Source organism: Streptomyces sp. NPDC001222 (assembly GCF_042896945.1).
Classification (GTDB): domain Bacteria; phylum Actinomycetota; class Actinomycetes; order Streptomycetales; family Streptomycetaceae; genus Streptomyces; species Streptomyces gibsoniae.
In genome coordinates this window covers 1-56,528 of sequence record NZ_JBIAXT010000024.1, presented here as the reverse complement: position 1 = coordinate 56,528, position 56,528 = coordinate 1, and the positions used below count along the sequence as shown (strand labels likewise).

The window sequence follows — 56,528 nt, the reverse complement described above, 5'->3', positions numbered from 1 at the left end:
CGAGGTCTCCAGGTCCGTGATGCGCGAGGCGGTCCGGGTCCTGGAGTCGATGCACCTGGTGGAGTCCCGCCGAAGAGTGGGCGTGACGGTGCGGCCCAAGGCCGAGTGGAACGTCTACGATCCCCAGGTCATCCGGTGGCGCCTGGCCGGCGCCGACCGCCCGCACCAGCTGCGCTCGCTGACCGTGCTGCGCTCGGCGATCGAACCGGTGGCCGCGGGCCTGGCCGCCCGCAGCGCCACGGCCGAGCAGTGCGCCGAGCTGACCGAGTGCGCCCTCGGCATGGTCGCCAACTCACGCGGCCATCAGCTGGAGGGATACCTGGTCCACGACGTGGCCTTCCACCGGACGATCCTGACCGCGTCCGGCAACGAGATGTTCGCCCGCCTCGGCGATGTCGTCGCGGAGGTCCTCTCGGGCCGCACCCACCACGACGTGATGTTCGAGGACCCCGACCCGGCCGCGGTCACCCTGCACGTCCAGGTCGCGGAGGCGGTACGGGAGGGCGACGCGGCCCGCGCGGAACAGCTGACCCGCGAGATCACCGTCGGCGCCCTGCAAGAGCTGGACGTACTGGCGCCCTAGGGGGTGTCTGACGATTCCCGCCGGGCGCGCGACTCCCCCGGCCCGGCGGCTGGGAGGTGCCCCCAGGCACGGCACATCGCCGCGTTGCCGGATCACCCGAGTAGTCCGGTACGCGGATGATCCTCCGCCTTGCGATGCTCCCCCGGCTACCGCCGGGAGGTGCCCCTGCGTCGGACGCCGCGCGCTGATCCGGCGCGAACCGTCAGACACCCCCTGGGGAGGACCGGAGACCGGCCCCGGCTGCCGGCCGTACCCGCCCCCGTCGTGCCTCGGCCCGTCTCAGTCGAGGAAGTCCCCGTCGACGTACACCCAGGCCCCGTCCACACGTTCGAACCGACTGCGTTCGTGCAGGGCGCCGCCCCGATACGAGGCGCGGAAGGTCACCGTCCCCGTGGTGTGGAACGCGGACCCGCCCGTCGTCTCCAGGATCTCCAGTCCCGTCCAGCGCATCCCGGGGTCGAGATCGAGCGGCTCGGGCCGGGTGCGCGGATGCCAGGTCCGCAGCAGATACGCCGTGTCCCCCCGGACGAACCCGCTGTACCGCGACCGCATGAGCGCCTCGGGGGTCGGCGCCGCCGCGGCACCCGTGTGGAAACGGCCGCAGCACTTCTCGTACGCCTCGGGCAGCCCGCACGGGCAGGAACGCGTGGTCATGACCGCCATTGTGCCCGGTGGGGCACGGCCCCCCGCCGGACGGGCGGGCGCGCGGGGTTTCGGTTCCGGTTGTGTGCGCACCCGACCCATCGGAGTCACAGTGGAGGAGGGGCGTGCGCGCCTCTTCGGCGCCGCACGGCACCGGTGTGAGGAGGTACGGAAGATGACGTCCACCCGAGCCACCCGCAGCCTGCCACCCGCCGCCAAGGAGTGGAACCTGCGTCTCTACCTCTCCGAGCACGACCCCGCCACCACGGCCCGGGTCGTCCTGGACACCGGTGACAACCTGATGGAGAGCTGTGCCGCGGCACACCGCAACCCCTACGACATGGCGGTGCCCGAGATCGGCGACGAACTCGCCGCCGGGCGCGCGCTGATCGCGATGGGCCAGAAGCTGCTGCGGGCAGCCGCGGGAGACATCGAGGAGGCCGGAGCGCCGGAGGAGGCCCCACCCGCCCCGCTGTGGCTGCCCCGGGAGTGAGGAGGCCGAGCCGTGCTCTTCATGGATCGTCAGGAAGCGGGCCGGCAACTGGGCACACGCCTTGAGCACCTCAGGGGCCGGAACGCGGTCGTACTGGGACTGCCCAGGGGCGGGGTTCCGGTCGCCTTCGAGGTCGCGCGGGCGATCGGCGCGCCGCTCGACGTCTGCCTCGTCCGCAAGCTCGGCGTGCCGTTCCAGCCCGAGCTGGGGATGGGAGCCATCGGCGAGGACGGCGTGCGCGTCATCAACGACGCCGTGGTGCGCGAGGCACGTGTCACCCGGCAGGAACTCGCCGAGGTCGAGGAACACGAACGTGACGTCCTCGAACAGCGCGGCCGGCGCTACCGCGGCACGTACGAGCCCGTCTCCGTCGAAGGCCGGACCGTGGTCGTGGTCGACGACGGGGTGGCCACCGGGTCGACCGCCCGGGCGGCCTGCCGGATCGCCCGCGCCCGGGGTGCCGAGCGGATCGTGCTGGCGGTCCCCGTCGCCCCGAGCGACTGGATCGAACGGCTGGGCGGGGAGGCCGACGAACTGGTGTCCGTGGCGACACCGCGCGAATTCTTCGCGATCGGCCAGTTCTACGCCGACTTCGCACAGACCGACGACGAGGAGGTCGCCGACTGCCTGAGGCGGGCGGCCGGCCGCCCCTCCTCGGCCGCCGCCCCCTCCGGGTCCCCGGACACGGAGGTCGAGGTGACCGCCGGGGCCGTGCGGCTCAAGGGGCAGCTGGCCGTGCCCGAGGACGCGCCCGGGATCGTGGTGTTCGCGCACGGCAGCGGCAGCAGCCGGCACAGCCCGCGCAACCAGTTCGTGGCGAGCGGCCTGAACCGGGCCGGACTCGGCACCCTGCTGTTCGACCTGCTCACCGAGGAGGAGGAGCAGGACCGGGCCAATGTGTTCGACACCGGCCTGCTCGCCGGACGGCTGACCGACGCCACCCACTGGCTGCGCACCCGGGCCGGGTACGAGAGCCCGGCCGTCGGCTACTTCGGCGCCAGCACCGGCGCCGCCGCCGCCCTGTGGGCCGCCGCGGAGCCCGAGGCCCGTATCGCCGCGGTGGTCTCCCGAGGCGGCCGCCCCGACCTCGCCGGGCCCCGGCTGCCGGCGGTGACCGCCCCCACGCTGCTCATCGTCGGCGGCGCCGATCCGATCGTGATCGACCTCAACCGCCAGGCGCAGGCCCGGCTGCACTGCGAGAACCACCTCGCCATCGTCCCCGGCGCCACCCACCTGTTCGAGGAACCCGGCACCCTGGAGGTGGTGACCGACCTGGCGCGCGACTGGTTCACCGACCACATGGCCCCGGCCCACGTGTAGCGCCTCGTCCGCGTCCCGGGGGAGTACGCCGCCGCCTCTCGCCCTGCGTACGCGACCGCCTTAGCGTGGGAGGGTGGACGAGGGCGAGGGCGTGGTCACGCTGTTCCTCGGCGGCGATGTCATGCTCGGCCGGGGCGTCGACCAGACCCTCCCGCATCCCGGTGACCCGGCACTGCGGGAGGCGTACGTCCAGGACGCCCGGGACTACGTCACCCTGGCCGAGGCGGCGAACGGGCCGATTCCCCGGCCGTCGGACTTCGCCCGCCCCTGGGGCGAGGCCCTGCCGGTCCTCGCGGCCGCCGCGCCCGACGTCCGGGTGATCAACCTGGAGACCTCCGTGACGCGCGAGGACGACTTCGAGCCGGGCAAAGGCGTCCACTACCGCATGACTCCGGCCAATCTGCCCTGTCTGGCGGCGATCCGCCCGGACGTCTGCGTCCTGGCCAACAACCATGTGCTGGACTTCGGCCGCCGGGGCCTCGCCGAGACCCTCGACGCCCTGGCGGCCGCCGGGCTGCGCACCGCCGGGGCGGGCCATGACGCGGCCTCGGCCTGCCGTCCGGCGGTCGTGCCGCTGCGCGGCGGCGGCCGGGTGCTGGTGTTCTCCTTCGGCATGCCCTCCAGCGGGATCCCCGAGCACTGGGCCGCCACCGAGCAGCGGTCCGGCGTCGCCCTCCTGCCCGGCCCCTCGATGGCCTCCGCGGCGGCGTTCGCCGACCGGCTGCGCCGCCACAGACGCCCCGGAGACCTCGCCGTCGCCTCCGTCCACTGGGGCAGCAACTGGGGCTACGAGGTCTCACGCGCCCAGGTGCGGTTCGCGCACGCGCTCGTCGACGCGGGCGTGGACATCGTGCACGGGCACTCCTCGCACCACCCGCGCCCCCTGGAGGCGTACCGCGACCGGCTCGTCCTCTACGGCTGCGGCGACCTCGTCGACGACTACGAGGGCATCGGCGGCTACGAGCACTACCGGGACGATCTGCGGCTTGTGTACCTGGTCTCGGTCGAGGCGGACACCGGCAGGCTGGCCGGTGTGCGGATGGTGCCCCTTCAGTCGCGCAGGATGCGGCTGGAACACGCCACCACCGAGGACACCGCATGGCTGCGGGCCGCCCTCGACCGATGCAGCCGTGCCCTCGGCACCCGAGTCGACCTCGGCCCCGACGGCACACTCCGCTTGCGCTCCTCGCCCCCGGCGCCGTCAGCCGTGCGGTGAGAATTCGGTCCGCCTCACCCGGACCTGCCCTTGGCCAGGAACCGGCGCAGCCTGCGCAGTGGCCAGGTGTTGATGACGTCCTCCGGGGTGAGCCAGCCGCGCTGCGCGGTGCCGACGCCGAAGCGCAGCTGGGCGAGGTGCGGCACGGAATGGGCATCGGTGTTCACGGCGAACTTCGCCCCGTGTTCCCGGGCGCGCAGGATGTCCTCGTCGCACAGGTCGAGCCGGTCGGGCTGGGCGTTGACCTCCAGCGCGGTGCCCGTACGGGCGCAGACCGCGAACACCTCGTCCCAGTCGGCGTCGACCCCCGGCCGCCTGCCGACCAGTCGCGTGGTCGGATGGCCGATCACATTGACGTACGGGTTCTCGCACGCCCGCACGAGCCGCCTGGTCATCGCCTTGCGGTCCAGGTCGAAGTGGGAGTGCAGGGAGGCCACGCACAGGTCGAAGCCCGCGAGGAACTCGTCGGGCCAGTCCACCTCCCCCTCGGGGCCGATGTTCAGCTCGGTGCCGTGCAGCAGCCGCATCTTGTGACGGGTGCCGTCCAGCTCCCGCAGCCGCTCCCGCTGGGCGAGCATCTTCTCGTCCGTCATGCGCTGCATGTACAGACGGGGCGCGTGGTCGGTGACCGCGTAGTACGCGTAGCCGCGTTCGGCGGCCGCCTCCACCATCGTCTCCAGCGACGCGAGGCCGTCGGTGAGGTCGGTGTGGGTGTGCAGATCCCCGCGGATGCTCCGCTCGGTCACCACCTCCGGCAGCTCCCCGCGCAGCGCCGCCTCGATCTCCCCTCGGTCCTCACGCAGCGTCGGCGGGATCCACGGCAGAGCGAGCCGCGCATAGACGTCCTCCTCCGTGCGGGAGGCGAGCGACCGGCCGCTGTCCACGTCGAAGAGACCGTATTCGGACAGTTTCAGCCCCTGCCGGACGGCGAGGGTGCGGGTGCGGATGTTGTGCGCCTTCGACCCGGTGAAGTACTGCAGCCCGGCCCCCCACGAGTCCGGCGGCAGGACCCTCAGGTCGACCTGGACGCCCTTGGTGGTGCGGATCGAGGTCTTCTTCGTGCCCTGGGCGATCACCTCGGCGGTCGACGGCAGCGCGCACAGCGCCTCCATGAAGGGGGCGGACCGCTTCGCCGCGACGAGGACGTCGATGTCCCCGATGGTCTCCCGCATACGACGCAGGGACCCCGCGTAGGTGCAGCGCTTGCAGCCGGTCACGCCGGACAGCTCGGCGACGATCTGCTCGGCCGTGTCGACGGCCAGGTGCAGCGGGATACGGCCGCCCGTCTGCTGGAGCAGGGCGATGCCGTGCAGGATGTTCTCCTGCGTCTTCGCGCCGAAGCCCTTCAGATCGCGCAGGGCGTCCGCCTCGATCGCGGCGGCCAGCTCGTTCACCGACCCGATGTGCAGATCCTCGTAGAGCCGCAGCGCCTTCTTCGGCCCCAGGGTGGGGATGGTGATCAGCTCGCGCACCCCGGCGGGGATCCTCGCCCGGCGTTCCTCGACGGCGGAGACCGAGCCGGTGTGCAGATACTCGAGCACCTTCTCGGCGATCGACCGGCCCACGTTCGGGATGCCGCGCAGCCCGTCGGCGTCCAGCCGGGAGATGTCGTCGGGGTATCCGCCGATGGCACGCGCGGCCTTCTCGTAGGCGCGCGCCTTGAACGCGTCGCCTGCCGTGATCGCGATGAGGTCCGCGTACTCCTTCAGGAGCGCCTCGACCTCGTCGTTGGGCCGGGCCACACCTCAGAGTCTAGGAACGGCGACGCCACCCGGGCCAGCCGGAGGGCCCGCCCCCCGAAAGCACGAGCGGCGCCGACCTGCTTCAGGTCGACGCCGCTCACGATGTGTCCGAGGGGGGACTTGAACCCCCACGCCCGATAAAGGGCACTAGCACCTCAAGCTAGCGCGTCTGCCATTCCGCCACCCGGACAAGGTGTCTGTCGTGCGGGGTTTCCCTCGCGGCGACGAAGGAAACATTACCAGGCTTTCGGTGGCGTTCGATCACACCCCGTCCCGGCGTGAACGGTGCGTGACGGACCGGACAGTGCCTTGGGGTGCGGCGGGGGTCGGAGAGAGGATGAGGGGACCACCAGCAGTGCAGTGACAGCGGGAGGAAACAGCGTGACCGAGACGGGCACGGCCAGGAACGTCACCGGCGAGGACGAGGTAGTGGACCTCTGCCGTGAGCTGATCCGGATCGACACCAGCAACTACGGCGACCACTCCGGCCCCGGTGAGCGCAGGGCCGCCGAGTACGTCGCCGAGAAGCTGGCCGAGGTGGGGCTCGAACCGCAGATCTTCGAGTCGCACAGGGGTCGCGCCTCCACGGTGGCCCGCATCGAGGGCGAGGACCCCTCGCGGCCCGCGCTGCTGATCCACGGCCACACCGACGTCGTACCGGCCAATGCGCAGGACTGGACGCACGACCCCTTCTCCGGCGAGATCGCCGACGGGTGTGTGTGGGGGCGCGGCGCCGTCGACATGAAGGACATGGACGCCATGACCCTGGCGGTCGTCCGGGACCGGCTGCGCAGCGGGCGCAGGCCGCCGCGCGACATCGTCCTGGCCTTCCTCGCGGACGAGGAGGCCGGCGGCACGTACGGCGCCCGGTACCTCGTCGACCACCACCGGGGCCTCTTCGACGGGGTGACCGAGGCGATCAGCGAGGTGGGCGGCTTCTCGTTCACCGTGAACGAGCAGCGGCGGCTGTATCTGATCCAGACGGCCGAGAAGGGCATGCACTGGATGAAGCTGACCGTGGCCGGCACGGCCGGGCACGGGTCGATGATCCACCGGGACAACGCGATCACCGAGCTCTCCGAGGCGGTCGCGCGGCTCGGGCGGCACAAGTTCCCGGTGCGGGTCACCAAGACCACCCGGGCCTTCCTCGACGAACTCGGTGACGCGCTCGGCACCGAACTCGACCCGGAGGACATGGAGTCGACCCTCGCCAGGCTCGGCGGCATCGCCAAGCTCATCGGCGCGACCCTGAGCAACACGGCCAATCCCACGCAGCTGAACGCCGGTTACAAGGTGAACGTCATCCCGGGCGAGGCCACCGCCCATGTCGACGGGCGTTTCCTGCCCGGCTTCGAGGAGGAGTTCCTCGCCGACCTGGACCGGATCCTCGGACCCCATGTGCGCCGGGAGGACGTGCACTCGGACAAGGCCGTCGAGACGACCTTCGACGGGGCGCTCGTGGAGGCGATGCAGTCCGCGCTGCAGGCCGAGGACCCGGGGGCGAAGGCGATCCCGTACATGCTCTCCGGCGGCACGGACGCCAAGTCCTTCGACGAACTGGGCATCCGCGGCTTCGGGTTCGCGCCGCTGAAGCTGCCGCCGGAGCTGGACTTCGCGGGCATGTTCCACGGCGTGGACGAGCGGGTCCCGGTGGACGCCCTGAAGTTCGGTGTGCGGGTGCTGGACCGGTTCATCGACGCGTCCTGAACCCGGCCCAACTCGCTTGATTCCGTCCTGGTTTGCGCGCTGAAACGAGACTGCACTAATCGCCAGCGCGTACGGAGGTCGACCGGGACGGGTGAATGCGACCATAAGCTCGTAGCTCCATTACTCCCTCCTCGTTACACGGGGTGCGGTCCGAGGCTTGGATCGCTTTGCCAACGAGGAGGAAGAATGATCAAGAAGGTCGTCGCTGCTGCGGCCGCCACCGGTGGTCTGGTTCTCGCGAGCGCGGGTCTGGCTGCCGCCGACGCGGGTGCCCAGGGTGCCGCCGTGCACTCCCCGGGCGTTGTGTCCGGCAATGTCATCCAGGTTCCGGTGCACGTCCCGGTGAACGTCTGCGGCAACACGATCTCGGTGATCGGGCTGCTGAACCCCGCCTTCGGCAACACCTGCATCAACAACTGACGTTGCGCCTCACCCCGTGAGGGGCCTCACCCCACGAGGGGCTGCGCCTGTCGGCCCCGGAGCGCGTCCCATGTGCTCCGGGGCCGACCGGTCCCTCCGCGTCTCCGTCCGTCCGGGCGGACGCGCTCCAGAAGGTTCACGACAACGTCGAAGGCAGGGAATTCAGCAATGCGACAGGTCACCCGCAAGGGCCTGATGACCGTAGCGGCGGCGACCGGCGTCCTCGCCGTCACCGGCGGCTACGCGCACGCCGACTCCGGTGCGCAGGGATCGGCCGCGGGCTCGCCCGGTGTGCTGTCCGGCAACACCGTGCAGGTGCCCGTGCACGTCCCGGTGAACGTCTGCGGAAACACCGTGAACGTGATCGGACTGCTCAACCCCGCGGGGGGCAACGCGTGCGCCAACACGGGCGGCTCCCACGCCGGCGGTGCGCACACCGGCGGCTCCCACGCCGGCGGTCACACCGGTGGCTCGCCCGGTGTCGGCTCCGGCAACACCGTCCAGGTGCCGGTGGACGTGCCCGTCAACGTCTGCGGCAACAGCGTGAACGTCGTCGGAGTCGGCAACGGCGCGCTGGGCAACCACTGCGACAACGGCGGCGGTGGCCACCAGCTCCCCGGCGGCGGCACGCCCGGCCACCCGGGGCACCCCGGCCACCCGGGTCACCCTGGGCACCCCGGCCACCCTGGACACCCGGGGCACCCCGGCCACCCTGGACACCCGGGCTACCCCGGCCACCCGAGCAACCCCGGTAACCCGAGTAACCCGAGTAACCCTGGTAACCCCGCCAACCCCGGCACTCCCCAGCAGCCGGGCGGCGGTGGGTCCCAGCACGTCAACCACCCCGGTGGGTCGGCGTCCGTCATCCGGCCCGTGGGGGGCGCGCAGCTCGCCCACACCGGTAGCGACCTGCCCCTCGGCGCACTGGCACCGGCCGGCGCGGGTGCTCTGCTCGGCGGTGCGCTGCTCTACCGCAGGGCGCGCGCGAGGGCGTAAGGCATCGAACACAGAAGGGGGACGGGCCGGAGGCGGTCGAGGCACCGGCCGGTCACCTGGGGGAGAGCGCGGACTGTCGCCGCGTGTGTGCAGGGAGCGACCGGGCACGCCCACGCTCAGCGAAGCGGTACACAGTGCGCCGAACCGCCGCATTCTCCCCCGTGGCGTCCCTGAAACGGATCGGGCCCCGTAGACGCGGGGCCCGATCCGTTTCAGCCTCCTTCACCTCACCACGTGGCGCGCACCTGGCGGATGATCCGTCGGCGCAGCCGCACCTTGCGGCTGCCGTCACGCAGCAGACTCAGGCGGTCCAGCTCCCAGTGTCCGTACTCGGCGTGGTCGGTCAGCAGACGTGTGGCGTCCTTGCGGGACACCCCGCGCGGTACGTACACGTCGACAAATTCGTATTCCGGCATCGCATCTATTGTGCGGGCTGGGGCCCGGTACGGATAGCGTCTGCACTATGTCTGATGCTGCGCAGCCCACCGCTGCCGAGGTACGCGCCGCCGCCGAGGCGGTCAAGACCGCGCTCGACCGCCACCTGGCCGCGGTCGAGCGCAGGACGGGCGAGGACGACCCGGCCGTCTACGAGGCGTTCAACGAGCTGGCCGCGGCGGCCGAGGAGTACGACGAACTCCTCTACGACCGCTACGACGAGGTCACACCTTTCGAGATCCCCGGTGCGGAAGACGCACTTCCGCCGTATGCGGGCCCCGAGGAACCGAACGCGCTGAGCGTGCTGATCCGCCGGGACTACGCGGTGGTGGAGCCGCAGCGGCTGCTGACGCAGGCGCGGCGCGTGGAGGACGCGGACGAGGACGCTCCGCCGGAGTCGTCGGCCGGCACCGTCCACGGCGCGCTCGGCGTGATCTTCGGCGAGTTCGAACCGGACGAGATCGCCACCCGGCACAAGGAGTTCGGCCTCGAGGAGGGCGACTCCACCCTGTGGGTGACGGCCGCCGACGAACCGGCGGAGCCCGGGGAATGGCTGGAGGCGCCCTTCGAGCAGATCGACCCGCAGCGGGTCGTCTGCCGTTTCGACGTCAGCGCGGTCTTCGACGACGACTCGGACGAGGACGACGAGGATCTCGGACCCGACCCGGAGCTCCACGGCGAACTGGACGACGACGAGGACCTGGAGCCCCTGGACGCCGAACGCTAGACCGAGGGGCGCGCCGGACCCGGTTCGGCGCGCCCTTCGGACACGGGTGGCGGTGCCGTACGGCCCGAGGGCCCCGGCGCCGTCCCCGCCCTCACTCCTCGGTCGTCGGCACCTCAGGCCGGAGCAGTACGGGCAGGCGGGTGGTCCGCGGCTTGGCCGTGATCTCGGCCACGGCCCGCGGCAGCGCCTGCTCCACCCCATGCACCACGGACAGATGGCGCGCCGCCCGGCCGAAGGCCGTGTACACCCACGGCCGGCTCAGCGCTCCTGCGGCATCGCCGGGCAGCACCACGACCACCGCGGGCCAGCGCTGTCCCACCGCCTGGTGCGCGGTCAGCGCCCAACCGTGCCGCACGGACTGCTCCACCCGCTCCCTGGGCACGACCACGGCCGCGCCCGCGCACTCCAGATGCAGCCCCTCCGCGTCCGCCGTCACCACACGTCCCGGGACCGCCCGGCCCGGGACGGGGGAGTAGACGATCCGGTCTTCCGGGTCGAAGCCGCCGAAGCGGCCGGGGCCGGGGTTCAGCCGCTCCTTGAGCGCCGCGTTCAGCGCCCGCGTACCCGCCGCGCCGCCGTGTCCCGGCGTGATCACCTGAGTCTCGTCCGAGGGGATGCCGATCGCCCGCGGCACCGAGTCCGCGACCAGTTGCACGGTCCGGTGCACCGCCTCCCCGGCGTCACGGACCGGCACGATCACCACCTCCTTGCCCGGCGCGTCGACCTGCGGCAGCTCGCCGACGCCGATCGAGGAGACCAACTCGCCGAGCGGCCCGGGATCGGGGGTCCGCGAGGCGATCTGCGGGCACATCCGGGCGGCGAGCAGATCGGCGAACACGCGCCCGGGACCGGCCGACCACAGCACCCCCGGGTCACCGCTCAGCACCAGGCGGCCGCCGTCGGGGAGTGACTCGATGAGCAGCGCCGCCGTCTCGACGTCCAGTTGGGGCGCGTCCAGCACGACGAGCAGGTCGAGGTCCAGCGCGCCGTCCGCGTCCCGTCCGGGGCCCTCGGCGCCGGACAGCAGCCCCGCCACCGTGGCGAGCGCCGCGTCCGCCCGCTCCCCGGGAGCGTCCGCCGCGCCGAGCCCCGCGAGCAGCGCCTCCCGTCCGGCCGGGGTGTGCGTGGCGGCCCAGGCCCGCACACCCAGCCGGCGGGCCTCACGCAGCAGCGTGGCGGGCTCGGCCCGGGACGCCTCCCCGCCGGTGTGGAGCACCAGTCCATGGCCCGCGACCGCGCGGATCAACTCCGCCGCCGAGCCGCGCGCCGAGCCGGCCGCACCTTCCCAGTCCTGAGCCGAACCGGTCTCCTTGGGCACGGAGTTGACCAGCCGGGCCAGTCCGTCGGCGAGGCTCTCCTCCGCCAGCGCATACCGCTCCAGGCCGATCAGGACACGGACCGGGCGGCCCTCGCCGTCCTCGTCGCTCTCCTCGCCGCCCGGGGGCTGCGTCTCCAGGGCGTCCTGGAAGACGAGGGCCTCGCCCTCGGCGACCGTGCTCCGCACCGCCTCCTCCGGGTCCGGCACCGCGCGCTGCGCGAGCGCGGCCTGAAGGGCGGGGGCCTCCAACGCCGTGTGCCCGGCCACGGCCGCCTGCTCCAGCAGCCAGACCGTCACCGCGCGCGCCCGGCGCTCGTCGTCCGGCCGGCCCTCGGGGCCGAGCAGAGCCCGGGCGAACCCGTCCGCCTGCTCGGGCCGCACCCCGGGGATCCGCAGCAACAGCCAGGGGTCCGCCCGCAGACGAGCGTCCGCGCCGTCGCCGAGGGCCGCGGCGGCCTGCGGCGCCAGGGCGTGGGGAGCGCCGCCCTCGGTCAGCACGGCGCCCACGGCCGCGACGCTCCGTGCGGCGGGCGCCGCCGCGGCCCTCGGCGACGGCGCGGGCTCGGGGCGCCGCACCGGCTCGGGGGCGGGTCGGCGCGGGGCGGGCGCCGGCTCGCTGAAGGCGCTCGCCACCGGCTTCGCACCGCTCTCGACGGCCCGCACGGCCGCGAGCAGATCGGCGGCCTGTCCGCTCAGCTTCGCGCCGGCCTCGATCGGCCCCTTCTTCTCCGCCTTCCGCCGCTCGATGCGCTCGCGCTCCACCCGCTGAGCGGCCAGCTCGGCCTCGGCCTCCGACTTCTGAGCGGCCGCGCCCTCGCCGTCCCCCGCGTCGGCCGTACCGCCGTCGGCGGCACCCGAGCCGGACGCGGACTCCGTCTCCTCCGGGCCGCCGGTGCCCTCGGTCTCGTCCTGCCGGGACCCTCCTGCGGTCCCCGGAGCCGGCTCCTCGGCCGCCCCCGCGTCGCCCGAGGTCCGTACCGTCTCGTCCCCGCCGGTGCCGGTCCCGGTCTCGTCGGCCGGTTCCCCCGGGTGGGAGGCGGTCTCCGTGGTTTCCGGGTCCGTGCTCACAGCGTGCTCCAGTCGTGATCGGGATAGCGGTGCACCGGGGCCGACACATCGTCCAGCGCCCGGCAGATCTCGTCAGGAAGACTAAGCGTCTCCACTGACAACGCCGCCGTGAGCTGCTGTGCGTTGCGCGCGCCGACGATCGGCGCGACCACCCCCGGCCGGTCGCGGACCCAGGCCAGTGCCACCTGGAGCGGCGTCGTGGCGAGCCCGTCGGCGGCCGTCTGCACCGCGTCCACGATGCTGCTCGCCGTGTCGTCGAGGTAGGGCGCGACGAACGGGGCCAGATGCTCCGACGCCCCGCGCGAGTCGGACGGCGTCGCATTGCGGTACTTGCCGGTGAGCACCCCCCGGCCCAGCGGAGAGGACGGCAGCAGCCCGACCCCCAGGTCCAGGGCGGCGGGCAGCACCTCGCGCTCCACGCCCCGCTGGAGCAGCGAGTACTCCATCTGAGTGCTGGCGATCCGGGTCCGGACACCCGGCGCGGCGAGCTGCCAGGTCGCCGCCTTCGCGAGCTGCCAGCCACAGAAGTTGGACACGCCCGCGTACCGCGCCCGGCCGCTGCTGACCGCCAGGTCCAGCGCCTGCAGCGTCTCCTCCAGCGGGGTGTACGGGTCGAAGGCATGGAGGTGCCACAGGTCGACATGGTCCGTGCCGAGACGGGCGAGCGAGTCGTCCAGCGCGGCCAGCAGATGGCCGCGCGAGCCGTCGAAACGGCGCTCGGGGTCGGGCACGCTGCCCGCCTTCGTCGAGATGACCAGATCCCGGCGCGGCACCAGACCTTCCATCAGGCGTCCGAGCAGATACTCGGCCTCCCCGTCCCCGTACACGTCCGCCGTGTCGACGAGGGTTCCGCCGGCCTCCCAGAACACCTTCAACTGCTCCGCGGCGTCGTGCTCGTCCGTGTCACGCCCCCAGGTCAGGGTGCCGAGTCCGATGCGGGACACACGAAGGCCGGTACGGCCGAGATGCCTCTGCTCCATGAACGCCGACATTACTGTCCGGAACCGGCCGCGTGGGTTGCCTGTGGACAACCGATTTCCCCGGTGCCCACGGCGAATTCCCTCTCCTCGCCGCCCGGCGCGACCCGGCGCCGTACGGCCGCGCCGTGCGCCCGACGGCGCATCCCTGCCATAACTCCCGCGCCGACCGGGCACCCGCGCCACGTCCCGGGTGACTCTCCCTTCCCGGCCCGCCCCGCGCTAAGGTCTGCGCACAAGGGACGTTACTGATCGGTAAGGGGAATCGGCCATGCAGCTCGGGATCAACCTCGGCTACTGGGGCGCCGGAATGGACGCGGACAACCTCGCCGTGGCCCAGGAGGCCGACCGGCTCGGCTATGCGGTGTGCTGGGCCGCCGAGGCCTACGGCTCGGACGCGGCCACCGTGCTCACCTGGGTCGCCGCCCAGACCGAGCGCATCGACGTCGGCTCCGCGATCTTCCAGATCCCGGCCCGCCAGCCCGCGATGACCGCGATGACGGCCGCCACCCTCGACTCGCTCTCCGGCGGCCGCTTCCGCCTCGGTCTCGGTGTGTCCGGGCCGCAGGTCTCCGAGGGCTGGTACGGCGTCAAGTTCGACAAGCCGCTGGCCCGCACCCGGGAGTACGTGGAGATCGTACGCAAGGCGATGACGCGGGAGCGGCTGTCGTACGAGGGCGAGCACTGGACCCTCCCGCTGCCCGACGGCCCCGGCAAGCCGATCAAGCTGACCGTGCATCCGCAGCGCGAGCACATCCCGCTCTACATCGCCGCGATCGGCCCCAAGAACCTGGAGCAGACCGGTGAGATCGCCGACGGGGCCCTGCTGATCTTCCCCTCGGCCGAGCACATCGAGGAGACGGCGATCCGGTACCTGCGCACCGGGCGCGAGAAGGCCGGCAAGACCCTCGAAGGCTTCGACGTGTGCCCCACACTCCCGATCGCGGTCGGCGACGACAAGGACGTCCCCTCGCTCGCCGACACCTTCCGCCCCTACACCGCCCTTTATGTGGGCGGCATGGGCAGCCGCAAGCAGAACTTCTACAACCAGCTCGCCCGGCGCATGGGTTACGAGCAGGCGGCCGCCGAGATCCAGGACAAGTACCTGTCCGGCGACAAGCAGGGCGCCGCGGCCGCCGTACCGCACGAGCTGATCGACCGCACCACCCTGCTGGGATCCGTGGACCGCATCGCCGACCGGATGAAGGCCTACGCCGAGGCCGGTGTCACGACGCTCACACTGTCCCCCGCGGGCTTCACCCTGGACGAGCGGATCGCCTCGCTTCGGGCGGGATCCGACGCCCTGGAGCGGGCCGGGCTCGCGTAACCCGCACGAGCGGGCGACGGAGAGGGCTCCACGGCCGTGGTGGGGGCTCGGGGGCCTTCCCCGCCACGGCCGTCACGGTGAACAACGCTTGGGCGGGCCCGCGGTTACGCAGGGCCTGCACCCGTGCGTCCAGCGTTCGACGGAGTTCTCCGGCACCCGGGTCGCCGCTCGACCGGCCCCCACTTGACTCTTTCTTTGCGGACCCCTGCGGAGAGGCGTCAGTGATGCTTTCGGTCAAGAGCCTGTTTCCGGAGATCTTCGACAACGACGAGCCGTTCCGGCGCTGGCCGAAGGCCAGGTCGGCGCTGCTCACTTTGGGCATCCACGGGCTCCACTGCCATGAGCGCGCCGGCGGCTGGCGCCGCATGGCGTCCCTGAGGATGCCGGACCGCCGCGACCTCCTCGGCGGACCCGCGACCCCGGCCCCCAGTACGCCTGAGCCGCGAGCCGAGCGCTGGGAGCCGAGCGCCAAGAGCCGCGCGCGCCGGATGAGTCGCGCTGCTACAGCCAGCCCCGCCGCTTGAACAACCGGTACAGCAGCACCTCCAGAGCCGCCATCCCCAGGATCACCGCCGGGTACGACACCACCCAGTGCAGCTCCGGCATGTGCTGGAAGTTCATGCCGTAGATGCCCGCGATCATCGTCGGGACCGCGGCCATCGCCGCCCACGCGGAGATCTTCCGCATGTCGTCGTTCTGCCGGACGCTCATCTGCGCCAGATGCGCGGACAGCACATCGGACACCAGCCGGTCCAAGGCCTCCACGGACTCGTTCACCCGGGTCAGATGGTCGCTGACGTCCCGGAAGAAGGGGCGCGACTTCTCCTGCACGAACGGCACCACCGCGCCGGACACTCCCTGGCCCGCCAGCCGGGCCAGCGGCGGCGCCAGGGGGACCGTCGCCCGCCGGAACTCCAGGACCTGCCGTTTGAAGGTGTAGATCCGCGACGCCGTGTGCCGGGAGCCCCCGCTCGACGGCGAGAAGACCTCCGCCTCCAGCTCCTCCAGATCGGTCCCCAGTTCGGTCGCCACCTCCAGATAGTGGTCGACGACGGAGTCCGCGATGGAGTACAGCACACCCGTCGGCCCGTGCCGCAGCATCTCCGGCTGCTCCTCCAGGTGCCGCCGGACGGATCCGAGCGGCATGTCCTTGCCGTGGCGCACGGTGACCACGAAGGAGTCGCCGAGGAAGATCATCAGCTCGCCGGTGGTGACCGTGTCGCTGTGCGGCTCGTACGACACCGGTTTGAACACCATGAACAGCGAGTCCTCGTACACGTCCAGCTTGGGCCGCTGGTGCGCCTTCAGGGCGTCCTCGACGGCCAGCGGATGCAGCCCGAACTCCTTGGTCACCAGGTCGAACTCGCCTTCCGTCGGCTCGTAGAGGCCGATCCACAGGAAAGCGTCCGCCGAGGCGCGCGCCTCCTGAAGCGCGTCGGAGAGGTCCTCGGGTCGCTCGGTCCGGCGCCCGTCGCGGTAGATGGCGCAGTCGACGATCACGGAGCGCATTCTCCCGTCAGCCGGTCCCGCCCGCACTCCGGGGCCCATGCGCCCGGGCGCACGCGCCCCCGCGTCGCGCGGCCGCCGTTCCCCCGGCCCGGGTCCACAGGCGTGCCCGTACGCTGGACGGCATGCCCACGTTGATCCTCGTCCGGCACGGACGCTCCACCGCCAACACCGCGGGACTCCTCGCCGGCTGGACGCCCGGCGTCGCCCTCGACGAGCGCGGCGCCGCGCAGGCCGCGGCCCTGCCGGGCCGGCTCGCCGAGGTACCGATCGCCGAGGTCGTCACCAGCCCCCTGCAACGCTGCCAGGAGACCCTCCAGCCACTCCTCGACGCCCGTCCCGGGCTGCGCGCGCACACCGACGAGCGCATCGGTGAGTGCCACTACGGCGACTGGTCCGGCCGCAAGCTCGCCGAACTGAAGGACGAGCCGCTCATGGAGGTGGTGCAGGCCCATCCGTCGTCGGCCGCCTTCCCCGGCGGAGAGTCGATGCGGGCCATGCAGACCAGGGCCGCGGAGGCGGTACGGGAGTGGAACGCGCGCGTGGAGCGCGACCACGGCGCCGACGCCGTGTACCTCATGTGCTCTCACGGTGACATCATCAAATCGCTCGTCGCGGACGCACTCGGACTTCATCTCGACCTCTTCCAGCGGATCTCCGTGGAGCCGTGTTCCATCACCGCGATCCGTTACACCCGGCTGCGGCCATTTCTCGTTCGCCTCGGGGACACCGGGGATTTCGCCTCCCTCGTCCCGCGTGCGGAACCCGCCGGTCCGGACGCCACGGTCGGGGGCGGTGCGGGCGCACCGTGATCGTCGGCCGCAGTAGGGTGAAGCGGTCGCACCAGCGCAGCAGCAGTACTCGTCAGCAACCGGAACGGGCCGGCGCGGTCAGCCGGTCCCGATCCCGATCCAATGGAGACAGGACGTGTCCCGTCAGGTGTTCCTCTACGACCCCCCGGACCGCTTCGTGGCCGGCACGGTCGGGCTGCCCGGGCGCCGTACTTTCTTCCTGCAGGCCACGGCCGGACCCCGGGTGACCAGCGTGGCCCTGGAGAAGACCCAGGTCGCGGCGCTCGCCGAACGCATGGACGAGCTGCTCGACGAGGTTGTGCGGCGCAGCGGAGGCAGTGCCGCCGTCCCCGCCGTGGCCCCCACGGAGATCTCCGACACGGCTCCGCTGGACACCCCGATCGAGGAGGAGTTCCGCGTCGGCACCATGGCCCTGGCCTGGGACGGCGATGAGCAGCGCATGATCGTCGAGGCTCAGGCCCTCGTCGAACTGGACGCCGAATCCGAGGAGGACCTCGCCGAGGCCGAGGAACGGCTCCTCCAGGACGAGGAGAACGGTCCGCCGATGCTCCGGGTCCGGCTCACCGGCGCGCAGGCCAGGGCCTTCGCCAAACGCGCCCTCGACGTCGTCAACGCCGGGCGGCCGCCGTGCCCGCTGTGCAGCCTCCCGCTCGACCCGGAAGGACATGTATGTCCGCGCCAGAACGGATACCGCCGCGGAGCGTGACCACGGCCGAGCTGCTCGCCACGGGTGAGCTGACCGTGCGCGGACGCATCCGCGACGCGTCCAACGCGGCGCTGTACTGCACGGTCTCCCTGGACGGCCGGGAGGCCGCCTGCATCTACAAGCCCGTCGCCGGGGAACGCCCCCTGTGGGACTTCCCCGACGGCACCCTGGCGCAGCGCGAGGTCGCCGCCTACGAGGTGTCCGAGGCGACCGGCTGGGGGCTCGTGCCGCCCACCGTGCTGCGTGAGGGTCCCTACGGCGAGGGCATGTGCCAGCTGTGGGTCGAGCCCGTGCCCGACGGCGAGCTGCTCGCGCTGGTGGACGCGGAGGAGCCGGAGCCCGGCTGGAAGGCGATCGGGCTGGCGGACGTCGGCGAGGGCAGGACGGCGCTGCTGGTGCACGCCGACGACGACCGGCTGCGGCGCCTGGCCGTCCTCGACGCGGTCATCAACAACGCCGACCGCAAGGGCGGCCATCTGCTGCCCGGGGACGAAGGGCGCCTGTTCGGCATCGACCACGGTGTCACCTTCAACACAGAGAACAAGCTGCGCACCCTGCTGTGGGGGTGGGCGGGGGAGCCGCTGACCGGGGAGGCCGTCGAGGTGCTCAAGGGGCTGAAGGAGTCCCTGGAGGAGGGCGCCGCGCTGGCCGTACGACTGGCCGCACTGATCACCCCGGAGGAGGTCGAGGCCACTCGCGCCCGGGTGGAGGCCATGCTGGACTCGGGTAAGCATCCGGAGCCGACCGGGGAGTGGCCGGCGATTCCCTGGCCGCCGGTGTGAGGCGCCGCCGCCTCGGGTGAGGGCCGGGTGAGCCGAGGTGCTGCGCACATCGCCGGGATTTCCGCAAGGGTGCCTTCCCGGTCATCCGGCCCGGTCCGGTTCGTATACCGAACTTCGGGCCGGTTAGGCTCATGTCATGCATGCCTGGCCCGCTTCCGAGGTCCCCGCCCTGCCTGGTCAGGGCCGCGACCTGAGGATCCACGACACCGCGACCGGCGGTTCGGTCACCCTCGACCCCGGTCCTGTCGCCCGTATCTACGTCTGCGGCATCACCCCGTACGACGCGACCCACATGGGTCACGCGGCGACCTACAACGCGTTCGACCTCGTCCAGCGCGTATGGCTGGACACCAAGCGGCAGGTGCACTACGTCCAGAACGTCACCGACGTCGACGATCCCCTCCTGGAGCGGGCCGAGCGCGACGGCGTCGACTGGGTGGCGCTCGCCGAGCAGGAGACCGCCTTGTTCCGGGAGGACATGACCGCACTGCGGATGCTCCCCCCGCGGCACTACATAGGCGCGGTCGAGGCGATACCCGGCATCGTCCCGCTCGTCGAGCGGCTGCGCGATCTCGGCGCCGCCTACGACCTCGAAGGGGACATCTACTTCTCGGTCGAGTCCGACCCCCACTTCGGCACGGTGTCCCATCTGGACGCCGCCGCCATGCGCCTGCTGTCCGCGGAGCGCGGCGGCGACCCGGACCGTCCGGGCAAGAAGAACCCGCTCGACCCGATGCTCTGGATGGCCGCCCGCGACGGTGAGCCCAGCTGGGACGGCGGTTCGCTGGGCCGGGGCCGGCCCGGCTGGCACATCGAGTGCGTGGCCATCGCCCTGGACCACCTGGGCATGGGCTTCGACGTCCAGGGCGGCGGCTCCGACCTCGCCTTCCCGCACCACGAGATGGGCGCCTCGCACGCCCAGGTGCTGACCGGCGAGTTCCCGATGGCCAAGGCGTACGTCCACGCCGGCATGGTGGCGCTGAACGGCGAGAAGATGTCCAAGTCCAAGGGCAACCTGGTCTTCGTCTCCCGGCTCCGGCGGGACGGCGTCGATCCGGCGGCCATCCGGCTCGCGCTGCACTCCCACCACTACCGGTCCGACTGGGAGTGGACCGACCAGGTGCTCCAGGACGCCGTGGCACGGCTCGGCCGCTGGCGCGCCGCTGTGTCACGGCCCGACGGCCCGCCCGCCGAGGCGCTCGTCGAGGAGATCCGCGAGGCCCTCGCGAACGACCTGGACGCCCCGGCCGCGCTCGCCGCGGTCGACCGCTGGGCGGCCCTCCAGCAGGAGACCGGCGGCACGGACACGGGCGCACCCGGTGTGGTCTCGCGCGCCGTGGACGCACTGCTCGGCGTGGCTCTCTGACGCGGAGAACGGCGAGCGGCGCCGTGCGGATCCGATGACCCGCACGGCGCCGCTCGGCGTATGTGGCCGCAGACCGACGGTCCCGGACCGGCCTCGCACGACCGTCCGCCGGGACCGTCCGACGGCCCGTCAGTCCTCCGTGGAGTCCTCGTCCTCGCCGCCCGCCCGCGGTGGCTTCGGCGGTCGCGGACGGCCGCCGGGGCCCTCCCGCCGGTAGGAGCCGCCCTCGCCGCCGTCCGCCGTGGCGTGCCCGCCGGGCGGGTTGACGTCCCGTCGGCGCAGATACCGCTCGAACTCCCGGGCGATGGCCTCGCCCGACGCCTCCGGCAGCTCCGCGGTGTCCCGGGCCTCCTCCAGCGTCTGGACGTACTCGGCGACCTCGCTGTCCTCCGCCGCCAGCTGGTCCACGCCGAGCTGCCAGGCACGTGCGTCCTCCGGCAGCTCGCCCAGCGGGATGCGCAGGTCGAGCAGGTCCTCCAGACGGTTGATCAGGGCCAGTGTGGCCTTGGGGTTCGGCGGCTGCGAGACGTAGTGCGGGACCGCGGCCCACAGCGAGACAGCGGGTACGCCCGCGTGGGTGCAGGCCTCCTGCAGCACGCCCACGATGCCCGTGGGCCCCTCGTACTTGGTCTCCTCCAGATCCATCCGGCGGGCCAGGTCCGCGTCGGACGTGGTCCCGCTGATGGGTACCGGACGTGTGTGCGGGGTGTCCCCGAGCAGGGCGCCCAGGATGACGACCAGCTCCACGCCCAGCTCATGGGCGAAGCCCAGCAGCTCGTTGCAGAACGAGCGCCAGCGCATCGACGGTTCGATGCCGCGGACCAACACCAGGTCGCGTGGTTTCTCGCCGCCGACGCGGACCACCGAGAGACGGGTCGTGGGCCAGGTGATCTTGCGGACCCCGGCCTCCATGAACACGGTCGGGCGGTTCACCTGGAAGTCGTAGTAGTCCTCGGCGTCCAGCGCCGCGAAGACCTCACCTTTCCACTCCCTGTCGAGATGCGCGACCGCGGTGGAAGCGGCGTCGCCGGCATCGTTCCAGCCCTCGAACGCGGCCACCATGACCGGGTCGATCAGCTCGGGAACCCCCTCGAGCTCGATCACCCAGCGCCTCCTTCCGACGTGCCCTCGCGTACGTCCCAACCTTACGGCGTGCGGCGGGGACGCCCGCAGCCCCCTTGCACGGGGGAGTGAACGGATCACTGCCCCGTACGGAGCCCTCGAACACCATGATCGTGACCCTGGGCCGGCCCTGCGAGGTGATCCACTCCTCCGAGCGGTCAGAGCGTCGAGCGCAGCCACTGCTCCACGGACGCGATGTGCACGGTCGCCCAGGACCGGGCCGCCTCCGCGTCCCGGTCGCGCAGGGCACCGAGAATCGCCCGGTGCTCGTGCAGGGTCCGGCTGACCGCGTCCTCCTGGGTGAGGCCCCGCCAGATCCGGGCCCGGGTCGTGGGCCCGGACAGGCCGTCGAGCAGCGAGCACAGAACCGAGTTGCCGGAACCCTGCACGATGCCCCGGTGGAACTCCAGGTCGCTGGCGACCAGTTCCTCCACCGACGGATCGGCGCCCAGCTTGTCCAACTGGGCCGTGAGCGAGTCCAGTTGCTGCTCACCGATCCGGGAGGCCGCCATGGCCGTCGCGGCCGGCTCCAGGATGCGGCGCACCGCGAGGAACTCCAGCACGGTGTCGTCGCGGTGGAAGTCCACGACGAAGCTCAGCGCCTCCAGCAGCAGCTGGGGGTCGAGACTCGTCACATAGGTGCCGTCGCCCTGCCGCACGTCCAGGATGCGGATCAGCGACAGGGCCCGTACGGCCTCGCGCAGGGAGTTGCGGGAGAGCCCGAGTTCGGCGGCCAGCTCGCTCTCCTTGGGCAGGCGGTCGCCGGGGCGCAGCGCGCCGGAGACGATCATGCCCTTGATCTTCTCGATCGCCTCATCGGTGACCGCCATGACGCGCCTCCCTGTCGCCGAGACATCCGATGTATCAGCTCATTATGGGGCGCCAGTGGGCTGAACGGGGGAGGGAATCCCAAGGGCAGAGGGGGAGACCGCCCTCGCCCGCTCAGGCCGACGCCCCCGGACCCGCCGCCTCCGCCGCCGGATCCGCCTCCGCACGCGCCAGCAGCCGCAGCGCCTCCAGGGCGACCACCGCGCCGCGCTCCACACCCCGGGCCACCACCTCGCGGTGCGGGTCGTAGCCGCCGGTGGAGAAGGACGCCTTCTCGTCGACCAGTTCGTCGGCGTTGACCCCGTCCACCACGAGCACACCGCCCGCGACCAGCCCGCGCAGCGAGGCGGTCACCAGCAGCGCCGACAGCTCCATCTCGATCGCCGCGAGCCGCGCCCCGTCGTACGCGTTCAGCGGGATCAGCCCGGGCTGGAAGGCCGCCCGGGTCCACACGATCCCCCGATGGTGCGGCACACCCGCTTCCCGGGCCGCGCGCACCAGGGCGAGAACCGCCTCCGGCGCCGACACCGCCGGGTACTCGGGCGGCAGCAACTGCTGGGTGACGCCGTCGTCGCGGATCGCCGCCTCCGCGACGACCAGGTCCCCGTCACCGATCCCCGGCCTCATGGCGCCCGCCGTGCCCAGCCGCAGCATCGTCCGGACGCCCACGTCCGCCAGCTCCTGGAAGAGCAGGATCGCGCCCGGCGCGCCCACCCCGTGCGAGGCGACCGTCACCGGCAGGCCCTGCCAGCTCCCCCGGAACACCCGGTACTCGCGGTGGTACGACACCTCCTCGGCCCCGTCGAGCAGTGCGGAGACGGTGGCCGTGCGCGCCGGGTCGCCCACGACGACGGCGTACGGGGGCAGCCCGGTGCGCGGGATGCGGGTGACGGGCGACAGGTCCTGCGTCATCGGGCGGCTCCGGTGGGTCGGCGAGGCCGGACAGCGGCACGCGCGTCGAACGTGCGGCGCACACCGCACACCGCACACCGTACGCAGCACGCCCCCGCCGGTGATCAACGACGGGGGCGTCCACGTACACGAAGGGGCGGCTCCGTGCGGGGAGCCGCCCCTCGTCGTGGGGGCCTACTTCTTGTCGAGCAGGTCCTGCACCTTGCCGCGCACCTCGTCCGTGGCCAGGCCACGGATCGTCAGGGTGGTGCGGCGGCGCAGCACGTCGTCCGCCGTCTCGGCCCACTCGTGGTCGCGGGCGTAGACGACCTGCGCCCAGATCTCCGGCGCGTCCGGGTGGACGCGCTCGCCCAGCTCGGGGTTCTCGTTCGCGAGCCGCGCGATGTCGAAGGCCAGTGAACCGTAGTGGGTGGCCAGGTGCTTGGCGGTGTCGGGCGCCATGCGCGGGCCGGGCGCCGGGCCGTCGACGACCAGCCGGTGGGCGATCGCGCGCGGGTTGGCGATGCCCGGCAGCGGCAGCTTCCTCGGCAGCGTGGAGATCGGCTCGAAGTCGTCGCCGAGCGGGCGGCCCGGGAGGGCCTCCAGCTTCTTCATGACCGTACGGCCGATGTGGCGGAACGTCGTCCACTTGCCGCCCGCGACGGACAGCATGCCGCCCCGGCCCTCGGTGACGACGGTCTCCCGCTTGGCCTTGGCGGTGTCGCCGGGGCCGCCCGGCAGCACCCGCAGACCGGCGAAGGAGTACGTGATCAGGTCACGCCGCAGCTGCTGGTCGCGGACGGAGAAGGCCGCCTCGTCGAGGATCTGGTCGATGTCCTTGTCGTTCACCGAGACCTCGGCCGGGTCGCCCTCGAACTCCTCGTCCGTGGTGCCGAGCAGCAGCATGTCCTCCCAGGGGAGGGCGAAGGTGATGCGGTACTTGTCGATCGGGGTCGCGAGCGCCGCCTTCCAGGGGGAGGTGCGCTTGAGGACCAGGTGCGCACCCTTGGACAGACGTATGGAGGGGGCCGCGTTCGGGTCCTCCATACGGCGCAGGTGGTCCACCCACGGGCCGGTCGCGTTCAGCACCAGCCGCGCGTCGACACCGAACTCGTCGCCGGAGACCCGGTCCCTCAGCTCGGCACCGGTGACCCGGCCCCTGGTGAAGCGCAGGCCGGCGACCTCCGCGTGGTTCAGGACGACGGCGCCCGCCTCGACGGCCGCACGGACCGTCATCAGCGCCATGCGCGCGTCGTTCATCTGGTCGTCGCCGTACACGGCAACGGCCTTGAGGTTCTCGGTGCGCAGCTCCGGAACGTCCTGCTGCGCCTTGGCCGGCGACAGCAGGTGCCCCACGCCGTCACCGAACGCCGAGAGTGCGGAGTAGGCGAAGACGCCCGCTCCGAGCTTCGCCGCGCCGTGCGGCCCGCCCTTGTACACGGGGAGGTAGAACGTGAGCGGGTTCGCCAGGTGAGGGGCCACCTGACGGGACACCGCACGGCGCTCGAAGTGGTTCTCCGCCACCAGCTTCACCGCGCCGGTCTGCAGATAGCGCAGGCCGCCGTGGAGCAGCTTGGAGGAGGCGGAGGAGGTGGCGCCGGCGAAGTCGCCGGCGTCCACCAGGGCCACCCGCAGGCCCGACTGCGCGGCATGCCAGGCCGTGGAGATGCCCAGGATTCCGCCACCGATCACCAGGAGGTCGTAGGTCGCCTTGGACAACTGCTCCCGGGTCTCGGCGCGGCTCGGGGTGGAGCCGTACGCCGGGTGGGTCCCCAGAGCCGGGACACTCTGCAGGGTGGTCATCGCGAATTACTCCTCGTCTTCGATCCAGCCCATGGTCCGCTCGACGGCCTTGAGCCAGTTCTTGTACTCACGGTCGCGGGTCTCCGCGTCCATGTGGGGCGTCCACTCGGCGGCCCGGCGCCAGTTGGCGCGCAGGTCGTCGGTGCTGGTCCAGAAGCCGACGGCGAGGCCGGCGGCGTAGGCGGCACCGAGGCAGGTGGTCTCGGCGACCATCGGACGCACCACCGGTGCGTCCAGGACGTCCGAGAGCGTCTGCATCAGCAGGTTGTTGGAGGTCATGCCGCCGTCGACCTTGAGAGCCGCGAGCTCGACGCCGGAGTCCTTGGTCATGGCGTCGGTGATCTCGCGGGTCTGCCAGGCGGTGGCCTCGAGGACGGCGCGCGCGAGGTGCGCCTTGGTGACGTACCGGGTCAGTCCGGCGATCACACCGCGGGCGTCGGAGCGCCAGTAGGGGGCGAACAGACCGGAGAAGGCCGGCACGAAGTAGGCGCCGCCGTTGTCCTCGACCGAGAGCGCCAGCGTCTCGATCTCGGCGGCGGTCTTGATCAGGCCCATCTGGTCGCGCATCCACTGCACCAGGGAGCCGGTGACGGCGATCGAACCCTCCAGGGCGTAGACCGGCTTCTCGTCGCCGATCCGGTAGCCGACCGTGGTCAGCAGGCCCGAGTAGGAGTTGATGATCTTCTCACCGGTGTTCATCAGCATGAAGGTGCCGGTGCCGTAGGTGGACTTGGCCTCGCCCTCGGAGAAACAGGTCTGGCCGAACAGAGCGGCCTGCTGGTCGCCGAGCGCGGAGGCGACCGGGATGCCGCCGAGCACCTCGCCCAGCTTGCCGCCGGTGATCTCGCCGTAGACCTCCGCGGAGGAGCGGATCTCGGGCAGGATCTGCTTCGGGACGCCGATCGACTCGCAGATCTTGTCGTCCCACTGCAGGGTGTGCAGGTTCATCAGCAGGGTGCGGGAGGCGTTGGTCACGTCGGTGACGTGCTTGCCGCCGTCGACACCACCGGTCAGGTTCCAGATGACCCAGGTGTCCATGGTGCCGAAGAGGATGTCGCCCGCCTCGGCGCGCTCCTTGAGTCCGTCGACGTTGTCGAGCAGCCACCGGGCCTTGGGGCCGGCGAAGTAGGAGGCCAGCGGCAGGCCGGTCTCGCGGCGGAAGCGGTCCTGGCCGACGTTGCGGCCGAGCTCCTTGCAGAGTCCGTCGGTGCGGGTGTCCTGCCAGACGATGGCGTTGTGGACGGGCTCGCCGGTGTTCTTGTCCCACAGCACGGTGGTCTCGCGCTGGTTGGTGATACCGATGGCCTTGATGTCGTCACGGGTGATGCCGGCCTTCTCGATGGCTCCGGCGACGACTTCCTGGACGTTGGTCCAGATCTCGGTGGCGTTGTGCTCGACCCAGCCCGGCTTCGGGAAGATCTGCTCGTGCTCCTTCTGGTCGACGGAGACGATGCGGCCGTCCCGGTCGAAGACGATGCAGCGCGAAGAGGTGGTGCCCTGGTCGATGGCGGCGATGAACGGGCCGGCGGTGTGTGCGTCGGTCACGGTGTGCTCCTGGGATTCCATAGCTGGTGGGGCGGTCTATACGTGCGCGGTACTGAGAGCGAGACGTCCGGAGGGGCTCAGTTTTCTCAGGCGAAGGCGACGTTGTATATGCCTGCGGCGATCGCGCCGCCGATCAGTGGACCGACGACCGGGATCCAGGCGTAGCCCCAGTCGGAGCCGCCCTTGTTGGGCAGAGGGAGGAGTGCGTGCACGATGCGCGGACCGAGGTCACGGGCCGGGTTGATCGCGTAGCCGGTGGGGCCGCCCAGGGAGAGGCCGATCGAGACCACGACGAGCGCGGTGATCAGGGCGCCCAGGGTGCCGAGGCCGTTGCCCTTGTCGTTCAGGCCCTGGGTGAGGACCGCGAGCACCAGCACGATCGTGCCGATGATCTCCGTGGCGAGGTTCATCACCGCGTTCCGGATCTCGGGACCGGTGGAGAAGATGCCGAGCACGGGGCCGGCCTGGGTCTCCTGGGCCTCGACCGCCTTGGTGTCCTGCGCCCCCGGGCCGCCGACGATCTCTCTGTCGGTGAGGTGGGCGTGGAACTGGCCGTAGTAGACGACCCAGACCAGAGCGGCACCGATCATGGCGCCGAACAGCTGACCGGCCCAGTAGATCGGGACGTTGCTCCAGCCGCCGTCCTTGATGGCGAGCGCGAGCGTCACGGCCGGGTTCAGGTGGGCGCCGGACAGCGGCGCCGAGGTGTAGACCGCCGTCAGAACGGCGAAGCCCCACCCGAAGGTGATGGCGAGCCAGCCGGCGTTGCGGGCCTTGGAGGCCTTCAGCGTGACAGCGGCGCAGACGCCGCCACCGAGCAGGATGAGTATGGCGGTACCGATGGTCTCGCCGATGAAGATGTCGGAGCTGGACACCCGCGACTCCTTTGTCCTTCGTCCAGGGGAAGGCGAACCCCGGGTCCCTCCGGTGGTCCGCGCCCTCAGGTGAGAGCGATGTCGGCCCTTGGCGTTGTCACACTCTAACGCGTATTGCCGGTAAGTGTTCGACAATGCCGACCGATGGACGGGAGTCTCGCTTCCGGTTCGGCGAGGCGTCAAGAGTTCGGTAATCGAATGCTGGATCGTTATTGATCGTCGCGGCTTATCGATCTTGAAACGGGTGCGCACCGCGCGCGAACAGGCACGTTTCGTGTCCGCCCGGGGGAAGGGGCGGACGAGGAGGGGGTACGGCGCCGGCGCAAGGCCACGGGGGTGCGGAAAGCCGCGGGCGCGCGAAAGGCCGCAGGCGTAAGCGAGGCCGTGGCTGCGGGAAAGCCGCGGGGTGGCCGTCGCGAGCGCGATGCAGGGGCCGCGGGGCGCCGAAGGGGTCGATACGTCGTACGTGTACCGGCCCGGCACTCTGAAGTGCGCGAAGCTCAGAACCGCCCGGCGCCCAGGTCCCTGGACACCGCGCGGGCGCAGTCGCGGACCGCCGCGATCAGATCGGGGCGCAGCTCGCCGTCCCGGCACACGCGTTCCACCGCGCCGGTGATGCCCACCGCACCCACCGGCATCCGCCGCCGGTCGTGGATCGGTGCCGCCACCGAAGCCACCCCGGTCCAGGTCTCCTCGACGTCGGCCGCGTACCCCCGGGCCCGGGTCAGGTCGAGGAGCTGCTCGAAGTCGTCCAGCTCGCACACCGTGCGGTCGGTGAACGCCTTGCGGTCGTTCTCCAGCGCCTCGCTGTGCGCCACCGGGTCGTACGCCGACAGCACCTTGCCGAGGGCCGTGGAGTGCAGCGGCTGCATGGCCCCGATCTCCAGGACCTGCCGGCTGTCGTCGGGCCGGAAGACGTGGTGCACGATCAGCACGCCCTGTTGGTGCAGCACCCCGAGATAGACGCTCTCGCCGCTCGCCCGGGCCAGGTCGTCCGTCCACACCAGGGCGCGTGCCCGCAGCTCGTGCACATCGAGATAGGTGGTGCCGAGGCGCAGCAGTTCGGCCCCCAGCTGATAGCGGCCCGAGGCGGTGTCCTGCTCGACGAACCCCTCCTGCTGGAGCGTACGGAGTATGCCGTGGGCCGTGCCCTTGGCCAGGCCGAGCGACGAGGCGATGTCCGACAGGCCGAGCCGTCGCTCGCCCCCCGCGAGCAGCCGCAGCATCGCGGCCGCCCGTTCGAGCGACTGGATGTTCCGTGCCATCCCCGTCCTGCCTCCGTCCTTCGACCTGTCGCCGACCGTCGTATACCACCGTTCGGCAATGCCGAACACTACCGGTCGTTGCCGACCTCTCGCTAATGGGTGGTCGCCATCCGTTCCGCGAGAATCCCCGTGCGGGTCACATCAGGAACGCCCGTCCGCCCCGTGGACGCCCCTGACCGTAGAGCCCACCGGGGGCTACCCTGGCCGCGTGCGCCTTCCGTGGGAAGCGCAAAGCCGACAGCCGTCGCACTCCAGGGAGCATCTTCCATGGCCTCGTTGCCGAATCCGTCCCTTTCGTCCGCCTCCGTCGACAGCCGGGCCCGAATCGACGCCCTCCGGGAAGCCCTCGCCACCCGTGTCGTGGTGGCCGACGGCGCGATGGGCACGATGCTCCAGGCGCAGGATCCGACCCTGGAGGACTTCCAGGGCCTGGAGGGCTGCAACGAGATCCTCAACCTGACCCGTCCCGACATCGTTCGCTCGGTCCATGAGGCGTACTTCGCCGTGGGCGTCGACTGCGTAGAGACGAACACGTTCGGGGCCAACCACGCGGCCATGGCCGAGTACGAGATCGCCGATCGTGTGTACGAGCTGTCGGAGGCGGGTGCCCGGATCGCCCGTGGGGTCGCGGACGCGTTCGCCGCGGACGACGGCCGCCGGCGTTGGGTGCTGGGGTCCATCGGGCCCGGTACCAAGCTGCCCACCCTGGGCCATGTCGCCTACACCACGATCCGCGACGGCTTCCAGGCCAACGCGGAGGGGCTGCTGGCGGGCGGGACGGACGCGCTGATCGTCGAGACCACTCAGGACCTGTTGCAGACGAAGGCCTCGATCCTGGGCGCCCGGCGCGCGATGGAGGCGACGGGCATCGAGGTGCCGCTGCTGTGCTCGATGGCCTTCGAGACCACCGGCACCATGCTGCTCGGTTCCGAGATCGGCGCGGCGCTGACCGCGCTGGAACCTCTCGGTATCGACATGATCGGCCTGAACTGCTCGACCGGCCCCGCGGAGATGAGCGAGCACCTGCGTTATCTGACGCGCCACTCCCGCATTCCGCTGCTGTGCATGCCGAACGCCGGTCTGCCGGTGCTCACCAAGGACGGGGCGCATTTCCCGCTCGGTCCGCAGGGTCTGGCGGACGCGCAGGAGAACTTCGTCCGCGACTACGGGCTCTCCTTGATCGGCGGTTGCTGCGGTACCACTCCCGAGCATCTGCGTCAGGTCGTGGAGCGGGTCCGTGACCTCGCTCCGGTGGAGCGCAGTCCGCGGCCCGAGCCGGGCGCCGCGTCCCTGTACCAGAGTGTGCCGTTCCGCCAGGACACCTCCTATCTGGCGATCGGTGAGCGCACCAACGCCAACGGCTCGAAGAAGTTCCGCGAGGCCATGCTGGAGGGCCGCTGGGACGACTGTGTGGAGATGGCCCGGGAGCAGATCCGCGAGGGCGCCCACATGCTCGACCTGTGCGTGGACTACGTGGGCCGCGACGGCGTCGCCGACATGGAGGAGCTGGCCGGCCGGTTCGCCACCGCCTCCACCCTGCCGATCGTCCTGGACTCCACCGAGGTCGAGGTCATCCGCGCGGGCCTGGAGAAGCTCGGCGGGCGTGCCGTGATCAACTCGGTCAACTACGAGGACGGCGACGGACCGGATTCGCGGTTTGTGAAGGTGACGCGGCTCGCCCGCGAGCACGGCGCCGCGCTGATCGCGCTGACCATCGACGAGGAGGGCCAGGCCCGCACCCCGGAGAAGAAGGTCGAGATCGCCGAGCGGCTCATCGCCGATCTGACCGGGAACTGGGGCATCCACGAGTCGGACATCCTCATCGACACCCTGACCTTCACCATCTGCACCGGTCAGGAGGAGTCCCGCAAGGACGGTATCGCCACCATCGAGGCGATCCGGGAGCTGAAGAGGCTCCACCCGGATGTGCAGACCACCCTGGGTCTGTCGAACATCTCCTTCGGTCTGAACCCGGCCGCGCGGATCCTGCTCAACTCGGTGTTCCTCGACGAGTGCGTCAAGGCCGGGCTGGACTCCGCGATCGTGCACGCCTCGAAGATCCTGCCGATCGCGCGTTTCGACGAGGAGCAGGTCACGACGGCTCTCGACCTGATCTACGACCGCCGCGCCGAGGGCTATGACCCGCTGCAGAAGCTGATGGCGCTGTTCGAGGGTGCAACCGCCAAGTCGCTGAAGGCGGGCAAGGCCGAGGAACTGGCCGCGCTGCCGCTGGAGGAGCGCCTCAAGCGGCGCATCATCGACGGCGAGAAGAACGGTCTGGAGGCCGACCTCGGCGAGGCGCTGCTGACCCGGCCGGCTCTCGACATCGTCAACGAGACGCTTCTGGACGGCATGAAGGTGGTCGGTGAGCTGTTCGGCTCCGGCCAGATGCAGTTGCCGTTCGTGCTGCAGTCGGCGGAGGTCATGAAGTCCGCCGTCGCCTACCTCGAACCGCACATGGAGAAGACGGACGAGGCCGGCAAGGGCACCATCGTGCTCGCGACCGTGCGCGGCGACGTCCATGACATCGGCAAGAACCTCGTCGACATCATCCTGTCCAACAACGGCTACAACGTCGTCAACCTCGGTATCAAGCAGCCGGTCTCCGCGATCCTGGAAGCCGCCGAGGAACACCGGGCCGACGTCATCGGCATGTCCGGGCTCCTGGTCAAGTCCACGGTGATCATGAAGGAGAACCTGGAGGAGCTGAACCAGCGGGGCCTGGCCGCCACCTACCCGGTCATCCTCGGCGGTGCGGCGCTCACCCGCGCATATGTCGAACATGATCTGTACGAGCTGTACGAGGGCGAGGTCCGCTACGCCCGTGACGCTTTCGAGGGGCTGCGTCTGATGGACGCGCTCATCGGGGTCAAGCGGGGCGTGCCCGGGGCCAAGCTGCCCGAACTGCGCCAGCGCCGGGTGCGGGCCGCGACCGTCGAGATCGAGGAGCGGCCCGAGGAGGGCCACGTCCGCTCCGACGTCTCCACCGACAACCCCGTGCCCACCCCGCCGTTCTGGGGCACCCGCGTCGTCAAGGGCATCCCGCTCAAGGAGTACGCCTCCTGGCTGGACGAGGGCGCGCTGTTCAAGGGCCAGTGGGGCCTGAAGCAGGCCCGCACCGGTGAGGGGCCGACGTACGAGGAACTCGTCGAGACCGAGGGCCGGCCCCGGTTGCGCGGCCTGCTCGACCGGCTCCAGACGGAGAACCTCCTCGAGGCGGCCGTCGTCCACGGCTACTTCCCGTGCGTGTCCAAGGACGACGACCTGATCGTCCTCGACGAGGCGGGCAACGAGCGCACCCGGTTCACCTTCCCGCGCCAGCGCCGGGGCCGGCGGCTGTGCCTGGCCGACTTCTTCCGCCCGGAGGAGTCCGGCGAGAGGGACGTCGTGGGCTTCCAGGTCGTCACCGTCGGCTCCCGGATCGGCGAGGAGACCGCGCGCCTCTTCGAGGCGAACTCCTACCGGGACTACCTCGAACTGCACGGCCTGTCCGTGCAGTTGGCGGAGGCCCTCGCGGAGTACTGGCACGCGCGGGTGCGCGCCGAACTCGGCTTCGCCGGCGAGGACCCGGCCGACATCGAGGACATGTTCGCCCTGAAGTACCGCGGCGCCCGCTTCTCCCTCGGCTACGGCGCCTGCCCCGACCTGGAGGACCGCGCCAAGATCGCCCAGCTCCTGGAGCCGGAGCGGATCGGCGTCCACCTCTCCGAGGAGTTCCAGCTCCACCCGGAGCAGTCCACGGACGCGATCGTGATCCACCACCCCGAGGCCAAGTACTTCAACGCCCGATAGCGCTCTCGTGCGCGGCGGGCGCGCCAACCGGCGTCACCACGCACTTTCCCCGCGACCGTCGTACACTGGTCGGTCCACCGCAGGCCGGTTCCCCCTCCGGGAACCGGCCTGGTTGTCCCTTGAAGGAGGTACGCCGGATGACCACCACGGTCCCCGCGCTCGGAACCCGTACGGCCGAAGGCTCCGCCCTGCAGGCTGTTCTTCTCGACATGGACGGCACACTGGTGGACACCGAGGGATTCTGGTGGGACGTCGAGGTCGAGGTCTTCGCCTCGCTCGGCCACACCCTCGACGAGTCCTGGCGCCATGTCGTGGTGGGCGGCCCCATGGCGCGCAGCGCGGGCTTCCTGATCGAGGCCACCGGCGCCGACATCACCCTCGACGAACTCAGCGTGCTGCTCAACGACGGGTTCGAGGACCGCATCGACCGAAGACTGCCCCTGATGCCCGGCGCGGCCCGGCTGCTGGCCGAACTGGCGGCGCACGAGATCCCCACCGCCCTGGTCTCCGCCTCGCACCGGCGCATCATCGACCGGGTCCTGGCCTCGATCGGCCCGCAGTACTTCACGCTCACCGTCGCCGGGGACGAGGTGGAGCGCACCAAGCCGTTCCCGGACCCCTATCTGCTGGCGGCCTCGGGCCTCGGGGCGGACCCCGCCCGCTGCGCCGTCGTCGAGGACACCGCCACCGGTGTCGCGGCCGCCGAGGCAGCGGGCTGCCTGGTGGTCGCCGTGCCGTCGGTCGCTCCCATCGCCCCCGCCCCCCGTCGCACCGTGGTGACCTCTCTCGAAGAGGTAGACCTGCCATTTCTCCGTGGTTTGATGACGGAAATGCGCTGATCGTTCACCCAGCGTGCATCCCGAATGGACGCAATACCGCCGGGTGTCCAACGGAATGAATTAATACCCGGCTGCCCAGCCGAATTCGGGTACGGTCCGGCGGACCTTGACGTGTGACGTTCGCCACATGCAAGGGGGTCGACAGTGGGGGGCGAAGTGTGCCGATCCCCCCTGTTCGGACGCCTCCGGCGCGCCCTTGTGTCCCGATTGGTGGAACGCTGCACGAATCCTTCCCCGAGCGGTCTTTCGGTGCGTCCGCAACCGGTTTCACTGCGTGATGGGAACTCAACTCCGGTGGCGGTGAACCCTCGTGCGGGCGCGGACTAATCTCATCGCGAGAACATCGCCACAACCCCGTGATCCCTCGCGCCACCCATGCTTGACGGGTACACGGATCCAACAGCCCTGGAGAAACTCGAGCATGAACCGCAAGACTTTGGTGCTGCCGGCCGTCGTCGGTCTGCTCACCCCCGTCCTCGCTGCCTGTGGCGGGTCCGACAGCGGGGGCAAGAGCGGTGACGCCATCGTCGTCGGCACCACCGACCGGTTCACCGACACCGGCGACACGCCCGCGCCCGTGGACCCGGCGTACGCGTACGACGTCGGCACCTGGAACATCCTGCGGCAGACCGTGCAGACGCTGATGGCCCAGCCCCGCGGTGAGGGCGAACCCGAGCCCGAAGCCGCCGAGAGCTGCGGCTTCACCGACACCGGCAACGAGCGCTACGCCTGCAAGCTGCGCAGCGGCCTGAAGTTCGCCAACGGCGACGCGGTGACCGCGGCCGACGTGAAGTTCTCCATCGAGCGTGCCCTCTCCCTGAAGGCCGACAGCGGTGTCTTCGCGCTGCTGTCCACGATCGACACCGTCGAGACGCAGGGCGACGACCAGGTCATCTTCCACCTGAAGACCGCGGACGCCACCTTCCCGTTCAAGCTGTCGACGCCGGTCGCGGGCATCGTCAACCCCAAGGACTACGAGAAGAACAAGCTGCGCGACGGCTTCCAGGTCGACGGCTCCGGCCCGTACACCATGCAGGCCGAGGTCTCGAACAACGAGCTGGTCAAGGCGACCTTCACCAAGAACCCCTCGTACAAGGGTCTGCTGAAGCCCAAGAACGACAAGGTGGTTCTGGAGTCCTTCAAGGACGCCGACGCCATGGGTGCCGCCCTCGACAAGGGCGACATCGACGTCATGACCCGTCAGATGTCCCCGGACCAGATCCGCAAGCTCCAGAACGACACGTCCGGCAACATCAACCTCGTGGAGATGCCGGGTCTCGAAATCCGCTACCTGGGCTTCAACACCGACGCCGCGTCGGTGAAGTCCAAGGCCGTCCGCCAGGCCATGGCCCAGGTCATCGACCGCAGCGCCCTGGTCTCCAAGGTGTACGGCTCCCAGGCCCAGGCGCTGTACTCACTGGTCCCGGCCACCATCACCGGCCACTCCAACGCCTTCTTCAACAAGTACAGCGACCCGAGCGTGGCCAAGGCCCGCACGCTGCTGAACAAGGCGAACATCACCACCCCGGTGAAGCTGACCCTGCACTACACGACCGACCACTACGGCCCGGCCACCGCCAAGGAGTTCGAGGTGCTCAAGGAGCAGCTCAACGGCAGCGGGCTGTTCAACGTCGACGTCCAGGGCACGCCGTGGGACAAGTTCCGCCCGGCCGAGAAGAAGGGCGCGTACGACGTCTACGGCATGGGCTGGTTCCCCGACTTCCCGGACGCGGACAACTACCTGGCGCCGTTCCTGGACAAGGACAACACCCTCGGTTCGCCGTACGACAACGAGGAGATCCGCACCACGCTGATCCCGCAGTCGCGGCGCCAGGCCGACCGTCTCAACGCGTCGAAGAGCCTCACCGACATCCAGGACAAGGTCGCCGACGACGTGCCGATCCTCCCGCTGTGGCAGGGCAAGCAGTACGTCGCCACCCGTGACGACATCACGGGCAGCGAGTACGCGATGAACTCCTCCTCCACGCTGCAGCTGTGGGAGCTCGGCCGCGGTGTGAGCGGCTGATCCGATCCGGACTGACAAGACCCCCGGGCCGAACAGCCCGGGGGTCTTTGCATGCGTCTGCGGAACATCGCCCGACAGCTCATCGCCGACGGGCCGTTCGAAGCGACCGTGAGGACCCCGGGCTGCCCCCGGGGCGCGTGACTACTGCGCGCCGGGGCGCACCAGGCCGCTCTCGTACGCGTACACCGCGGCCTGCACCCGGTCGCGCAGCCCCAGCTTCGTCAGCACATGACCCACATGCGTCTTGACCGTGGTCTCGCTGACGAACAGGTCGGCGGCGATCTCGGCGTTGGACAGCCCGCGCGCCACCAGCTTCAGCACCTCCACCTCGCGCTCGGTGAGGGTGTGCAGGGTGTCTGGAACCGGCTCGTCCCCGGACGGCAGATGTCCCGCGTACTTGTCGAGCAGACGGCGCGTGATGCTCGGCGCGAGCATCGCCTCGCCCGCCGCGACCACCCGGATCGCCTGCACCAGCTCGTTGGCCGGCGCGTCCTTGAGGAGGAAGCCGCTGGCACCGGCGCGCAGCGCCTCCACCACGTACTCGTCGAGATCGAAGGTGGTCAGCACCAGCACCTTGGCCGGGCCGTCCCGCCCGGGCCCGGTGATCTGCCGGGTCGCCTCCACCCCGTCCATCCGCGGCATGCGGATGTCCATCAGCACCACATCGGGCTGGAGCGCGCGCACCTGGTCGAGCGCCTGGAGGCCGTCTCCGGCCTCGCCGACGACCGCGAGGTCCTGCTCGGCCTCCAGGATCATCCGGAAGCCGGTGCGCAGCAGCGGCTGGTCGTCGACCAGTAGGACGCGGATGGCCACGTAAGTCTCCTTCGCTAGTCCGGCCCCATTCTGCCCTGCTCGCAGCCCTGCGGTTCGGGCGCCCCGACCCCCGCCGACCACACCTCCCCGGGGCCGGCCGCCGGGACCTCGGCCGTGTCCTCGTGGGTGGTCTGCACCGGCAGCGGCTGTGTCTGCCGGGGGACGCCCCCCGGACCCGCAGCCACGACCCCGTCAGGGCCCCGCACCGGCAGCGGATACGGCGGGGGAGTGCCGCCGAACTCCGGGCAGACGGCCTGGTGATCGCACCAGCCGCACAGTTTGGTCGGGCGCGGGCGCCAGTCGCCCGTCTCCGTCGCCAGCCGGATCGCCTCCCACAGCGCGAGCAGCTTGCGCTCGACGCGCTCCAGATCGGCCGGCACCGGGTCGTACGTCACCACATCGCCGCTGCCCAGATAGACGAGCTGCAGCCGCCGCGGCACGACCCGCTTCAGCCGCCACACCACCAGGGCGTAGAACTTCATCTGGAACAGCGCGCCCTCCGCGTACTCGGGCCGGGGCGCCTTGCCCGTCTTGTAGTCGACGATCCGCACCTCTCCCGTGGGCGCGACGTCGACACGGTCGATGATCCCGCGCAGCTTCAGCCCGGAGTCCAGCACCGCCTCCACGAACAGCTCGCGCTCGGCCGGCTCCAGCCGGGTCGGGTCCTCCAGCGAGAACCAGCGCTCCACGAGCTGCTCCGCCTCACCCAGCCAGCGCGCCAGCCGCTCACCCTCCGGATCGTCCGCGAACAGCTCCGCGACCTCCGGTCTCGTCTCCCGCAACCGGTCCCACTGGCCCGGGATGAGCGACTTGGCCCGGGGCGCGGTCCGCTCGACGGCGGGAGCGTCGAACAGCCGCTCCAGCACCGCATGGACCAGCGTGCCCCGGGTCGCCGCCTCGCTCGGCTTCTCGGGCAGTTTGTCGATCACCCGGAAGCGGTAGAGAAGCGGACACTGCATGAAGTCGCCGGCGCGCGAGGGCGACAGTGACTCCGGAGGCGCGGCGGCCACGGCGGGCTGCTCGGCGGAGCCGTCGGTGCTGGTATCCATGCCCACAGACGATACGGCCCGCCACTGACAGTGACACAGCCGCGCCCGTCGCGGCCCGACGGGATCCGGGCACCGGCACGGCATGGCTTTCCGCGCAACGGCGGGCCGAACGGCCCGTGAGTCAGCGGAGAGAACAGAGGGGGTGCCGGGGCGAAACACGACGCGACGGCCGCATACCATCGACCCAGACCCTCCCACCCGGCACCACCCGGGCCGGGGAGACGCTTCGATCGAGGGGACATCGTGGACGAGAGCGGCGGGAGCGGACAGCCGCGCCCCGGCAACGGCGGGACGACCGACCCCGAGGCGGCCCCCACGGCACGGCCCGCCGACGCCGCGCGCCCCGAGCAGCAGCAGGCGCAGCCCGCCGACGGCGGACCGACCGCGGCCACGGACGATCAGGGCACCCGGCCGGGCGGCAACGACGAGCACGCCGTCGAGCCCGACTCCCCGGGCCCGGCTCACTCCGGCGGCCGAACGGCCTCCGAGCCCCACGACGCCACCACGCCGTCGCCCACCCCCGGCTCCGACCCCGCACGGCCCGACGACCCCGAGGCCGCACCCTCACCCTTCGGCCACGACCCGCACGCCCCCCGGAGCCACGCCCACTCCGGAGCCGACGGCCAGGGACGCCCCCCGCAACGCCCCAAGGATCCCGGCGGCGGCATCCTCATGGGCCGGCCCTTCGGCGTCCCCGTCTACGTCGCCCCCAGCTGGTTCCTCGTCGCCGCCCTGATCACCTGGGTGTTCGGCGGCCAGCTCGACCGGGTGCTGCCCCAGCTCGGCGCCACCCGCTATCTCGTCTCCCTCTTCTTCGCGGTGGCCTTCTACGCCTCCGTGCTCGTCCACGAGCTGGCCCACACCGTCGCCGCCCTGCGCTTCAAGCTCCCGGTGCGCCGCATCCAGCTCCAGTTCTTCGGCGGCGTCTCCGAGATCCAGAAGGAGGCCGAGACCCCGGGCCGGGAGTTCGTCCTCGCGTTCGTGGGCCCCCTGCTCTCCCTGGTCCTCGCCGGGATCTTCTACCTCGCCATGAAGCCCGTCCAGCCCGGCACCGTCCCCGGCGTCCTGCTGGCCGGCCTCATGATCTCCAACCTCATCGTGGCCGCCTTCAACCTGCTCCCCGGCCTCCCCCTCGACGGCGGCCGCATGCTGCGCGCCGTCGTCTGGAAGATCACCGGCCGGCCGATGAGCGGCACCGTCGCCGCCGCCTGGGTCGGCCGCGCCCTCGCCATCGCGGTCCTGATCGGCCTGCCGCTGCTCACCCAGTCCGGCGCCCTCGGCTCCACCGCCGAGGACAACGTGGGCATGGACACCGTCACCGACGCCCTGCTCGCCGCCATCCTCGCCGCCATCATCTGGACCGGTGCCGGCAACAGCCTCCGCATGGCCCGGCTGCGCGAGCACCTGCCCGAACTGCGCGCCCGCACCCTCACCCGCCGCGCGGTCCCCGTCGAGACGAACACCTCGCTGTCCGAGGCCCTGCGCCGCGCCAACGCCGCCGGCGCACGGGCCCTCGTCGTCGTCGACGGCCACGGCCAGCCGCTCTCGCTCGTGCGCGAGTCCGCCATCGTCGGCGTCCCCGAGCACCGCCGGCCCTGGGTCAACGCCAGCGAACTCGCCCAGGACCTCACCGACGGCATGCGCGTCTCCGCGGAGCTCGCCGGCGAGGACCTCCTCGACGCCCTGCGCGCCGCCCCCGCGACCGAGTACCTCGTCGTCGAGGAGAACGGCGACATCTACGGCGTCCTGTCCGCCGCGGACGTCGAGCGCGCCTTCGTGAAGGCCATGGCCCGCCCCAGCTGAGGCCCCGGCCTGCGAGCGTGGTCGGCGGCCCCTCCGGCGACCGGTAGGCTGGTCACATGTCCGAACCGACCGGTGCCGCCCGCCGTCGCGGGCCCTTCAAGGTCGGGGACCAGGTACAGCTGACCGACCCCAAGGGCCGCCACTACACGTTCACGCTCGAGGCCGGGAAGAACTTTCACACCCACAAGGGTTCCTTCCCGCACGACGAACTGATCGGCGCACCCGAGGGCAGCGTTGTCCGCACCACGGGGAACGTCGCCTACCTCGCGCTGCGCCCCCTGCTCCCCGACTACGTCCTGTCCATGCCCCGCGGGGCAGCCGTCGTCTACCCCAAGGACGCGGGGCACATCCTCGCCTTCGCCGACATCTTCCCCGGCGCCCGCGTCGTGGAGGCCGGCGTCGGCTCCGGCTCGCTCAGCAGCTTCCTGCTGCGCGCCATCGGCGACCAGGGCATGCTGCACAGCTACGAGCGCCGCGCCGACTTCGCCGAGATCGCCCAGCAGAACGTGGAGCGCTACTTCGGCGGCCCGCACCCGGCCTGGCAGCTCACCGTCGGCGACCTCCAGGACAACCTGAGCGACACCGACGTCGACCGCGTCATCCTCGACATGCTCGCCCCCTGGGAGTGCCTGGAGGCCGTCTCCAAGGCGCTCGTCCCCGGCGGCATCCTGTGCTGCTACGTGGCCACCACCACCCAGCTCGCCCGGACCGTCGAGTCCATCCGCGAGATCGGCTGCTTCAACGAGCCGACCTCCTGGGAGACGATGATCCGCAACTGGCACATCGAGGGCCTGGCCGTCCGCCCGGACCACCGGATGATCGGCCACACCGGCTTCCTGCTCACCGCCCGCCGCCTCGCGGACGGCGTCGAACCGCCCATGCGCCGCCGTCGCCCCGCCAAGGGCGCGTACGGCGAGGACTACGCCGGTCCCAACGCGGACGGAGGCTCCGGCCGCTGAGCCGGGCCCCGCACCCGATCCAACGTACGAGCGCCGTGGCCGAGTTCCCGCACCCCTCGCGGAACTCCACCACGGCGCTCGCGCGTTGAGACTCCGAGGCAGTCCGGAACCCGAGGCATCAGAGGAAGCGGGCACCCGCCGTTCCCCCGTACTGTGACGTGTGGCACGATGCGGGGCACCCCACCGGCAGCCCTCACAGGAGACACTTCTCTCGTGCAGCACCCCGCCGTTCCGGAACTCGCGCACACCACCACCCGGCCCATCCACTGGGTCGCCACAGCCACCGCGGTCTCCGGCGTGATCGCTCTGACGTCCCTGCTGCAACCCGGCGCCGCGACCGCGGCCCAGCCCCAGGTCCGGACCAAAGCGGCCCCGGTCGCGGCCCTGCCGCCCGACCCCGCCAAGGTCCACTTCCCCCTCGACTGCGGCCCCACCAAGGTCCTCGTCGCGAAGAGAGCCACCGGCGACCTCGACGGCGACGGCCGCCCCGAGACCGTGGCCGTCGTCCACTGCGACGCGAGCATGGGCACGCCGCCCGACGCCGCCTACGTCCTGACCCAGGCCGCCGACGCCCCCGAACCCCGTGTGGTCGCCACCCTCGTCGACACCAAGGACCGCCTCACGGTCACGAGCCTCGCCGTCCACGACGCCGCCGTCACCGCGAGCATGCTCGGCTACTCCTCGCCCGACGTACCGAGTTGCTGCCCCGACGTGAAGAGCTCCGCCGAATGGCAGTGGAAGGGCGGCTCGTTCATCCGCTCCACCCCCTCCGGAGCCCGGACCGTGTGACACGGCTCACCGCCCCCGGGACCCCACGGCTCATGGCCGCCCGGGGGCGTTCCGGCGTCGGCCGGTCGAACCCGGTGTGAGAAAACAGACATGAATGACAGTCTGTGGTCGTACGATCACTCGGCGTCAGGGCCGTGGATCTCCACCTTGTCCGAAACCCGACGTACGTGGATGCACTCGCCGGGGCACTCCCGCGCCGAGTCGACCACATCCGTGAGAAGCGGCAGCGGCACGGGCGTTGTGGCGCCCGTGGCCTGCAGAAGCTCGTCGTCCGGGCCCTTCACATAGGCCAGGCCGTCGATGTCCAGCTCGAACACTTCGGGCGCGTACTGGGCGCAGATGCCGTCACCGGTACACAGATCCTGGTCGATCCAGACCTCCAGCGCCTCGCTGTCGACTCCGGCCTGCTGCACGGTCATCTCTCCTGCCGTTTTTTCTTCGCAGAGCTGCCGGGAATCCGGCCAGCCCTGACGGGTGTTGAACACCCCGACCCTACCTTCGGCCGCTTTCCAATCATGTTCGGTGGGTATTCCCCTGGCGTGAGGGAGAGCGCAAGGGTGAAGATCGGACACACCTCGACAGTCTTTGTGATCTAGGGGTTTCAATCGACACCCACCCAGGTAGGGTCTGGAAGCGTCCAGCTCCCCTTGGAGGAGGTGAGGACCGTGGCAGCCCACGACGACGACATTAACCGCGGCATCCGCCCGGGACGCGGGTCCGAAGACCCGGCCGGGCAGATCGCCTACCTTGAGCAGGAGATCGCCGTCCTGCGCCGCAAGCTCGCCGACTCTCCGCGACACACGAGGATTCTCGAAGAGCGGATCGTCGAGCTGCAGACCAACCTGGCCGGCGTGTCCGCACAGAACGAGCGGCTCGCCAACACGCTCCGTGAGGCCCGCGACCAGATCGTGGCCCTCAAGGAGGAGGTCGACCGGCTCGCCCAGCCGCCGGCCGGCTTCGGTGTCTTCCTGCAGGCGAACGAGGACGGCACGGCCGACATCTTCACCGGGGGCCGCAAGCTCCGGGTGAACGTCAGCCCCAGCGTGGAGCTCGAGGAACTCCGCCGCGGCCAGGAACTGATGCTCAACGAAGCGCTCAACGTGGTCGAGGCCATGGAGTACGAGCGCGTCGGGGACATCGTCACCCTCAAGGAAGTCCTCGAGGACGGCGAGCGCGCCCTGGTGCTCGGGCACACCGACGAGGAACGGGTGGTACGGCTCGCCGAGCCGCTGCTGGACGTCACCATCCGTCCCGGCGACGCCCTTCTGCTCGAACCCCGCTCCGGCTATGTCTACGAGGTCGTACCGAAGAGCGAGGTCGAGGAGCTCGTCCTCGAAGAGGTACCCGACATCGGCTACGAGCAGATCGGTGGCCTCTCGGGCCAGATCGAGGCCATCCGCGACGCGGTCGAGCTGCCGTACCTGTATCCCGACCTCTTCAAGGAGCACGAACTGCGCCCGCCCAAGGGCGTCCTGCTCTACGGCCCTCCCGGATGCGGCAAGACCCTCATCGCCAAGGCCGTGGCCAACTCCCTGGCCAAGAAGGTCGCCGAGGTGACCGGCCAGGCCTCCGGGAAGAGCTTCTTCCTGAACATCAAGGGCCCCGAGCTGCTGAACAAGTACGTCGGCGAGACCGAGCGGCAGATCCGCCTCGTCTTCCAGCGTGCCCGGGAGAAGGCCAGCGAGGGCACCCCCGTCATCGTCTTCTTCGACGAGATGGAGTCCCTCTTCCGCACCCGCGGCTCCGGCGTCAGCTCGGACGTGGAGAACACCATCGTCCCCCAGCTGCTCGCCGAGATCGACGGTGTGGAGGGTCTGCAGAACGTGGTCGTCATCGGCGCCTCCAACCGCGAGGACATGATCGACCCCGCGATCCTGCGACCCGGCCGGCTCGACGTCAAGATCAAGATCGAGCGTCCCGACGCCGAAGCGGCCCGGGACATCTTCGGCAAGTACCTGACCGAGAACCTCCCCCTGCACGCCGACGACGTCAGCGAGCACCGGGGCGACAAGGCAGCCACTGTCCAGGGCATGATCCAGACCGCCGTGGAACAGATGTACGCCGAGTCCGACGAGAACCGTTTCCTCGAGGTCACCTACGCCAACGGTGACAAGGAAGTCCTCTACTTCAAGGACTTCAATTCCGGCGCCATGATCGAAAACATTGTCGGGCGCGCCAAGAAAATGGCGATCAAGGACTTCCTGGAACACAGCCAGAAGGGCCTCAGGGTCTCCCACCTCCTCCAGGCGTGTGTGGACGAGTTCAAGGAGAACGAGGACCTGCCCAACACCACCAACCCCGACGACTGGGCCCGGATCTCCGGAAAGAAGGGCGAGCGGATCGTCTACATCCGTACGCTGATCACCGGAAAGCAGGGCGCGGACACCGGACGCTCCATCGACACGGTGGCGAACACCGGTCAGTACCTGTAAAAGGCAGGCGGCTGCGGGTCCCGTCACCGGGCACCCGCAGCCGACGCTTTTCCGGACACGTCCGGAGCAAGGCAATGACGCAAATGATCTCCCCACCAGCGCAAAGGCGTTCTAGGCTCTTTCGTACCGCCGCGTCGCGCCGTGCGGGGACGGGCACCGCACGCGCACCGGAGCACCAGCGGTACTTGAGCGCCGCCCCCGACCGAGGGCGCCGCCTGGCAAGGAGGGCCGCATGACCGTACGGCGAGTAATGGGCATCGAGACGGAGTACGGCATCTCCGTCCCCGGCCACCCCAACGCCAATGCCATGCTCACCTCATCCCAGATCGTCAACGCCTACGCCGCGGCGATGCACCGGGCCCGCCGGGCCCGCTGGGACTTCGAGGAGGAGAACCCGCTGCGGGACGCGCGAGGCTTCGACCTCGCCCGCGAGGCCGCCGACGCCAGCCAGCTCACCGACGAGGACATCGGCCTGGCCAATGTGATCCTCACCAACGGCGCGCGACTGTACGTCGACCACGCACACCCCGAGTACAGCGCTCCCGAGGTGACCAACCCCCGCGACGCCGTCCTCTGGGACAAGGCCGGCGAGCGGATCATGGCCGAGGCCGCGGAACGCGCCGCCCAGCTTCCCGGGGCCCAGCCGATCCACCTCTACAAGAACAACACCGACAACAAGGGCGCCTCCTACGGCACGCACGAGAACTACCTGATGAAGCGGGAGACCCCGTTCTCGGACATCGTGCGCCACCTCACGCCCTTCTTCGTCTCCCGCCAGGTCATCGCCGGCGCCGGCCGCGTCGGCATCGGCCAGGACGGTCACGAGCACGGCTTCCAGCTCAGCCAGCGCGCGGACTACTTCGAGGTCGAGGTCGGACTCGAGACGACACTCAAACGGCCCATCATCAACACACGGGACGAACCGCACGCGGACGCCGAGAAGTACCGACGCCTCCACGTGATCATCGGCGACGCGAACCTGTCGGAGATCTCGACCTATCTCAAGCTGGGCACGACCGCCCTGGTCCTGTCGATGATCGAGGACGGCTTCATCGCCGTCGACCTCGCCGTCGACCAGCCCGTACGCACCCTCCATCAGGTCTCCCACGACCCCGGACTGAAGCGCCTCGTCACGCTCCGCAGCGGCCGGACGCTCACCGCCGTCCAGCTCCAGATGGAGTACTACGAGCTGTCGCGCAAGTACGTGGAGGAGCGCTACGGGACCGACGCCGACGATCAGACCAAGGATGTCCTGGCCCGCTGGGAGGACACGCTCAACCGTCTGGAGCGGGACCCGATGAGTCTGGCCGGCGAACTGGACTGGGTAGCCAAACGGGAGCTGATGGAGGGCTACCGGCGTCGCGACGGCCTCGACTGGGACGCCGCCCGGCTGCACCTGGTGGACCTCCAGTACGCCGACGTACGCGCCGAGAAGGGCCTCTACAACCGTCTGGCGGCCCGGGGCCGTGTCAAGCGGCTCCTGGACGAGGCCGAGGTCGAGCGGGCCCGCACAAAGCCGCCGGAGGACACGCGCGCGTACTTCCGCGGCCGCTGTCTGGAGCAGTACGCGGACGACGTCGCGGCGGCCTCCTGGGACTCGGTGATCTTCGACCTGCCGGGCCGGGACTCCCTGCAGCGCGTCCCAACCCTCGAACCGCTTCGCGGAACGCGTAATCACGTCAAGGAGCTGCTGGACCGCTGCCGTACTGCGGAGGACCTGGTCAGGGTGCTCTCCGGCGGCTGAGCGGGTGTGCGGGCGCCTCGGCCGGGCAGGGTAGTAAGTCCCGGCGTCCGGGAATCATCGAGGCGGTCCCCGTACTTGGAGCAACAACGGGGCCGATGTCGGACCGGGCTTGTAGGGTCTGATCATCACCGATCGGCAGGAATGCCGACCATGTCGGGCGAACTGAGCGGGGTGAGGGTTATGGCGACCAAGGACACCGGCGGCGGACAGCAGAAGGCCACGCGCTCCACGGAGGAGGTCGAGGAGCAGGCGCAGGACGCGCAGGCCTCCGACGACCTCAAGGAGCGACACGAGAAGCTGAGCGACGACGTGGACTCGGTTCTGGACGAGATCGACGACGTCCTCGAGGAAAACGCCGAGGATTTCGTGCGCTCCTTCGTTCAAAAGGGTGGGCAGTAGGCCCCTTTTCCCTTTGCATCGAAGGTGAACGAGGGGTAGGGGTGACGACCAGGCCGTAGGTGAAGTGCTGCGGGCGGTGCGGCGAGGTCACGCCGTGCGCGGCCTTCTCCGTCGAGCGGACGGATCTCGACGGCTCGCAGCACGTCGGCGCGCATGCGCGCCGGCGTCGGGTCTCGTGCGCCGGCGGGCCGTGGGTGGGTCGGCTTCCGTCGGTTGCTGCTGTCCCGCAGGCTCACACTTACGGCCAGGGCCGCGGAGAGACCGATCCGTGCAGCCGGGCGTGACCGGCTGACGGCCTCCCGCGGGGGTGTCCGCCGTGTCTGTCGGGCGGCCCCGGCGACCCAGGTTGATCAGAGTCATGAGACGGGTAGGGTCCGTGGCGTACTGTGCTTCAACTGCAATTCCGGCCTCGGCCTGTTGGGGGACGACCCCGAAGTGATGCACCGAGCTGCCGACTACCTGGAAGGAAACGCGTGGAAGCCAACCCTCGTAGCACCGGGCGTCTACCGGCCGCCTTCCTGACGCCCGGGTCGGCGTCCTTCATGGACTTCCTCTCCGAGCACCAGCCCGAGCTGCTGCCCGGCAAACGGCAGCTGCCGCCCACCCAGGGCGTGATCGAGGCCCCGCACGGCACCACCATCGTGGCCACGGCGTTCCCGGGGGGCGTCGTGCTCGCGGGTGACCGCCGCGCGACCATGGGCAATGTGATCGCTCAGCGGGACATCGAAAAGGTGTTCCCGGCGGACGAGTACTCGGCGGTCGGCATCGCCGGCACCGCGGGTCTCGCCGTGGAGATGGTGAAGCTGTTCCAGCTGGAGCTGGAGCACTTCGAGAAGGTCGAGGGCACCCAGCTCTCCCTGGAGGGCAAGGCGAACCGCCTGTCGACCATGATCCGCTCCAACCTCGGCATGGCCATGCAGGGCCTGGCCGTGGTGCCTCTCTTCGCCGGGTACGACCTGGACCGGGAGAGGGGCCGTATCTTCTCCTACGACGTGACGGGCGGCCGCTCCGAGGAGTACGGCTACGCGGCCACGGGTTCCGGCTCGATCTTCGCGCGCGGGGCCATGAAGAAGCTCTACCGTGATGATCTGACCGAGGAGCAGGCCACTACGTTGGTGGTCCAGGCTCTGTACGACGCGGCAGACGACGACTCGGCGACCGGTGGTCCCGATGTCGCCCGCCGGATCTATCCGATCGTCACCGTGATCACCGAGGACGGCTTCCGCCGGCTCACCGAGGACGAGGCGGGTGACATCGCCCGTGCGGTCCTTCAGCACCGTCTGGAACAGCCGGACGGCCCCAAGGCCGCCTTGCTCTGACGCCGGGCCTGGTTGTGGTGAAGGTGATCGTGTGACTTTGACAGAAAGGGACGGATAACCGGTGTCGACGCCGTTCTATGTCTCCCCGCAGCAGGCCATGGCCGACCGGGCGGAGTACGCCCGCAAGGGCATCGCGCGCGGCCGTAGCCTGGTCGTGATGCAGTACGCCGACGGCATCGTGTTCGTCGGCGAGAACCCGTCCCGTGCGCTGCACAAGTTCAGCGAGATCTACGACCGGATCGGTTTCGCGGCGGCCGGCAAGTACAACGAGTACGAGAACCTCCGCATCGGCGGGGTCCGCTACGCCGACCTGCGGGGTTACACCTACGACCGGGACGATGTGACCGCCCGCGGTCTGGCGAACGTGTACGCCCAGACGCTGGGCACGATCTTCTCGAGTGCGGCGGAGAAGCCGTACGAGGTGGAGCTGGTGGTCGCCGAGGTGGGGGAGACCCCGGAGGGCGACCAGATCTACCGTCTGCCGCACGACGGGTCGATCGTGGACGAGCACGGCTCGGTGGCGGTGGGCGGCAACGCGGAGCAGATCAGCAGCTTCCTGGACCAGCGCCACCGGGACGGCATGACCCTGGCGGAGGCGCTGAAGCTGGCGGTGCAGGCGCTGTCCCGGGACACCAACGGCAGCGAGCGGGAGATCCCCGCCGAGCGCCTCGAGGTCGCGGTGCTGGACCGTACTCGTCCGCAAGCGCGGAAGTTCAAGCGGATCGTGGGCCGGCAGCTCTCCCGACTGCTACAGGTCGACGGCGCGAGGACCGTCGCGGAGGCGGAGGCCGAGTCCGCCGAGGACGAGGAGTGATCCGACGTCACGCCTCACGAGAGGCGTGACGTCCATCTGGTGCACCGCCGCGCGCCCCGGCCCCTTCCGGCCGGGGCGCGCGGCGTCGTGCCCGGGGTGTGTCTCAGGGGCGGGGCGGGGCCGTGGAGCCCCGTACGACGAGCTCGACGGGGATGTCTCCCTGTTCCGGCGTCCGGCCGTCCAGGACGGCGAGGAGGGCCTCCATGCCGCGTTCGCCGAAGAGCTCCGCGTCGAGCCGGACGGTGGTCAGCTCCGGGTCGAGGGCGGTGGCGAGGGCGAGGTCGTCGAGGCCGGTGACGGAGAGGTCCTCGGGGACGCGCAGGCCGAGGCGCCGGGCGGCCTTGTAGGCGCCGGCGGCGAGCTTGTCGTCGTCGCAGACGAGGGCGGTGGGCCGGGGGCCGGGGGCGGCGAGGGCGGCTTCGGCGGCGGCGAGGGCGTCCTCGATGGAGATGGGCGCGCGGGTGGTGCGCAGGGTGGCGCCGGGTGCGCCGTCGAGGCGTGCGGCCAGTGCCTGCGCGCGAATGCGGAAGGTCCAGGAGGGGACGTCGGCGGCGAGGTGGAGGAAGCGGCGGTGGCCGAGGGCGAGCAGATGGTCGGCCACCTGGCGTACGCCGTCGGCGATGTCGAGGTTGACGGTGGCCGCGCCGAGACTGCCGTGCGGGTCGCTGTCCAGCATCACGAGGGGGAGCTGGTCGCCGTGGATGGCGGTGAGGGCGTCGGCGGCCATGGAGGAGGCGATCACGCCGTCGAGGGCCGCCTGTGCGGAGTGGAAGGGGTCCCTGGCGGGGCCGACGCCTTCGGGTGAGGGGTAGAGCACGACGCCGAAGCCGTGCTCGGCGGCGACGCGCGCGGCTCCGGTGTAGACCCCCGCGAAGAACTCGGTGGTGAGGGCGGGGACGACGAGGAGGACGGTGCGGGTGCGGCCGAGGCGGAGGTTGCGTGCGGCGAGGTTGGGCCGGTAGCCGAGTTCCCGGGCGGCCTCGCGTACCCGTTCGGCGGTGGCCGCGGAGACGCGTCCGCGCCATTTGTCGCCGAGGACCAGGGAGACCGCGGCCTGGGAGACTCCGGCGGCCTGGGCGACATCGCGGCTGGTGGGTCGCGTGCTACCTGATGCCACCGTGGGCCTGCTCTTTCGTCTGGACTCGTGGACAGCGCACATGGTACGTATGACGGGAGACGTTATACGTACAACGTCCCGTGGGAACGACACGAGAGAGGGCGGGATGGCCGCGGGTTATCTGGAGATCCTGAGGGCGAAGCACGCCACCCGTCTGCTCGTCGGGACGCTCGTGGGCCGGCTGCCGAACGCCACCGCGGCGATCGCGGTGGTGCTGTTCGTGCGCGCCGAGGGCGGTACGTACAGCCTCGCGGGCGCGCTCGCGGCGGTGTACGGGGTGGCGAACGCCGCAGGGCAGCCGCTGCTCGGCCGGCTGGTCGATCTGCACGGACAGCCGCGCGTCCAGCTGCCCGCCGCGCTGGTCTCGGCCCTCGCCATGACCGCCTTCGCGCTGACGGGCCTGGAGCCGCGTGTGGTGGCGTATGCCGCGATGGCGGTCGCGGGCCTGTTCACGCCGCCCCTGGAGGGCGGCCTGCGGGCGCTGTGGCCGTCCGTGCTGCGCCGCGAGGAGCAGGTGCACACCGCGTATGCGATGGACGCGGTGGCCCAGGAGGTGATGTTCACCGTCGGACCGCTGCTGGTGACGCTCTGCGCGTCCCTGTGGTCGGCCCGGGTCGCGCTCGTGATGCTGAGCGTTCTCGGGGTGCTGGGCGCCCTGTCGGTGGTCGTCTCGCCGCCGTCGCGCGCGTGGCGGTCGGCGCCGCGCGCCGCGCACTGGCTCGGTGCCCTGCGCTCGCCGGGGTTGCTGGTGCTGCTCGGGGCGTTCCTGTCCGTCGGGATCGCGCTCGGTTCCATCACGGTGGCGTCGGTGTCGTACGCCGACGGGCACGGCGGGGACGCGGTGTACGGGTGGCTGATGGCCGGGCTGGGGCTCGGCGCGCTCGCCGGAGGCACGCTGTACGGCGCGCGGCAGTGGCGCGGTGCGCCGGAGCGGCGACTGCGTGTGCTGGTGGGGCTTCTGGCGGTGTGTTATCTGCCACTGACGCTGGTGCCGGGCGCGGTGGCCATGGTGCTGCTCACGGTGCTGGCGGGGGTCTTCCTCGCACCGTGCATCGCCTGCGCGTTCATCATCGTGGACCGGCATGCGCCGACGGGTACGGTCACCGAGGCGTTCTCCTGGCTTGTGACGACGTTCACCGTGGGTGCGTCGGTCGGTACGGGGGTGGCGGGGCCGGTCGTGGAGGCGGGCGGGACCCGGTGGGGGTTCGCGGTGCCGGGTGTCGCGGGGGCCGTGTCGTTGCTGGTCCTGCTGGCCACCGGACGGGTCCTGGCAGCTCCCGGGGAGGGCGCGTTGGTTGCGGCTTCATCGGAAAATGATCCAAACCGTGCTGTCGAACCCCGTTTCAGCTCGGGGGATCGGGCGTAATGTTCAGTCATGGACCGCCGCATTTTCGGGCTGGAGAACGAGTACGGCGTCACGTGCACGTTCAGGGGACAGCGCCGCCTGTCGCCTGACGAGGTGGCGCGGTACCTCTTCCGCCGTGTCGTGTCATGGGGCCGTAGCAGCAATGTCTTTCTGCGCAACGGTGCCCGCCTCTATCTCGACGTGGGCTCACATCCGGAATACGCGACACCCGAGTGTGACAATGTGATCGAACTGGTCACCCACGACAAGGCCGGTGAGCGCATTCTCGAGGGGCTGCTGGTCGACGCCGAGCGCCGCCTGCACGAGGAGGGAATCGCGGGCGACGTCTATCTCTTCAAGAACAACACGGACTCGGCCGGCAACTCATACGGTTGCCATGAGAACTACCTGGTGGCGCGGCACGGGGAGTTCTCCCGGCTCGCGGACATCCTGATTCCGTTCCTGGTCACACGGCAGCTGCTGTGCGGCGCCGGCAAGGTGCTGCAGACTCCTCGGGGCGCGGTGTACTGCGTGAGCCAGCGCGCCGAGCACATCTGGGAGGGCGTCAGCTCCGCGACCACGCGTTCCCGGCCGATCATCAACACGCGGGACGAGCCGCACGCCGACGCCGAGCGCTACCGCCGTCTGCACGTCATCGTCGGTGACTCGAACATGTCCGAGACGACGATGCTGCTCAAGGTGGGCGCCACCGACCTGGTGCTGCGCATGATCGAGGCGGGCACGGTGATGCGGGACCTCACCCTGGAGAACCCCATCCGGGCCATCCGCGAGGTCAGCCATGACATCACGGGCCGCCGCAAGGTGCGCCTGGCGAGCGGGCGCGAGGCCTCCGCGCTGGAGGTCCAGCGCGAGTACTACGAGAAGGCCGTGGACTTCTGCGAGCGCCGCGGCATCCGTACGGGCACGGTCGAACAGGTCCTGGAGCTGTGGGGCCGTACGCTCGACGCGATCGAGTCGGAGGACCTCGACCGGATCGGTACCGAAATCGACTGGGTGATGAAGTACAAGCTCATCGAGCGGTATCGCGCCAAGCACAACATGACGATGTCGCATCCGCGGGTCGCGCAGATAGACCTCGCCTATCACGACATCCACCGTCGTCGTGGTCTGTACTACCTGCTGGAAAAGAAGGGCCAAGCCACCCGGATCTGCAACGACTTGAAGATCTTCGAGGGCAAGTCGGTTCCCCCGCAGACCACTCGGGCGCGGCTGCGCGGCGACTTCATCCGGCGGGCCCAGGAGCAGCGGCGTGATTTCACGGTCGACTGGGTGCATCTCAAGCTGAACGACCAGGCGCAGCGGACCGTGTTGTGCAAGGACCCGTTCCGTTCGGTGGACGACCGGGTGGAGAAGCTGATCGCCGGTATGTGAGGTTTCGTTCGGGCGGGTAGCCGGAACGCAACGCGGGCGCCGTACGTTTGCCGTACGGCGCCCTTGTCACGCCGTAGAGTTGCGCGCAACCGTCAAGATCGATCGATACGAGGCCCCATCGTGCGCCGACGCTCGCTGCTCCTTGCCACTCTGCCCGCCGGACTGGTCACGCTCGCCGGATGCGGCGACAGTGGATCCGGCAAGAGCAAGACCGGCAACAGTCCCTCCCCCTCGGCCCCGGCCACGGCTCCGTCCGCCGCGCCGCCGCCGAAGATCGTGGAGGGGCCGCTGCCGGCGATCACCGCCGGGACCAAATTCGGCGAGAAGCCGACCGTGGCGAAGGGCCCGGGTGCGCCGTCCAAGGACCTGGCGGTCAAGACGGTGATCGCGGGCAGCGGCCAGATCGTCGCGGAGAACGACTACATCCAGGCTCACTACCTGGGCCAGGTCTGGGACACGGCGAAAGTCTTCGACAACTCCTACGACCGCAAGACGCCTCTGGTCATCCAGCTCGCCCAGGGCGGCATCATCGACGGCTGGCGGTATGCGCTCCAGGGCAAGAAGGTCGGCAGCCGCGTGCTGATGGCCGTGCCCCCGGCCTGGGGCTACGGCTCGCAGGGCAACACCCAGGCGGGCATCAAGGGCAGCGACACGCTGGTGTTCGTGGTGGACATCCAGAACTCGTTCAACGCGAAGAGCTCGGCCAAGGGCAAGGTCGTGGCGCAGAACGACGCGAAACTGCCGAAGGTCGGAACCAACACCGACGGCAAGGCCCCGTCCATCGTCGTCCCGAAGGCGAAGCCGCCGACGGGCCTGGTCGCGAACTACGTGATCGAGGGCACCGGCGACCAGGTCGCGGCGGACAGCACCGTCCTGGTGCAGTACAAGGGCGTGCTGTGGGACACCGGCAAGGAGTTCGACTCCACCTACGGCCACGGCCAGTTGACGTCGTTCTCGTTGCAGCAGGTCGTCAAGGGCTGGGCCGAGGGGCTCACCGGCAAGAAGGTGGGCAGCCGGGTCCTGATCGTCATCCCGCCGAAGCTGGGTTACGGCGACAATCCGCCCCAGGGCAGCGGCATCAAGAAGGACTCCACGCTGGTGTTCTCGGTGGACATCCTGGCGAAGATGTAAACCCTCGTGGCGATGTGAGAATGTCGGTCTTGCCGTAATGGCCTCAACCCCAACAAGCAGGAGCTTTTGACGTGAGCATCGAGAAGCCCGAGATCGACTTCCCGGGCGGCGAGCCGCCGGCCGACCTCGAGATCAAGGACATCTGGGAGGGTGACGGTCCGGAGGCGAAGGCGGGCGACACCGTCTCCGTCCACTACGTGGGCGTGGCCTTCTCCACCGGTGAGGAGTTCGACGCGTCCTGGAACCGTGGTGCCCCGCTGAACTTCCAGCTCGGCGTCGGCCAGGTCATCAAGGGCTGGGACCAGGGCGTGCAGGGCATGAAGGTCGGCGGCCGCCGCCAGCTGACCATCCCTCCGCACCTCGCCTACGGTGACCGTGGCGCCGGCGCGCGCATCAAGCCCGGCGAGACGCTGATCTTCGTCTGCGACCTGGTCGCGGTCTGATCCGATCTCCGGTCACCGGCGCCCGCTCGGGCGGGCCTCGCGCCCACGTGCCACGGCCCGAGTGGGGTGCGTCCGGTGTGACAGGGGTGATCGGAACCGATCATCTTGCGCCCATGCCCGTGCGGGCATGGGCGCTCGGCTTTGCCGTGCCCGCTGCGAGCGGTACGGTCGTCGATCGTAAGCACCATAGGGAGGCGAAGGGCGTCGATGGCCATTGCCAAGGCCGAGCGGCTGATGAACCTGGCGCTGTGTCTGCTCGGGACGCGGCGGCCGCTCAGCAAGCGCGAGCTGCGCGAGTCCATCGAGGCCTATCTCGAGGCGGGGTCGGACGACTCCTTCAACCGGATGTTCGAGCGCGACAAGGACGATCTGCGCGAGCTGGGCCTGGTCATCGAGACCGTGGAGAATCTGGACGGCGAGATCGGCTATCTCGCCCGCCACGACAGCAACCGGCTCCCGCCCATCACGCTCGACGCCGAGGAAGCCGCCGCGCTCGGCCTGGCCGCCAAGGTGTGGCAGCAGGCCCGGCTCGCCGGTGCGGCGAGCGGTGCGCTGCAGAAGCTGCGCGCCGCGGGTCTGCCCGAGGACGTCGACCCGTACGAGGTCCATGGCGCCCTGGAGCCCCGTATCCCCGTGCACGAGGCCGCCTTCGAGCCGCTGATGCTGGCCTGCCGGGACCGCCGCCCCGTCGTCTTCGAGTACCGCAAGGCCACCGCCGCCCGCCCCGAGCCCCGGCAGGTGGAGCCGTGGGCGCTGGAGTGCTGGCGCGGTCACTGGTACCTGGCCGGCTGGGACCGGGACCGGGGCGCGGAGCGTGTCTTCCGGCTGTCGCGGATCACCGGCAAGGTGCGCAGCCGCAGCGGCGGTTTCACCGCGCCGGTGCCCGACGTGGTCACGGTCCGGGAGACCGTGGCGAGCTGGGCGGGGGAGACCGCGGACCGCTCGGCCCGCATCCGGCTGCGTTCGGGCGCCGGCTATCCCCTTCGGGCGAAAGCCACCGTCGTACGGGAACTCGGTGACGGCTGGGACGAGTTGGAGATTCCGTACGGGCACGGCCTCGATGCCTGGCTGGTCGAGTTCGGGCCCGATGTGGTGGTCCTGGAGCCTGCCGAGCTGCGGGCCGATGTGGTGGACCGGCTGCGTGCCGTGGCCAAGGGCTGAGGAGGGGGACGAAGCACAGTGGCAGCCAAGCCGGCCAGGCCCGCGAACGCCATCGACCAGACGCGGCGGATGCTTTCGCTGGTGACGTATCTGCGGGAGCGCCCCGGCGCGCGCATCGAGGACGTCGCCCGGGCCTTCGGGATCACCGAGGACGAGCTGGTCTCGGACCTCGATGTGCTGCCCATGTGCGGCACCAGCTTCCGCGGTGGCGATCTGCTCGACATCGACACCGACGGTGAGCGCATCTGGTGGCACAACCCCGCCGCCCTCGGCGCGGAGGCCGCCGAGCCGCTGCGGCTGGCAGCCGACGAGGCGACCGCGCTGCTCGTCGCCGCGCGGGCCGTGGCCACCCTGCCCGGACTGCGCGAGGGCGACCGGCAGGCGCTGCTGCGCGCCACCGCCAAGGTGGAGACCGCCGCCGGTGAGGCCGCGGGCGCCAGCTCACGCCTGTCGGTGACGTTCGAGTCGGAGGGCGGCGTCTTCGCGGACGTCGACCGTGCGATCTCCGAGCGCCGCCGGCTGTGGATCCGCTACTACTCGCCGGCCCGTGACGAGGTCACCGAGCGCGAGATCGACCCGATCCGCCTGGTCAGCGTCGGGCACACCTATGTGGAGGCGTGGTGCCGCCGCTCCGAGGCGCGCCGCACGTTCCGGCTCGACCGGGTCGCCGAGATCAGGATCCTGGACGAGCCGTCGGCGCCGCCGGAGGTCGAGCTGCGGGATCTGTCGGCGGGGCTGGTGCAGCCCGCCGCCGAGGACCCCGAGGTGGTCGTCGAGGTCGGCCCGGCCGGGCGCTGGGTCGCCGAGTACTACCCGCACGACCGGGCGGATGAGCTGCCGGACGGCGGGCTGCGTATCACCTTGCGGACCCCGGACCCGGCATCGCTGCGACGACTGGCGCTGCGGCTCGGGCGGGACGGCCGGATCGTGTCGCCGCCGGACCTCGCGGAGAGCGCCCGCCGGGCGGCCCGTGAGGCGCTCGCGGCGTACGACGAGCCGGGCGGAGTTCAGGACGGGCTGTACGACAGGCAGGAGCAGGGTCTGTGAGCATGTCGGCGATGTCTGGTGCGTCGGAGCAGTCGGGTGCCGCGGCGGGTGCGCCGCAGGCACCCGGGGTGGCGGAGATGTCGGTGCGGACGGCGTTCGCCGGCATGCGACGCGTGGCCGACGTGGTGTTCAGAGCCGGCTGCCCGGACTGCCGGGCCCGTTTCGAACTGGGTGCGAGCTCGTTGCGACTGGTGATCGGCGCCAGCAGCAAGACGACGTTCTACTCCTTCACCTGCCCGGAGTGCGCCGCGTCCGTGCGCAAGCCGGCGGGGGAGCGCATCATCGAATTGCTCACCGGGGGCGGGGTCAGAACCCTACGGCTGCACTGACCGGTTACCGGCGGCATGGCGGCTCATATCGGCGATGACATTCAGCGCAGGACCAGGCGCAGGCTTTTTCTCCCATTCGGAAATCAAACACGAGGGGGCCGGGTCACATTGGTGTGACCCGGCCCCCGAACAGTGGCGAGGCATTACCACCCGCAGTGGGCCGAACGAAATTGCCGGACCGGCGGGAATTTCGCCTTGCGGCAGGTCAGCAGTGACCGCCCTTGGCGGAGGCGAAGGTCATGGGCTTGTTGTACACCACGGTGTGCCCGTGGCCGTCCGCGGCCACATCGGCGCACCACTTGTTGTTGACCAGTCCGTTGGTGGTGCCCGCGATGGCCGACTTCACGTTACAGGTGTTGTGGTAGTAGATGGTCCAGGTGACGCTTCCGTCCCCCCAGGAAAAGTTGAAGCAGCCTATACTGCCGCGGTGCACGGCATCCGCCGACATGGTGGCCGCGCTCGCCGGCGTGGCGGCGGTTATGCTGAGAATTGCGACAGAGCTGGCAGCGATGAGGCTGAAGCGCTGCTTGAGCTTCATGTTTCCCCCATGGAATTGTGTGGATGAAAGCCAAGGGAAACACAACGGCTTGACCGTCGATCCATTTCATGGACGACAGTTATCGGCGTTCCCCCGGCCTCAGGTCGAGCCGATACTAAACGGAGATCAATGTCGCCTGTCAAGATCAGTTGTACGAGAAGAGCGCCGCCAACTGTTTGGCCGGACTCCACGGCGCGGGTCTCTCCCTCCGGCCCGTCCGCTGATCGAACGAAACTGTCCAGGACCGTCTAGGCTCGGCTCATGTTCTGGCCGATGTTCGCAGTAGCTCTGGGTTTCGTGGGACTTGCCGTCCTCGGTGTGCTCGCCGTCCGCGTCTTCCTGGAGACGCAGCGCCTGGGCAGGCAGGTCTCGGACGCGGCGCGTCGTATCAACAGGGCGGCCGAGGACCTGGAGCAGGCGACCGTGAGCGCGACCCGGGCGGCAGACTCCCTGTGAGCCACACCGGGAACTCCTGTGAGCTTCCGAACGTCGTGCGCTATAGGGCACTTCGCCCTCGCGGCTGGGTACTCTGCTAGTCGTGGTCCGGAGAAGAAGGCACGGTCCGTAGAAGCGGAAGTACGCACAGGGATGGTCTCGTGTTCATCCCTTGACGATACGATCGCTGCCAGCACGATGGTCAGACACCTGTCCGACCGGTCACATGCACTGCTGCCCCGCCTCAGTGAGAAGGTGAAGACTATGTTCCGCAACGCACTTGAGCCGTGGCACCTGGTGCTCCTGGTTCTGGTGATCGTCCTCGTGTTCGGCTCGAAGA

At 70.6% G+C, this 56,528-nt stretch carries 51 protein-coding genes, 1 tRNA gene and 1 pseudogene (1 of these 53 running past the window's edge); 34 read left to right on the top strand and 19 right to left on the bottom strand.

Going from position 1 to position 56,528, the window contains the following annotated elements; genetic code table 11:
• On the top strand, positions 1–583 hold the 3' portion of the coding sequence (locus tag ACFY2Z_RS28000) for a FadR/GntR family transcriptional regulator (RefSeq protein ID WP_390746859.1). Its footprint begins 119 nt before the window's first position; the window shows 583 of its 702 coding nt (coding positions 120–702); its start codon lies beyond the left edge, outside the window; its stop codon occupies positions 581–583.
• Positions 584–862: 279 nt separating this feature from the next.
• Here the strand turns inward: ACFY2Z_RS28000 and ACFY2Z_RS27995 are convergent, their stop codons facing one another.
• Entirely contained in the window at positions 863–1,237 is a 375-nt protein-coding gene (locus ACFY2Z_RS27995; protein ID WP_390746858.1) for a YchJ family protein, read from the bottom strand.
• A gap of 163 nt (positions 1,238–1,400) precedes the next feature.
• On the opposite strand from ACFY2Z_RS27995, the gene ACFY2Z_RS27990 reads away from it, so the two are divergent.
• The 3 genes from ACFY2Z_RS27990 (at position 1,401) to ACFY2Z_RS27980 (ending at position 4,254) form a co-directional block, all read left to right on the top strand.
• Complete coding sequence (locus tag ACFY2Z_RS27990) at positions 1,401–1,718, top strand: dsRBD fold-containing protein (RefSeq protein WP_390746857.1); 318 nt, start codon at positions 1,401–1,403, stop codon at positions 1,716–1,718.
• 12 nt (positions 1,719–1,730) lie between these two features.
• Positions 1,731–3,038 (top strand): phosphoribosyltransferase family protein, encoded by a 1,308-nt coding sequence (locus tag ACFY2Z_RS27985; protein WP_390746856.1) that lies wholly within the window; start codon positions 1,731–1,733, stop codon positions 3,036–3,038.
• Between the two features lie 73 nt (positions 3,039–3,111).
• Entirely contained in the window at positions 3,112–4,254 is a 1,143-nt protein-coding gene (locus ACFY2Z_RS27980; RefSeq protein ID WP_390746855.1) for a CapA family protein, read from the top strand.
• A gap of 14 nt (positions 4,255–4,268) precedes the next feature.
• Here the strand turns inward: ACFY2Z_RS27980 and polX are convergent, their stop codons facing one another.
• Complete coding sequence (gene polX / locus ACFY2Z_RS27975; protein WP_390746854.1) at positions 4,269–5,996, bottom strand: DNA polymerase/3'-5' exonuclease PolX; 1,728 nt, start codon at positions 5,994–5,996, stop codon at positions 4,269–4,271.
• Positions 5,997–6,101: 105 nt separating this feature from the next.
• A tRNA-Leu gene (locus ACFY2Z_RS27970) sits at positions 6,102–6,186 on the bottom strand.
• A gap of 191 nt (positions 6,187–6,377) precedes the next feature.
• On the opposite strand from ACFY2Z_RS27970, the gene ACFY2Z_RS27965 reads away from it, so the two are divergent.
• The 3 genes from ACFY2Z_RS27965 to ACFY2Z_RS27955 all read left to right on the top strand — a co-directional run bounded on the left by ACFY2Z_RS27965 (position 6,378) and on the right by ACFY2Z_RS27955 (position 9,119).
• On the top strand, positions 6,378–7,703 hold the full coding sequence (locus ACFY2Z_RS27965) for a M20/M25/M40 family metallo-hydrolase (protein WP_390746853.1): 1,326 nt from the start codon (positions 6,378–6,380) through the stop codon (positions 7,701–7,703).
• Between the two features lie 186 nt (positions 7,704–7,889).
• Positions 7,890–8,123 (top strand): chaplin ChpH, encoded by a 234-nt coding sequence (chpH, locus tag ACFY2Z_RS27960; RefSeq protein WP_355908973.1) that lies wholly within the window; start codon positions 7,890–7,892, stop codon positions 8,121–8,123.
• 168 nt (positions 8,124–8,291) lie between these two features.
• Positions 8,292–9,119, top strand: coding sequence for a chaplin (locus ACFY2Z_RS27955; RefSeq protein WP_390746852.1), 828 nt, complete (start codon positions 8,292–8,294; stop codon positions 9,117–9,119).
• 227 nt (positions 9,120–9,346) lie between these two features.
• Here ACFY2Z_RS27955 and ACFY2Z_RS27950 read toward each other — a convergent pair whose 3' ends face one another.
• A complete protein-coding gene (locus tag ACFY2Z_RS27950; protein WP_030053310.1) occupies positions 9,347–9,535 on the bottom strand; it encodes a DUF5703 family protein in 189 nt (62 codons plus the stop codon).
• Between the two features lie 47 nt (positions 9,536–9,582).
• Here ACFY2Z_RS27950 and ACFY2Z_RS27945 point away from each other — a divergent pair, with 47 nt between their 5' ends.
• Positions 9,583–10,281: a hypothetical protein gene (locus ACFY2Z_RS27945; protein ID WP_390746851.1), complete on the top strand. Its 699-nt coding sequence runs from the start codon at positions 9,583–9,585 to the stop codon at positions 10,279–10,281.
• 91 nt (positions 10,282–10,372) lie between these two features.
• On the opposite strand, the gene ACFY2Z_RS27940 is transcribed toward ACFY2Z_RS27945, so the two are convergent.
• Both ACFY2Z_RS27940 and ACFY2Z_RS27935 read right to left on the bottom strand, forming a co-directional pair.
• The gene (locus tag ACFY2Z_RS27940; RefSeq protein WP_390746850.1) at positions 10,373–12,667 is read right to left on the bottom strand and encodes a helix-hairpin-helix domain-containing protein; all 2,295 of its coding nucleotides are present in this window, start codon (positions 12,665–12,667) and stop codon (positions 10,373–10,375) included.
• The gene (locus tag ACFY2Z_RS27935) at positions 12,664–13,647 is read right to left on the bottom strand and encodes an aldo/keto reductase (protein ID WP_390746849.1); all 984 of its coding nucleotides are present in this window, start codon (positions 13,645–13,647) and stop codon (positions 12,664–12,666) included. The genes ACFY2Z_RS27940 and ACFY2Z_RS27935 overlap by 4 nt, the downstream gene beginning before the upstream one ends.
• A gap of 268 nt (positions 13,648–13,915) precedes the next feature.
• Between ACFY2Z_RS27935 and ACFY2Z_RS27930 the strand changes: the two genes are divergently transcribed.
• Both ACFY2Z_RS27930 and ACFY2Z_RS27925 read left to right on the top strand, forming a co-directional pair.
• Positions 13,916–14,971: an LLM class F420-dependent oxidoreductase gene (locus ACFY2Z_RS27930; RefSeq protein WP_390746848.1), complete on the top strand. Its 1,056-nt coding sequence runs from the start codon at positions 13,916–13,918 to the stop codon at positions 14,969–14,971.
• A 284-nt stretch (positions 14,972–15,255) separates the two neighbouring features.
• A pseudogene (locus ACFY2Z_RS27925) lies at positions 15,256–15,399 on the top strand (ferritin-like domain-containing protein); the annotation flags it as partial.
• A 73-nt stretch (positions 15,400–15,472) separates the two neighbouring features.
• Here ACFY2Z_RS27925 and corA read toward each other — a convergent pair.
• Positions 15,473–16,471 (bottom strand): magnesium/cobalt transporter CorA, encoded by a 999-nt coding sequence (gene corA / locus ACFY2Z_RS27920; RefSeq protein WP_390746847.1) that lies wholly within the window; start codon positions 16,469–16,471, stop codon positions 15,473–15,475.
• A gap of 131 nt (positions 16,472–16,602) precedes the next feature.
• On the opposite strand from corA, the gene ACFY2Z_RS27915 reads away from it, so the two are divergent.
• The 4 genes from ACFY2Z_RS27915 (at position 16,603) to mshC (ending at position 20,143) form a co-directional block, all read left to right on the top strand.
• Positions 16,603–17,289, top strand: coding sequence for a histidine phosphatase family protein (locus ACFY2Z_RS27915; RefSeq protein ID WP_390746846.1), 687 nt, complete (start codon positions 16,603–16,605; stop codon positions 17,287–17,289).
• A 115-nt stretch (positions 17,290–17,404) separates the two neighbouring features.
• A complete protein-coding gene (locus ACFY2Z_RS27910) occupies positions 17,405–17,995 on the top strand; it encodes a DUF3090 domain-containing protein (protein WP_355909000.1) in 591 nt (196 codons plus the stop codon).
• The gene (locus ACFY2Z_RS27905) at positions 17,959–18,777 is read left to right on the top strand and encodes an SCO1664 family protein (protein ID WP_390746845.1); all 819 of its coding nucleotides are present in this window, start codon (positions 17,959–17,961) and stop codon (positions 18,775–18,777) included. Before ACFY2Z_RS27910 ends, ACFY2Z_RS27905 begins: the two co-directional genes overlap by 37 nt.
• 136 nt (positions 18,778–18,913) lie before the next feature.
• Positions 18,914–20,143: a cysteine--1-D-myo-inosityl 2-amino-2-deoxy-alpha-D-glucopyranoside ligase gene (gene mshC, locus ACFY2Z_RS27900; RefSeq protein ID WP_390746844.1), complete on the top strand. Its 1,230-nt coding sequence runs from the start codon at positions 18,914–18,916 to the stop codon at positions 20,141–20,143.
• 129 nt (positions 20,144–20,272) lie between these two features.
• Here mshC and ACFY2Z_RS27895 read toward each other — a convergent pair whose 3' ends face one another.
• The 7 genes from ACFY2Z_RS27895 to ACFY2Z_RS27865 form a co-directional block, all read right to left on the bottom strand.
• Positions 20,273–21,247, bottom strand: coding sequence for a PAC2 family protein (locus ACFY2Z_RS27895; RefSeq protein WP_390746843.1), 975 nt, complete (start codon positions 21,245–21,247; stop codon positions 20,273–20,275).
• 176 nt (positions 21,248–21,423) lie between these two features.
• The gene (locus ACFY2Z_RS27890) at positions 21,424–22,095 is read right to left on the bottom strand and encodes a FadR/GntR family transcriptional regulator (protein ID WP_390746842.1); all 672 of its coding nucleotides are present in this window, start codon (positions 22,093–22,095) and stop codon (positions 21,424–21,426) included.
• Positions 22,096–22,207: 112 nt separating this feature from the next.
• Complete coding sequence (locus ACFY2Z_RS27885) at positions 22,208–23,005, bottom strand: nucleoside phosphorylase (protein WP_390746841.1); 798 nt, start codon at positions 23,003–23,005, stop codon at positions 22,208–22,210.
• 174 nt (positions 23,006–23,179) lie between these two features.
• On the bottom strand, positions 23,180–24,787 hold the full coding sequence (locus ACFY2Z_RS27880) for an FAD-dependent oxidoreductase (RefSeq protein ID WP_390746840.1): 1,608 nt from the start codon (positions 24,785–24,787) through the stop codon (positions 23,180–23,182).
• 6 nt (positions 24,788–24,793) lie between these two features.
• Entirely contained in the window at positions 24,794–26,332 is a 1,539-nt protein-coding gene (gene glpK, locus ACFY2Z_RS27875; protein WP_390746839.1) for a glycerol kinase GlpK, read from the bottom strand.
• A gap of 86 nt (positions 26,333–26,418) precedes the next feature.
• The gene (locus tag ACFY2Z_RS27870) at positions 26,419–27,207 is read right to left on the bottom strand and encodes an MIP/aquaporin family protein (protein WP_390746838.1); all 789 of its coding nucleotides are present in this window, start codon (positions 27,205–27,207) and stop codon (positions 26,419–26,421) included.
• Between the two features lie 500 nt (positions 27,208–27,707).
• A complete protein-coding gene (locus ACFY2Z_RS27865) occupies positions 27,708–28,472 on the bottom strand; it encodes an IclR family transcriptional regulator (RefSeq protein ID WP_390746837.1) in 765 nt (254 codons plus the stop codon).
• 267 nt (positions 28,473–28,739) lie between these two features.
• Between ACFY2Z_RS27865 and metH the strand changes: the two genes are divergently transcribed.
• From metH to ACFY2Z_RS27850, 3 genes are all read left to right on the top strand, one after another.
• Positions 28,740–32,264 carry a methionine synthase gene (metH, locus tag ACFY2Z_RS27860; protein WP_390746836.1) on the top strand — a complete coding sequence of 1,175 codons (3,525 nt, stop codon included), beginning with the start codon at positions 28,740–28,742 and terminating at the stop codon, positions 32,262–32,264.
• A 137-nt stretch (positions 32,265–32,401) separates the two neighbouring features.
• Positions 32,402–33,103, top strand: a complete 702-nt coding sequence (locus ACFY2Z_RS27855) for an HAD family hydrolase (protein WP_390746835.1) — start codon at positions 32,402–32,404, stop codon at positions 33,101–33,103.
• 421 nt (positions 33,104–33,524) lie between these two features.
• Entirely contained in the window at positions 33,525–35,129 is a 1,605-nt protein-coding gene (locus tag ACFY2Z_RS27850) for an ABC transporter substrate-binding protein (RefSeq protein WP_390746834.1), read from the top strand.
• 141 nt (positions 35,130–35,270) lie between these two features.
• Here ACFY2Z_RS27850 and ACFY2Z_RS27845 read toward each other — a convergent pair whose 3' ends face one another.
• Together ACFY2Z_RS27845 and ACFY2Z_RS27840 are read right to left on the bottom strand one after the other, a co-directional pair.
• Positions 35,271–35,942 (bottom strand): response regulator transcription factor, encoded by a 672-nt coding sequence (locus ACFY2Z_RS27845; RefSeq protein ID WP_010988071.1) that lies wholly within the window; start codon positions 35,940–35,942, stop codon positions 35,271–35,273.
• Between the two features lie 14 nt (positions 35,943–35,956).
• Positions 35,957–36,991 carry a RecB family exonuclease gene (locus ACFY2Z_RS27840; protein WP_390746833.1) on the bottom strand — a complete coding sequence of 345 codons (1,035 nt, stop codon included), beginning with the start codon at positions 36,989–36,991 and terminating at the stop codon, positions 35,957–35,959.
• A gap of 243 nt (positions 36,992–37,234) precedes the next feature.
• Here ACFY2Z_RS27840 and ACFY2Z_RS27835 point away from each other — a divergent pair, with 243 nt between their 5' ends.
• The 3 genes from ACFY2Z_RS27835 (at position 37,235) to ACFY2Z_RS27825 (ending at position 40,542) form a co-directional block, all read left to right on the top strand.
• On the top strand, positions 37,235–38,794 hold the full coding sequence (locus ACFY2Z_RS27835; protein WP_390746832.1) for a site-2 protease family protein: 1,560 nt from the start codon (positions 37,235–37,237) through the stop codon (positions 38,792–38,794).
• Positions 38,795–38,850: 56 nt separating this feature from the next.
• Positions 38,851–39,753 (top strand): tRNA (adenine-N1)-methyltransferase, encoded by a 903-nt coding sequence (locus ACFY2Z_RS27830; protein WP_311697799.1) that lies wholly within the window; start codon positions 38,851–38,853, stop codon positions 39,751–39,753.
• Between the two features lie 213 nt (positions 39,754–39,966).
• Positions 39,967–40,542 carry a hypothetical protein gene (locus ACFY2Z_RS27825; RefSeq protein WP_390746831.1) on the top strand — a complete coding sequence of 192 codons (576 nt, stop codon included), beginning with the start codon at positions 39,967–39,969 and terminating at the stop codon, positions 40,540–40,542.
• Positions 40,543–40,658: 116 nt separating this feature from the next.
• On the opposite strand, the gene ACFY2Z_RS27820 is transcribed toward ACFY2Z_RS27825, so the two are convergent.
• Positions 40,659–40,961, bottom strand: coding sequence for a ferredoxin (locus tag ACFY2Z_RS27820; protein WP_365166775.1), 303 nt, complete (start codon positions 40,959–40,961; stop codon positions 40,659–40,661).
• 246 nt (positions 40,962–41,207) lie between these two features.
• On the opposite strand from ACFY2Z_RS27820, the gene arc reads away from it, so the two are divergent.
• From arc to prcA, 6 genes are all read left to right on the top strand, one after another.
• On the top strand, positions 41,208–42,974 hold the full coding sequence (gene arc / locus ACFY2Z_RS27815; RefSeq protein ID WP_390746830.1) for a proteasome ATPase: 1,767 nt from the start codon (positions 41,208–41,210) through the stop codon (positions 42,972–42,974).
• A gap of 232 nt (positions 42,975–43,206) precedes the next feature.
• Entirely contained in the window at positions 43,207–44,718 is a 1,512-nt protein-coding gene (gene dop, locus ACFY2Z_RS27810; protein WP_390746829.1) for a depupylase/deamidase Dop, read from the top strand.
• 180 nt (positions 44,719–44,898) lie between these two features.
• On the top strand, positions 44,899–45,117 hold the full coding sequence (locus tag ACFY2Z_RS27805) for a ubiquitin-like protein Pup (RefSeq protein WP_181794039.1): 219 nt from the start codon (positions 44,899–44,901) through the stop codon (positions 45,115–45,117).
• A gap of 153 nt (positions 45,118–45,270) precedes the next feature.
• Positions 45,271–45,639: an endonuclease domain-containing protein gene (locus ACFY2Z_RS27800; RefSeq protein WP_390746828.1), complete on the top strand. Its 369-nt coding sequence runs from the start codon at positions 45,271–45,273 to the stop codon at positions 45,637–45,639.
• The gene (gene prcB / locus ACFY2Z_RS27795) at positions 45,591–46,436 is read left to right on the top strand and encodes a proteasome subunit beta (protein ID WP_390746827.1); all 846 of its coding nucleotides are present in this window, start codon (positions 45,591–45,593) and stop codon (positions 46,434–46,436) included. The genes ACFY2Z_RS27800 and prcB overlap by 49 nt, the downstream gene beginning before the upstream one ends.
• Positions 46,437–46,497: 61 nt before the next feature.
• Positions 46,498–47,250, top strand: coding sequence for a proteasome subunit alpha (gene prcA, locus ACFY2Z_RS27790; RefSeq protein WP_390746826.1), 753 nt, complete (start codon positions 46,498–46,500; stop codon positions 47,248–47,250).
• Between the two features lie 103 nt (positions 47,251–47,353).
• Here the strand turns inward: prcA and ACFY2Z_RS27785 are convergent, their stop codons facing one another.
• Positions 47,354–48,367, bottom strand: coding sequence for a LacI family DNA-binding transcriptional regulator (locus ACFY2Z_RS27785; RefSeq protein ID WP_390746825.1), 1,014 nt, complete (start codon positions 48,365–48,367; stop codon positions 47,354–47,356).
• A 106-nt stretch (positions 48,368–48,473) separates the two neighbouring features.
• On the opposite strand from ACFY2Z_RS27785, the gene ACFY2Z_RS27780 reads away from it, so the two are divergent.
• From ACFY2Z_RS27780 to ACFY2Z_RS27750, 7 genes are all read left to right on the top strand, one after another.
• Positions 48,474–49,733 (top strand): MFS transporter, encoded by a 1,260-nt coding sequence (locus tag ACFY2Z_RS27780; protein WP_390746824.1) that lies wholly within the window; start codon positions 48,474–48,476, stop codon positions 49,731–49,733.
• Positions 49,734–49,742: 9 nt separating this feature from the next.
• Positions 49,743–51,104: a Pup--protein ligase gene (pafA, locus tag ACFY2Z_RS27775; RefSeq protein WP_059125684.1), complete on the top strand. Its 1,362-nt coding sequence runs from the start codon at positions 49,743–49,745 to the stop codon at positions 51,102–51,104.
• A gap of 120 nt (positions 51,105–51,224) precedes the next feature.
• Positions 51,225–52,235 (top strand): FKBP-type peptidyl-prolyl cis-trans isomerase, encoded by a 1,011-nt coding sequence (locus ACFY2Z_RS27770; RefSeq protein ID WP_390746823.1) that lies wholly within the window; start codon positions 51,225–51,227, stop codon positions 52,233–52,235.
• 71 nt (positions 52,236–52,306) lie between these two features.
• A complete protein-coding gene (locus ACFY2Z_RS27765; protein ID WP_355924607.1) occupies positions 52,307–52,678 on the top strand; it encodes an FKBP-type peptidyl-prolyl cis-trans isomerase in 372 nt (123 codons plus the stop codon).
• Between the two features lie 207 nt (positions 52,679–52,885).
• Entirely contained in the window at positions 52,886–53,839 is a 954-nt protein-coding gene (locus tag ACFY2Z_RS27760) for a helix-turn-helix transcriptional regulator (protein ID WP_390746822.1), read from the top strand.
• A gap of 18 nt (positions 53,840–53,857) precedes the next feature.
• On the top strand, positions 53,858–54,886 hold the full coding sequence (locus tag ACFY2Z_RS27755; protein ID WP_390746821.1) for a helix-turn-helix transcriptional regulator: 1,029 nt from the start codon (positions 53,858–53,860) through the stop codon (positions 54,884–54,886).
• Between the two features lie 11 nt (positions 54,887–54,897).
• A complete protein-coding gene (locus ACFY2Z_RS27750) occupies positions 54,898–55,215 on the top strand; it encodes a hypothetical protein (RefSeq protein WP_390746820.1) in 318 nt (105 codons plus the stop codon).
• A 205-nt stretch (positions 55,216–55,420) separates the two neighbouring features.
• Here ACFY2Z_RS27750 and ACFY2Z_RS27745 read toward each other — a convergent pair whose 3' ends face one another.
• Complete coding sequence (locus ACFY2Z_RS27745) at positions 55,421–55,753, bottom strand: hypothetical protein (RefSeq protein WP_390746819.1); 333 nt, start codon at positions 55,751–55,753, stop codon at positions 55,421–55,423.
• A gap of 261 nt (positions 55,754–56,014) precedes the next feature.
• Between ACFY2Z_RS27745 and ACFY2Z_RS27740 the strand changes: the two genes are divergently transcribed.
• Positions 56,015–56,209 (top strand): hypothetical protein, encoded by a 195-nt coding sequence (locus tag ACFY2Z_RS27740; RefSeq protein ID WP_311699136.1) that lies wholly within the window; start codon positions 56,015–56,017, stop codon positions 56,207–56,209.
• The last annotated feature ends 319 nt before the right edge of the window (positions 56,210–56,528 follow it).

What these genes read in the sequence shown, in the direction of transcription:
- ACFY2Z_RS27905 (WP_390746845.1), top strand. Translation starts at nt 17,959, where the DNA reads ATGTCCGCGCCAGAACGGATACCGCCGCGGAGCGTGACCACGGCCGAG.
- pafA (WP_059125684.1), top strand. Translation starts at nt 49,743, where the DNA reads ATGGACCGCCGCATTTTCGGGCTGGAGAACGAGTACGGCGTCACGTGC.
- ACFY2Z_RS27915 (WP_390746846.1), top strand. Translation starts at nt 16,603, where the DNA reads ATGCCCACGTTGATCCTCGTCCGGCACGGACGCTCCACCGCCAACACC.
- ACFY2Z_RS27890 (WP_390746842.1), bottom strand. Translation starts at nt 22,095, where the DNA reads ATGGCGGTCACCGATGAGGCGATCGAGAAGATCAAGGGCATGATCGTC.
- metH (WP_390746836.1), top strand. Translation starts at nt 28,740, where the DNA reads ATGGCCTCGTTGCCGAATCCGTCCCTTTCGTCCGCCTCCGTCGACAGC.
- ACFY2Z_RS27880 (WP_390746840.1), bottom strand. Translation starts at nt 24,787, where the DNA reads ATGACCACCCTGCAGAGTGTCCCGGCTCTGGGGACCCACCCGGCGTAC.
- mshC (WP_390746844.1), top strand. Translation starts at nt 18,914, where the DNA reads ATGCATGCCTGGCCCGCTTCCGAGGTCCCCGCCCTGCCTGGTCAGGGC.
- ACFY2Z_RS27800 (WP_390746828.1), top strand. Translation starts at nt 45,271, where the DNA reads ATGCGCGCCGGCGTCGGGTCTCGTGCGCCGGCGGGCCGTGGGTGGGTC.
- ACFY2Z_RS27830 (WP_311697799.1), top strand. Translation starts at nt 38,851, where the DNA reads ATGTCCGAACCGACCGGTGCCGCCCGCCGTCGCGGGCCCTTCAAGGTC.
- ACFY2Z_RS27995 (WP_390746858.1), bottom strand. Translation starts at nt 1,237, where the DNA reads ATGACCACGCGTTCCTGCCCGTGCGGGCTGCCCGAGGCGTACGAGAAG.
- ACFY2Z_RS27945 (WP_390746851.1), top strand. Translation starts at nt 9,583, where the DNA reads ATGTCTGATGCTGCGCAGCCCACCGCTGCCGAGGTACGCGCCGCCGCC.
- ACFY2Z_RS27850 (WP_390746834.1), top strand. Translation starts at nt 33,525, where the DNA reads ATGAACCGCAAGACTTTGGTGCTGCCGGCCGTCGTCGGTCTGCTCACC.
- ACFY2Z_RS27990 (WP_390746857.1), top strand. Translation starts at nt 1,401, where the DNA reads ATGACGTCCACCCGAGCCACCCGCAGCCTGCCACCCGCCGCCAAGGAG.
- ACFY2Z_RS27950 (WP_030053310.1), bottom strand. Translation starts at nt 9,535, where the DNA reads ATGCCGGAATACGAATTTGTCGACGTGTACGTACCGCGCGGGGTGTCC.
- ACFY2Z_RS27745 (WP_390746819.1), bottom strand. Translation starts at nt 55,753, where the DNA reads ATGAAGCTCAAGCAGCGCTTCAGCCTCATCGCTGCCAGCTCTGTCGCA.
- ACFY2Z_RS27750 (WP_390746820.1), top strand. Translation starts at nt 54,898, where the DNA reads ATGTCTGGTGCGTCGGAGCAGTCGGGTGCCGCGGCGGGTGCGCCGCAG.
- ACFY2Z_RS27855 (WP_390746835.1), top strand. Translation starts at nt 32,402, where the DNA reads ATGACCACCACGGTCCCCGCGCTCGGAACCCGTACGGCCGAAGGCTCC.
- ACFY2Z_RS27955 (WP_390746852.1), top strand. Translation starts at nt 8,292, where the DNA reads ATGCGACAGGTCACCCGCAAGGGCCTGATGACCGTAGCGGCGGCGACC.
- ACFY2Z_RS27740 (WP_311699136.1), top strand. Translation starts at nt 56,015, where the DNA reads ATGTTCTGGCCGATGTTCGCAGTAGCTCTGGGTTTCGTGGGACTTGCC.
- ACFY2Z_RS27885 (WP_390746841.1), bottom strand. Translation starts at nt 23,005, where the DNA reads ATGACGCAGGACCTGTCGCCCGTCACCCGCATCCCGCGCACCGGGCTG.
- dop (WP_390746829.1), top strand. Translation starts at nt 43,207, where the DNA reads ATGACCGTACGGCGAGTAATGGGCATCGAGACGGAGTACGGCATCTCC.
- ACFY2Z_RS27760 (WP_390746822.1), top strand. Translation starts at nt 52,886, where the DNA reads ATGGCCATTGCCAAGGCCGAGCGGCTGATGAACCTGGCGCTGTGTCTG.
- chpH (WP_355908973.1), top strand. Translation starts at nt 7,890, where the DNA reads ATGATCAAGAAGGTCGTCGCTGCTGCGGCCGCCACCGGTGGTCTGGTT.
- ACFY2Z_RS27935 (WP_390746849.1), bottom strand. Translation starts at nt 13,647, where the DNA reads ATGGAGCAGAGGCATCTCGGCCGTACCGGCCTTCGTGTGTCCCGCATC.
- ACFY2Z_RS27840 (WP_390746833.1), bottom strand. Translation starts at nt 36,991, where the DNA reads ATGGATACCAGCACCGACGGCTCCGCCGAGCAGCCCGCCGTGGCCGCC.
- ACFY2Z_RS27865 (WP_390746837.1), bottom strand. Translation starts at nt 28,472, where the DNA reads ATGGCACGGAACATCCAGTCGCTCGAACGGGCGGCCGCGATGCTGCGG.
- ACFY2Z_RS27820 (WP_365166775.1), bottom strand. Translation starts at nt 40,961, where the DNA reads ATGACCGTGCAGCAGGCCGGAGTCGACAGCGAGGCGCTGGAGGTCTGG.
- ACFY2Z_RS27780 (WP_390746824.1), top strand. Translation starts at nt 48,474, where the DNA reads ATGGCCGCGGGTTATCTGGAGATCCTGAGGGCGAAGCACGCCACCCGT.
- ACFY2Z_RS27930 (WP_390746848.1), top strand. Translation starts at nt 13,916, where the DNA reads ATGCAGCTCGGGATCAACCTCGGCTACTGGGGCGCCGGAATGGACGCG.
- ACFY2Z_RS27805 (WP_181794039.1), top strand. Translation starts at nt 44,899, where the DNA reads ATGGCGACCAAGGACACCGGCGGCGGACAGCAGAAGGCCACGCGCTCC.